The organism is Deltaproteobacteria bacterium, assembly GCA_026388415.1.
In the GTDB taxonomy this organism is placed as follows: domain Bacteria; phylum Desulfobacterota; class Syntrophia; order Syntrophales; family JACQWR01; genus JAPLJV01.
The window spans coordinates 1-57671 of record JAPLJV010000006.1 but is presented as its reverse complement, the minus strand read 5'-3'; the positions used below and the strand labels follow the sequence as shown (position 1 = coordinate 57671).

The following is a 57671-nucleotide window of genomic DNA, read 5'->3' as shown; positions in this document are numbered from 1 at the left end:
TGCTGGAGCGGGGGGAGCGGTTAATAGCGGCAGTTTCCGGCGGCCCCGACTCGGTGGCCCTGTTGAAGGCGCTTACCTTGATCGCCGCCGAATATAAGCTCTCCCTCGTTGTCGCCCATCTGAATCATGGCCTGAGAGGCGCCGAGGCAGACGGGGAGGAAGATTTTGTCCGCTCGTTGAGCCAGAGTATGGGCGTGGAATACGTAGGCGGGAAAATAGACATTGCCGCCTTAAAGGAACCGGGGAAATCACTGGAGGAGCTATGCCGCGAGCAGCGGTACGCCTTCCTGAAAAAAGTCGCGGACGATTGCCAGGCCACCAAAATTGCCCTGGGACATCATCTCCAGGATCAGGCCGAGACGGTACTTATGAATCTCCTCAGAGGCAGTGGCGCTGAGGGTTTAAGGGGAATGCTGCCGGTGCGGGAAGGACTGATCATTCGGCCCTTGCTGCAAGTCACGAAAAAAGAAATTTTTGCTTTTCTTGAAGAGATGGGGCTTTCATTCACGACCGACAGTTCCAATGCCCATGATTGTTATCTCCGCAACAGAATCAGGCACCACCTCCTCCCCCTCCTGAAAGAGGGCTTTAATCGGCGGGTTGAGGAGAATCTGTCCCGTACGGCCGAAATCATGCGTCTCGATGACGACTACCTGGCGACGGAAGTTGAAGAATGGCTCTGCCGCTGGAGTATTTCCGGCCCGGATGGGGACAGGAGACTGCCGCTTACGGAGTTTCTCAAGTTGCACGCCGCCCTCCAGCAACGGGTAATAAAAAATTTATTGGCCAGGACGTCCCGGTCAGGCCAGGGCATCGGCTATAAACATGTCTCGGCTGCCCTTGCTTTGGCGCGTGGATCTCACGGCAGCGCCAGTCTGGATCTTCCGGGCGGCGTCCTGCTGCGGCGTGAATACCATACCATGATTTTTTCGCGCCTGGCAGACCGGCCTGACTTTCCCGCCGGCAGACGGATAGCGGGAAATCTCAATTATTGTTATCCCGTAGATATACCGGGGCGGGTAGAGGTGAAGGAGGCGGGCCTGTCCATCAGCTTTCAATTTGCCGACAAGCCCGGCCAAGCCCTTATTTCCACGCCGGGAGCCCGTTTAGCCTATCTGGATTACGGAGCGATGAGCCCGCCTTTAGTCATCAGGAATGTAATTCCCGGGGACTGGCTGCAACCGCTGGGTATGACGGGCAAGAAAAAACTAAAAGCACTTTTCATTGATGAAAAGGTGCCTCGTGCGGGGAGGCACCTGTTGCCCCTGCTGGCTGATCAGCAATCGGTAATATGGGTTCCCGGCCTGCGGATAAGCTCCCGGGTAGGCGTTACGGAAAAAACACGACAGGTGCTCAAAGTAGAAATTATTTGAAAATACGGCGTGCTTAATGTAAGGAGAAAGAAACAGGGGCATCAGCCCTTGATTAACTGCCCATGATTAACTTGTTAGGAGAGTCAGATTGAATCCGCTGCAAAAAAATGTTGCTCTTTGGCTGGTCGTAAGTCTTATCTTTATCTTCGCGTACCACCTTTTTAATCAGCCCAAGGCCGTTCATGAAAATGTAATATTCAGTGATTTCATAAGCTATGTTGATAAGGGACAGGTGCAGGAAGTTATCATCCAGGGGGAAAACATTACGGGTAAGCTGGGCACGGGAAAGAGTTTTAAAACCTTTGCTCCGCAAGATCCGGAGCTAATACCGCTGCTGAAAGAAAAAGGGGTGCGCATCGTTGCCAAGCCACTGGATGATTCTCCCTGGTTTATGACCGTGCTCGTATCGTGGTTTCCCATGATCCTGCTAATCGGCGTCTGGATTTTCTTCATGCGCCAGATGCAGTCCGGCGGCGGCAAGGCCATGGCCTTCGGAAAAAGCAGGGCCAGACTGCAAACAGACAAGTCCAAAAAAATAACCTTTGCCGACGTGGCCGGGATTGACGAGGCAAAGTCGGAACTACAGGAGGTTATTGATTTTTTAAAAGATCCGAAAAAATTTACCCGGCTGGGGGGCAGGATTCCGAAGGGTTTGCTGCTCGTTGGTTCGCCTGGCACCGGCAAGACCCTTCTGGCGAGAGCCATCGCCGGCGAGGCAGATGTCCCGTTTTTCAGCATCAGCGGGTCCGACTTTGTGGAGATGTTCGTAGGTGTCGGCGCCTCGCGCGTCAGGGACCTTTTCACCCAGGCGAAAAAGAATGCGCCCTGCATCATCTTCATAGATGAAATTGATGCGGTGGGCAGGCACCGGGGCGCCGGCCTCGGCGGCGGACATGACGAACGGGAGCAGACCCTGAATCAGCTGCTGGTGGAGATGGATGGTTTTGAATCTAACGAAGGCGTAATCCTGGTCTCCGCTACCAACCGTCCGGACGTGCTGGACCCGGCACTGTTGAGACCGGGCCGTTTTGACCGTCAGGTGATCGTTCCCCTGCCCGATGTCAGGGGCCGGGAGAAAATATTCATCGTCCATACCCAGAAGACGCCTTTGGCCCCTGATGTGGACCTTGCCGTCATTGCCCGTGGCACGCCGGGATCTTCGGGCGCGGATATAGAAAACCTCGTTAACGAGGCTGCTCTTTACGCCGCCCGGACAGGCAAGGATTTGGTCAGCATGAGCGATTTCGAATTTGCCAAAGACAAGGTACTGATGGGCAGTGAAAGAAAGAGCATGGTCATCAGTGATGAAGAAAAGCGTAATACGGCCTATCACGAATCGGGACATGCCCTGGTGGCCAGATTGCTGCCCGGTACGGATCCGATCCACAAAGTAACCATCATTCCGCGCGGCCGGGCGCTTGGTTTGACACAACAACTGCCCATTGACGAAAAGCACACCTATAACCGCCAATTTCTGCTGAGTAACATTACTATCCTCCTGGGCGGTCGGGCGGCGGAGAAATTAGTCATGCATGAATTTACCACCGGCGCCGGCAATGACATCGAAAGAGCCACCAACCTGGCCCGGAAAATGGTCTGCGAATGGGGCATGAGCGACCGAATGGGGCCGCTCAGTTACGGCAAAAAAGAAGAACAAATCTTCCTGGGCCGGGAAATAGCGACGCACAAGGATTACAGCGAAGATACGGCGGTGAAGATTGACGAGGAAGTTACGGGCATCGTCACCGATAGTTACGAAAAAGCGCTCGAGATATTGTCCGAACACATGGAGATATTGCACCGCATCGCCGCTGAGCTGCTGGAAAAGGAAGTCTTGAACATGCCGGAACTCGATGCCCTCATCGGCTTAAAGCCGCCCTCCCCTGCCCCGGTGGATCTACCGGCGGAAGCGGTGGCAGCGACGGCGGATGCCCCGGTCGTGAGCAATTAGCTTGAACGTAACAGACAAAATTATTTTCAAAACCTGCCGGAGGGAAATAATCTGCGGGGAGCGCACCTTGATCATGGGGATCCTGAATGTTACCCCGGATTCCTTTTCTGACGGCGGTTGCTTTTCCACACTTGCGGCAGCAGTTGCGGAGGGTGAGCGCTTAGTCGAAGCCGGTGCGGATATGCTGGATATCGGCGGCGAGTCCACGCGTCCTGATTCGAAGTCCGTGTCGCCGGAGGAAGAGCTGGGCAGGGTAATACCAGTCATTGAGAAACTCGCGGCCAGGCTGGACGTACCCATCTCCGTTGATACGATGAAAGCTTTGGTGGCCAAGGAAGCTGTGGCCCACGGTGCGGAAATAATCAATGATGTAAGTGCGTTGAGATTTGATCGGCAAATGTTGACAGTTGCGGCGGCAACCGGCGCCGGGCTGATCCTCATGCATATGCGGGGCATGCCGAAAGACATGCAGAAAGGTTCTCTTTATTATCCATCCCTTATCGAAGACATCAGCAATTTTCTGCGCGCCAGACTGCAAAACGCCCTTGACGGTGGTGTGGAAAGAGACAGGACGATGCTCGATCCCGGTATCGGATTCGGAAAAACGGCGGTAGATAACATGCGGATTTTGAAGCACCTGGCCCGCTTCCAGGTTCTCGGACGGCCCATCCTGACAGGTGTGTCGCGCAAATCTTTTATCGGCTCCGTGACGGGCGGCGAGGCCCGGGATCGCGTGGAAGGGACGGCGGCGGCAGTGGCGGTGGCCATTATAAACGGCAGCGCCGTCATCAGGGTACATGACGTGGCCGCCATGAAAAAAGTCGCCGCCATGACCGATGCGATCATGAGTAACTGATTTATATGAAAATCCTCCCATCCCCCCCTTTACTAAAGGGGGGTTAAGGGGGGATTTTCATACTTCCTTGAGCCCACTCCGGGCATGGGGTTATTATGATTTACGGCACAGGAATAGATATTGTGGAGGTCCAGCGGATGGCGGGCATCATCGCCAGATGGGGCAATCGCTTTGTGGAGCGGGTTTTTACTCCCGGTGAAATCGCTTATTGCCATAACCGGGCGCTGCCGGCGATGCATTTTGCGGCCCGGTTTGCGGCCAAAGAGTCCTTGCTTAAGTCCCTGGGCATAGGCTTGGGCATGGGGCTTTCGTTACAGGAGATTGAAGTCGTGAGCGATCAACGCGGAAAACCGGAAGTCAGACTGCGGGGCAGGGCGAAAGGCATGTTGCGTCGCCTCAGGGTGTCGGCGACGCACTTAAGCCTGTCTCATACGCGGCATGCCGCAACCGCCGTGGTGATTCTGGAAAAGGCTGGGCCTCCCCATGCTTGAAGCGACGCAAACTTGTTGCGCATTTTCCATGGATGATTCTACCTGGATTTCTGATGACCCGCAGCAGACCTATGATTTCGGAAAGTTTTTGGGTGAAAACCTGCAACCTGGTGACGTGCTGGCCCTTTGCGGAGAATTGGGGGCGGGAAAAACCTGCCTGACCCAGGGAATCGCCAGGGGTTTGGGGGTCCCGGAGGAGTACCGGGTTACCAGCCCCACCTTTACGATCATCAATGAATATCCGGGCCGACTCACTCTTTATCATCTTGACCTGTACCGTCTGTCAGGCGTGCGGGATCTTGACGAGATAGGATATGAAGACTGTTTTAACGATCGTAGCGTTGTCGTAATGGAATGGGCTGAAAAGATCAAGGAGGTTTTGCCGGCCGGCGCATTTTTCATTTTCCTCACCTATATTGATGAAAACAGGCGCAGAATTGTCATTTCCCGTAACCGGAAGGAAATAAATCGGCTTTTGATAGAGCGGAGTTAAACTGATATAAGGCAGAAAAACTAAAAGAAGGAGGTTGATAGCGGATGTCAATAGTTGTGCAAAAATATGGCGGCACCTCGGTGGCCAATCTGGAAAAGATTGAGAAGGTGGCGGAGAAGGTAATACGCGCGAAAAAAGCCGGTCATGAACTTGTGGTCGTTCTTTCGGCCATGGCGGGCGAAACGGATCGCCTTATCCAGCTTGCCCAGAAGGCGGGGGCGGGCAATCCGGATAAAATGGAATACGATTCGCTTATTTCCACCGGGGAGCAGGTTACAGTAACCCTGCTGGCAATAGTGTTGCGTAAGATGGGCTATCAGGCCCGGTCCCTGCTGGGTTTTCAGGTCAAGATTCGCACTGATCAGGCCTACACGAAGGCCCGGATCGTGAGTGTGGATAAGGAATTAATCGAAAGTGAGCTTAAAAAGGGTGTTATCGTTGTAGTTGCGGGATTTCAGGGTGTGGATGATGAAAATAATATTACCACCTTGGGGCGGGGCGGCTCCGACACGAGTGCCGTGGCACTGGCAGCGGCGCTGGGGGCGGATGTATGCGATATTTATACTGATGTTGATGGCGTCTATACCACCGATCCCAATATCTGCAGCAACGCCCGCCGCTTAGATAAAATCTCTTACGATGAAATGCTGGAGATGGCCAGGGCGGGGGCCAAGGTGCTCCAGCCCCGTTCGGTGGAGTTGGCGAAAAAATATTCGGTGCCCGTTTATGTAAAATCCTCTTTTACTGACGAGGGTGGAACTTTGGTGACCAAGGAGGATAGGGAGATGGAAAAGGAAGTAGTATCCGGAGTAACCTACGATCGCGACCAGGCGAAGATTACCGTAGTCCGCGTTCCCGACCGACCTGGTGTGGCGGCGCATTTGTTTATGCCGCTTTCCGAGCACAACATCGTCGTGGACATGATCATCCAGAATGCGAGCGTTGATGGGTGTACCGATTTGACCTTTACGGTTTCCCGGAAAGATATCCAGGAAGCCCGCCGTATAGTAGAGGCGGTGGTTAAGGAAATCGGTGCGGACCGGTTGGAGGTAGATGAGGACGTGGCTAAAGTGTCAATTATCGGTGTGGGCATGATCAGTCACTCCGGCGTTGCGGCCCGGATGTTTTCCGTTCTGGCTGCGGAGGGCATAAATATTTTGATGATCAGCACGTCCGAGATCAAGATATCTTGCGTGGTCAGGGCCAAATACACAGAGCTGGCCGTTACTGTTCTCCACAACGCCTTTGGCCTGGACAAAAAAACTTGATTTTTTTGGCCGATCTATCCCTATGGGTGATCTGAAATACAAAGAGCAACTGGAACTTACGAGCCAACAGGCGGATGGTCTGGCCGTCATGGTTGCCCTGGCGGTATTGCTCTATGTCATCAATATTCTGATGCCCGTGGGGGGATCTTCGGCTACCCAGGCCGAGCCGTTCAGCAAGAGAGAAAAGGGAATGCTGACGATTGCCTTGAACTTGAATGGACAAGAGCGAGGCGTGTACTTCATGGCGCCGGGGGCAACGATCTCCGACCTTATGACGGCGATACGGACGACAATTCCACCGGAGTTCGAAGGAGGCATGGGCTCTCGCAGGCTGCAGACTGGTGATGAAGTTTATCTGACCAGTATTGCGCCTGCCTTGGGGACACCTTTTTTGGAAAGGTGTCCCCACATAGGTAAAATGAGTGCGGCGCAGTCCCTGGCGCTGGACTTGCCCGTGGATATTAATAAGGCCGGCTTTGAAGACCTGGTCCTTGTCCCCGGCATTGGCGAGAAAACTGCGATGCAAATCATCGCCCTCCGGGAGGCAAAGGGAAGTTTTCAAAGCCTGGAAGAATTGCAGGAACTTAGCGGTATTAAAGAGAAAAAATTCGATAAATTAAAGAAATATTTCTTTGCTTTGCCTTGAGGGACAGTATCGTTATTTCCTGTCGGCAAGATACCGATTGTAATAGCTCATGACCCGCTTGACGTAATCCTGGGTTTCCCGATAGGGTGGCATCTGGTTGTTATAACGGCTTACAGCGCCTTCTCCCGCATTGTAGGCGGATAAAGCAAGGGGCAGGTTTCCGTGGTAAAGGTTTAAAAGATAACGGAGGTAACGCACGCCCCCTTCAATGTTGTTCTCCGGATGAAAAGAATCTGCGACCTGCAGGTAAGTGGCTGTGGTGGGCATGAGTTGCATCAGGCCGCGCGCGCCGACGGGGGAAACGGCCTGATGATTGAAGTTGGATTCGGCCTTGATGACGGCCTTGATCAGCGATGGATCTACCTTGTATTTATCTGCCGCCCGGTTGATAAGATGATCGTATTTGGTTATATCAGTGCCTACCATGAAGTGGACAGGCTTCTCTCGCAGCACCAATACATACTTGGCGTTAATTTCCGTTGGAACGTTGGTAAGATGGAGCACCCCCTCCTCATCAACGTATTTGTAAATATCCGCCGATGAAACCTGGGGAAGAGCAAGACCGATAAATATCAACAAAATTAATACTCTGATTTTTTCTCCTGCCATCTGCAATCTCACGAGAAATAAGCTTCGCCAACCCAGCTTTGTACCTATGCTATATGAAGTCGTAATAAACATTCCCGTCAGTTTAATTTAATTCCGCCGAAATTTCAAGTTGTTTTTCGTTGAGACGATTGACCTTGACATGCCCGGCCTATGGTGATAATGACCGCCACTATAAAAGTCGGGGCGTAGCGCAGTTTGGTAGCGTATCTGAATGGGGTTCAGAGGGTCGGAGGTTCAAATCCTCTCGCCCCGACCATTAAAATCAAGGGGTTACAAAGTAATTTGTACCCCTTTTTTGTTGTAAAAATCGCCGGGGTACAAATCGGGGTACAAGATTTAATACCTTATAGACGGAAAATATTTTATAAAAAGGGCGGATGCTCTCACACCGGCCCATCAATCAGAAGATCCACCGTCTCAGAATCGCTCCTTTACCACTTTTGGATTTTCGGCCCATAAAAAACCCCGGCCAAAATAGCCAGGGTCTTTGGTAATGCTTGGAGGTTAGCCATAATAATCATAGGCATATTATGAAACCTTACCATGCGTATGTCTTTGCGCCGGTTTACAAGGCTAACTAATGGATTTAGCAAGATGGTTGAAAATCTATATTTTTCTGTAGCCTTATACTTTATGCACTACAACTTTTCCAGGCTGCATAAGACTTTAAGGGTAACACCGGCAATCGAAGCAACGGTAACGGATCATGTGTGGACGTTGGAAGAAATTATTCTATTACTATTCAATTAGCGAAGCAGTCTTCTCTAAATAAAGGGGCTTCTGGCTTAATCCACTCAGACACACTTAGTGCGATTCTTTTGTCCACACTTCTATAAATTGCTTTTTTTGCGAATGACATTTGTTTCATAAATCTAAGTCCACTATGCAATACTTTGCCTGTTTCAAAATCTGCATTCAAAATATAAAGCAATCGTAAATGTTTATCGCATCCAGAAGAAATAATATCTTTTGAATTTTCCCATTTAGAATATTCTTGAGGGGTTACTGATAGAAGTTCTGCCATCTCTTTGCCTTTTAAGCCAAGTTCTTTTCGTAGATATATAATCTCTTGGGAGGACAAATACTCATTATTGCATATAATTGATTTACCAATAAGCAAGTGTAGTTCTTTAAGATTTGGTATTTCCGGCGCTTCTTCTCCACAATTATGACATTTGTATTGAATTATCCCATGCAAATATACATTGTCTAAGCCACTTTCTTTATATTGATATGGTTGATCTTTTATGACTTCTAAATCTTTTTCACAAACCCAACATTTTTTCATTTTACCCCTCCCTTAACGGTAATGATAACCATCTTTCTTGCGCCGGCATTTAATGAAATTACCACCTCACCTGGATGCCCTTCTAAATCATTACCCTTAAAAGTATAACATCTCTGATTGTTATATAATTCTTCTTTTATGATCTTGCCGTTTTTTAAAATGTACCTGACATCTGTAATTGAATAACTACGCTTTAACATTTGATCTTTTGCATGCTTTGATGGGATTACATACCCGTATTCCAAAGTTTCCTGAATAATATCACTTATTTCTTTCTTGGTAAGATCATCCATTGATGGATTTACTAACACACTCTTAATTGCTTTACAAGCAAATAGTTAATCTATAATTAACTATTGCGCCAGATTGTTGGTATTCTTTGTATCGGCATTAATCAAAAGTTAATTAAATTAGAAATTCAGAAAAGTCAAATATTGACCTTTCTGAGAACTAAACTGAATTACTTTGCGAGTCAACAAATGACTCACAAAAAATCAATTTCAAACTGAGACACTACCTATTTCTGGGAATAGTGCGCCGGAATTACGCCGACTTGTTGAGCGGAGTGGGCGAACAAAGCCAGCAGTGGAAAACAGGGCGGTTTTTTGCCCTGGTTGGAGCCTGGCGACTTTGACCGTGGAGCTTTAAGCACTGGAAAATATCCCTCATCTCTGTTGATGTGAATGAAATGAGTAAGGCGCCGGGCGAGCGTAGCGAAGGGCGTGGGGAGGAGGGCGCCGCCCGGCGCCAGAGATGGGGAGCCCCCATGGGGGCGGATGGGAGGGAGGCGGGGGGATAGAGCGGAATTGAGCGGGGCGGTTTCTGCGGAGTGAAGCGGACAAATCGGCGCGTAGCGTAACTGATGACCTTTTTAAATTCCCCCTCGGGGGTTGGGGGGATAATCGGGGGCGCATCCTTTAAAAAAGTGGCCTGTAAAATAGTGAGCGCATTTTTTTGGCGTGGCGATTGCTGCCGGGAAGTAATTAACCGCTGAATGATCATTGCAAGCGACATGACAAAAAAACATGCCGCATAACGCCTATTATGTAAGAAGCGGGCTTTTCGGCGCGATTACATAATATAGCGTTATGAGGCGTGGCGAATAGATAGCAGGCCATAAACTTCGCGCGCCCATCTGATTAGTCTTTTAATTGGCGGCACTGGAATAAGTGTGCATCGGAGTGAGGGGCTTCTGATTGTCTTTTTGAATGCTTTTGGAATAAGGCAGGACAGGGTGAAATCAGGGCGAGTATGCGCTGTTTGCATTCTCGTTCTGATTTTATCCTGGCCGGTTTCGGGTGTGGATTGTGACCGCTTTACCTTGACGGCTGTTTGTCCAGGTGAAGGGGTGACAAGCCACCGCTAACATGCTGTTGTCCTTCTGTGCAAGCGGCATCCGCGCCCCCACTCCCCGAGGTTACTTTCGGGGTGTGGGGAGATTGTTGCTGCGCGAAGCGACCGAGCATTCGGCACCCGAGTAGCCACTCCCGGCGGCTTTTTGCTGGGTGTGGCGGGCAATGGGGGGATAGCGACCGTTCGACACCGCACAAGGCACTCCCGGTGGCTGTATACCGGGTGTGCCGGGCCATGGGGAAATGAACCGCTGGCACCGCACATAGCCCCTCGCGTAGGTCGCCGGGTGCTTTTTCCGGCGGGCGGAGTCGTGGGGCGGGGCATCGGGGGCTGTTCGCGTCGGCACTCTCGTAGCCACTCCCGGCGGCTTTTTGCTGGGTGTGGCGGGCAACTGGCGGGTTTTTCTGATGGTGCTTGCACCGCGCTAAGCCCCTCGCGTAGGTCTGCCAACGCACCACCGGCAGGCCGAAGTCGTGGGGCGGGGACTGGGACGCTCTTGGCGCTTGCTCCGCGCTTAGGCACTCCCCGTGGCTCTTTACGGGGTGTGCCGGGATGCTGGGCATGTCTTGCAAGCTGCTCCGGTGAAAGCAGCCTGAGTCTTTCATTGGGATGAAGACGGGTGATCATGGGGGTGGAGCCTTAACCAGTTAATTGATAGGTAGATGGGCGTTTTGGGTAGTTCAAGCATTCCATAACATACTTTAACTTACTTATTTATTTCATCATTGTAGTCATAGCCTGTCGATGTTATCTCATAACCTTTTCCACTATCACCAGTCATTCCCATCTCACGTTCAAATTTTGTAAGACGTTCACGTGCAAGTTTTTTACTTTTAATAAACTTATTTTTCTTTAATTCATCAATAACATCATCATTTTTTGCTTTTTCTCTATGATTATTACATTCCCTCCATTTTGTTTCGCCAGGCCAGCTCCAAATACCAATATCACTACTCGATATTGCACCACCATGCTCACACATAAATCGCAGTAAATTCTTTGCATCATCTGAAATATTCATTTAAATTCAGCTCCTTAAAATTATAATCAATTGATAAGAACTTCCTTTTCGACGTTGGGAGTCTATGGGCGCTGTTTTGGTTTGTCAAGAAATATTTCAGCTATTTTGCGTCGAAAAGCAGGGGCTGGCGATGCAGTTGGGTACTTCTATTGTGATGATGGATGAAGCTCTGTTGCATAGTCATTACAATCATGGCATTCGATCATCCTTGCCCTCATGACGCGCCTTGCCTTCTTGAACGCTGCACTCATCGCTTGGTTGCCTGTAAGTAACTTTCAACGCTCTGTTCTCCTGGGAACATAATTCAAGATTTCGGTTCATTATTTGATTTTGAAGGGCGTGATAAGCAGTTTGGTAAGGTAACCCTCCCAAGCACTGCTACGTTCATTTGCTATTTCTAAGACTTCAATATCAAAAAGATATGAATTTAAGTGAGCTTTAAGGATTCTCTGAATGATGCTTCTATCATCAGCGAATATGCCTACAGTGACACCGGCTTGATTGAGGAATTTGATATGCCATGGCCAGTAAAATTTCGGATAAAGACCAAATGAATCTAAATCCACAAATTCAATTATCAGCTTGTCGCCTACTTTCGCAGCTTTTTTCTTCTTTGCCGCAAGCATGAGTATTATAGGTTTCTTGGGAGTGTAAGGTTTTTTAAATTCTTTTATGAGAGATGTTTTATATTCTTCTTTTCTAAATTCGTTTTCCTCTTTTGAAATTAATCTACACTTTATTTTGCATGTATTATCAGCGCGTTCTACTATTCTCGCATCGTAACTCATGCCAGCCAATAAATGATTGACAATGCTCAAACCGAAGGAGTCAGGGTGTGTTGAGGGTATAGTACCAAGGCAGGACGGGCCATTCCGGGGATAGATATAAACTTCTTCTGGATTCTTGACTTTGGGTATCCAGAGGTTGACAGACATGCCTACATATGTGCCCCCTTGAGGCCCATCTACAGTGAAAATAAAACCGCTTCCGGCTTTAAGGAATTGCTGAAAATCGGAATCCTCTTGATATTCGTTTACTATAATGACGTCTTGAGGTGGTTCTATTTCATTATCGTCTCTGTGCTTAGCTACGATCATCTTTAAATTGGCGGGATATTCCTTAATTGCTTTCAACATCCTCTCTTTTCGCTTTTCTAAAATCTCTTTTTCTCCCGCGTAAAGTCCTACTTTATCAACCACTCTTCCATAAGCCTCAATTTCTTCAAGACATTCTTGATATCGTCGTTCTCTTTCCAGTAAGAGTGACAATCTGTTAATCGGAAACTTCTGTGCTCGCCACGTTGAGAAATGTTTTTCACATTGATGATCAATTCCGTTTAGCATTCCTGTTGCTTTCCTGTACAAAGATATAGCTGCCTCATGATTTGTTTTTTCCAGGGTTTTTGCTTTGGTTATAATTTCTTTTGCATTCCTGTCTATTGAAAATAATGTGTTTTGTTCCTCCCTGTCCACATACCCAATAGAAACTTTTATGTTTATGGATTCTATTTTTGTGTTTTTGGTAAAGATTTGTTTTATCTTAGCCGAAACCTTAGCTCCATGGTCGATATCAAAAATTAAACCATAGTATTGTAGATCAGAAAGTTCTATATCTCCAAGATGTTCGCCGGATTTGGTTACCACACCCACATCATTACCTGCTTTACTCTCCCTGGTTAAATTTAGAACTTCCCCTACTTTGCATTGTAATGCTAAGCTTTCATTGACATTTCTTAATTGCCAAGTAAAATTATAATGACTATCAAACTCTGGAGGAAAGTCGTCAATTTCAGCGGCTACGCCATTGCAGTCATTCTTAACAGTTTCAAGCATCTTTGAAAAGATATATGACGTTATTTCCGCGTCGTACATGCTGTTATGCAGATCACTTTCATTAAGTGGGCAACCATAATGAATCGCTGTTTCTGACAGCTTTGGCCATTTCCATTCGTTTTTCCATCCAAGAAATTCAACTGCCACAATGTTCATGTTGGTCATCATGGTACAAAATTTCTTCTTCCCTCCCATGAACGGGATAAACTTTGTATCAAAGGGGATGTTGTGGGCAACAAATCTTTCTGTTTCGCTACAAAATGTTTCAAAAGCAGAATCCATGCAAAAATGAACAGGATAGGTGCAATCTCCTCGTTTTTGCGTGATCATCTCCCTTGTCAGTCTATTGACTGCGATAGCTTGTGGATCATATTCTTCAACCGGATAATAGTATCGGTTAAAATGGTCGATCTTTGTCATCTCATAAGTATTCGGATCAATTTCATATTTGATAGCTGAACAGGACAAGACGCTGCATCCTACATAAAGCCCATTTGTTTCAACATCAAAAATAATGATTCGCGTCTTACTCTTGACATCCAAAAACCTGTCAATTTCCGGCTTCGCATGCTTGCGAATTAGCGGGTTATATTTGTCAACATCCATGGGCCTGTCTCCTTTTATAACCGTTGATCTTGGAACGTAGGATGGTTGTCGGTCGCTATTGATGGGTACATATTCCAACCCTAACAATTTGTTGGTTTTTATTGGATGGACATTATTAGATATCTCTCTTCCGCCCCGATGATATTTAAAATAGTAGAAAATGCCGCCAATTATCATCATGACGATTAATTCTGGGATTCCAATCCCGAACATTAATTGACCGCCTTTCGCAAATAAATCTTGCCCTCTTTTTCCTGCTTCCGAGTTTCACTTATCCAAAATTTAAGAGCATGAGCTTGAACAGAATTGATAAAGCAATGTTTTTTGCGACCCAACTATATGGAGAATGATTTTGTGCGTCAAGATGATTTTGGACACAGGGGAAAATCCAATGCCGGAATTGCAAGAACATATTTGCCCCAGGATCGATTTTCCTTCTTTCGGTCGTCTCTTCATCGGCACAGGGGTGATATTGCTATGCACCTGGCAAGGCGTAATGGGATCGATTCAATTTCAACGGTTTTCTGCATGCAAGACGCTGAGGGTTACTCTCGCCATGGAAGCGGGGATTGCGGATCATGTGTGGACACTGGAAGAAATTGTAAAATTAATCGGGTAGGAATCCTATTTGGGAAAGAATGATTCAATGCTTGGTAATGGTTCCCCGATTGAATATTTCTTTTTTATATCATCAAATAGCATTGTCCTGGCGTCTAGCCACGTAAACCCCAAAAACATTCCAAGATACTCATACGTCGGAGGATCGGGAATGTGTCGGCATATACCATCCTGAACAAAATAGTGATGTCCTTCTGGCCTTCTGATTATCTCAACGGGGGTTTTCTTGGCCATTACTGACCCACTTGATGATTTGACACGCATGATTATAAACGCTATCAGTGAATGAATAAGAGTTGTTGCGCAAATAATGAAAATGCATAGCACTATTAATCTGGTGGTCCCCAATTTCAAAACCTCACTCAAGGAATCAGGAAATAATAAGAAAATAAACGACGCAATCCCCGTAATGCCAGTAACGGTATTGAAAACTTTCATAATCCACCCCCTTTGAGAGATGGATTTCAATACCACGAATTTATCTTGAAATCCCCAATAAAAAGCGTACAGTTTTCACCGTTGCCAAACATACCGTTTCATTTTTCTGATTTTACCGTAATTATTTATACGCAAGGAGCATTGTGGAATCTAAACTTGGACGCGAATTATTTGAAACTCAAAAAGTTATTGCTACTCAAGTTCAGGCCCATCATTTTCTTCTCTGTGCGCTACTTTCCGTAACTGACCAAAGATCCTTGCAACGCGCAAAGGAAATCCTTGAATCTCAAATCTCATCTGGCGAATATCAAGGATTAATCGGCGATGGGCTTCAAGACGCGCTGCGGATCGTCTCTGTATTTTCCGATGACGGCGATCCTTCCGACCTACGGAAGATGTTACGCCTAATTCCTGGTGGCAAGTAGGAATAGAAATATTCATATAGCCTTCTCCTTTGTTTGTAGGGTGTAGATGAAAAAATTAATCACGCTGACTCTCATACTCACGGCATTTGTGAGCGTAAACTCTTTCTCACAAGAGCCAACCCCACCACAGGAAGCACAACGCAAAGGTCAGAAGGCTACACCCAATCAACAGGCCGCCAATAAGCCACCCCCTGTTTACCCCATACCAACTACCGGAATAGGCCAATACCCCCGCAAGGATAATCAAGCAAAGGCAAGCATAAAAACTCCCGATGAGCGAATCGCTACTTTCACCGGCTGGCTTGTCTTCATAGCTGCCATCCAAGCCCTTATATTCGTAGCTCAATGCGTAGCCATGTCTATTCAAGCCAAACATCTCAGAAATACCGTCGATGCTACCAAAGAGGCCGCTGAAGCTGCCAATAAAAACGCTGAAACTCTTCAGGCTATTGAACAAGCATACCTGGCTATTAAATCCGTAGAATGGCCCAAGGGAGAATTTGGCTTTACTCTGGAAGGGTTCAAAAAATCCACCATGACCGCCGAGGTGGAAAATGTAGGGAAGACACCGGCTATTCTCCGCAAGGTAGTCTCTACTATTGGTTTTAAGCAAATCAATTACCCCACCAGAGAAGACGTTAGTAAGGAACTTCCCATTGATCTCCCCGATGGGTGCATTATAAAAAGTGCCGATCCCGAACCGTACCCCATTAGACACAGAAGCTACGCCGCCCCGCCCGGAATAACGGCAAATAATTTTATCGAAACCATCATTCTTTGCTATGGCTGTATCGTGTACGAGGACATTTTCGGCAAAACTCACGAAACAGGGTTTTGCTATGAGTTCAAGCCCACGTATACCGCTGGTCGCTTCCGCATTTCCCAAAACACAGAATTGAATTACCACAAATAAGGCCATACCAAGTAGCTTCATGGCCGCCTCTCTGCCACGAAACATTTTCCAAAACCAAAATGAGTCACTACCGGATTTTGGGCGATGTAGACAGCAACGGCATATTTGCGGTATGAATAACAATTCTCTTTCTCCCGGTCGTCTCTTTGCCCGTCTTAGGGGATGCCCTCCCTTTGATTTTCATGTTTGATTCTTTGAACATTTGTTCAAACGCTGAAATTAACCTAACTATCTATAGTTTAAACGTATCTTTATTTATTCCTGTTTGGTTATTGAACAATAATATTCAAACGGGGGAAAAATTCTGCCAATGCGAAGCCATGGGGTTTAAAAAAGCAGGGAGCTGTCAAGATGTCGATGCCCCCTATCCCCTCGTGCTGAAGATATACGACCATCTGTGAGTGCGGTTTGACCATTTGACCCCCTGTCTTAATATTGCGGCTTTGCGTGTGTAATAGCCAATTCGGTTCATCAAAATGAAAGCCCTATAGATGAAGATGCCCCCTCCCGTAGAAAATTTTGAGTACCTTTATAAATCTCCTCTCACCATCCGGGTTCTTAAATATAGTGGCCCAGAGAATTACCTCCCCGGTATCCACTTTAGAACAAACACACACGCTATAATAAGCGTGTTGTGTTTTCTAAAGTAAGGGATGATAGAAAAAACATGATTGCTTTCATAATTTCTATTGTTTCTATTCATTCTAAACCTCTCAGCCGGAGAATATCCTCAGTTCGTCCGATCAATTTTTCATGCTTTCCCCGGCTCCGTTTTGTCTCAATGGTATCAAGCACGGGATGGCCTCCGCTGATCGCCCAATTTTTGAATATTGCTGATCTGGAATGGGTGAGGCCCGTTTTAGTTCTCAGAGTATCCATGAATAGACCTATCGGCATGGGCGCATCCTTCACGAGGTCAAGGGCAGCAGGTAGGTATGTGTCCAGCGCCGGTAAATCCTTGGTCTTGCCGTTTGAAGAGGTCTTTTTCGTCGGTGTTATTTCTTCCCTCATGTCGAATCTATAGCCCCCGGTGTCTTCATCCTCAGACCATAGGGCGGTAAATGGTTCTTGTGGGCGGTAATTCCGCAACATAACCTCTATAACTGCCGCGTCCGTCTCTGAGACGTGCGGGGTCATAGTGATGCAGGCGTCATAGTCCCGGCCAATTACATTTGATCCAGCGCCCCTGTCCCGGATGTCTCTATCACCGCTAAAACCTTTAGCGTCGTGGTGGACATAGGCGACAGCAGCGCCGGTCTGCTCTGTCAAGCCGTCGAAGGCATTGAGGATGATTTTCCCATCCTCAGCAGCGTTCTCTGAGCCTGTAGCGACTTTGTAGAGCGGGTCAAACGATATGATTTCTGGATTGTATGGCTTTACGATCTGGGATATTTTTTCTATTCCTTCTATGCCGGACAGATTCAGTCCACGGGCATTAAGGATGTGGAAGCGGTCGCCCAAATCAGCAGCAGTGATTCCAAGAGCTATACACATCCTCTTTAGTCTGCGATGGTAGTGGTTCGACTGGATTTCATATTGAATATGAACAACCCGGCGTGGCATTGGAATATTCCAGTTTAAAAACACCTTTCCGGTTGCCAGACATAGCAGCATCTGGAGCAGGAGGAAGGTTTTTCTCATTTTTGACGATCCTATGAGGGCTAATTTATCCTTTACGTCCAATATGCCCTCAATGATCTGATCCGGTTCGTCGGGTTCGGATTCAAGCCAGTTGGAAGCATTTACCAATCCCATGGCCTGCCCAGCAAATTCACTCAATGGCATATTGTCCGTCCTTCGACAGCCACAATAGTCGCTGCCATGCCTGTTTTTCTGTTCTGTAATGCCCTGGAAGGCGTGATAGCCTTGAAGGGTTACTACATTGGCCGTCTACTCCCAGAGGTATCAACAGCCGTTCATAAAGGTTCTGCTTGATCTCAGTAGTCCATTGCTCCAAAGTCTCAACCTTGGCCAGTACCTGCACGTCAACGAGGGCATGAATTGACTTGTTGCCCGAATCAATGAGCGCCCGAATGGGCAGCTTGACTGCTGAATAAAATTTAATCTGTGATTCCCGGTCAAGTCCGTCAAACTCAATAAGACAGTACCTGTAAGTCTTGACGTTGGCATCGCCTCTCAAAGTAGTGCCGTCACCGCTCTTTTTTGGTGAAGGCATGCCATTGAGAGGATTAATGCAGAATTGTGGCCCCAACTTCGCGCCGGACATGGAAAGCTCTCGCCATTCCTTAGCGGGTCGGATATTTACACCCATGATTCCCGGTTCGTGGCGCTCCCCTATGAAAATCAAATCATCATTCTCAAAAAGCATGGTGAACATCCTCAGCCGGTAGCCAGTCAATGCGAATGGGTGAACTTTCCCACAAATCGGCCTCATCGCCAAATTCCCCCTGGTCGATGATCCCCTGGAGCGCCTTCTTGCCGTCCTGGACAATGGGCTTTGATCGTGGTCGTGGGATGAAGCTTCCGCCGTTGAAATCTGATAAAGCTCGCTTGATTGCATCAGGAATTTCGTTACTTGGTAGCCGCCGCTTTCCTGGGGGGATCGCGTGCAGTAAGTCGTCGTGTATCCGTTCTGGGGGAAGTCCGGCCATGACGCCATAGTTTGCCGCTGCCATTATCCGGCCATGACAATTTGCACCAACCCCTGGAGGAGGGAGGTTTCGGAGAGTTTCGGCGTAGCGGTCAAGGACAGGGGAGGGCATCGGCTTACCCTCCAATACCCAGCACCCGGCTTCCTGTTCTGTCAGCGGCTTTCTTTGCCAGCCATTCGTCAACCTCATTGACGAACCATCCGACAGAGTTTCCACCCAGGTTGATCCGTCGAGGGAATTTATCTGCCTTTTCCATCCGCCATATAGTGGCGTCACTCAGGCTGAGTTTACTGAAAAGCTCCGGTTTTCTTATTATTCGCGTTTCCATTCCTCTTCACCTCTCAAAAAAAATGCCCGTCAAGTTTCCTTGATAGGCAATATAATGCAATGAATAGAAATGCGTAAGTTACGAAAGGGAAATAATTATTCCTTTTTCGTCATCTATTTTTTTTTAAGGCGGCACGAAGTTTTCTTTCTGGATATTCGTATGAAAGATTCAATCCTTCAAGCGCTATTTTAACCACACGCATAAAAAGACCGTCAACATAGGTTGTAGGTTTTTTATTAAAACATCTTTCCCATATCTTTGCCATTTCCGCTACGATACCTTTACTATCAGCGTTCGGCCTTCCCTTAAAACGCTGCCCCATTGAATCATCGAGACGCTTTATTTTTCGTATCAAAATACTCAAGAGATTCCCTGCGGTAACAGCTAATTCCTGGCATTCTCCGTATTCTGGATTATACTCGTCAAATGCTGAAAAGCTGGAAAGTTGGCGAATTAATCGGCCCGTATTTATCTCACCTAGCAGGGCATAGCTCTTTTCCAAAAGCGCTACCATTGATTTCCTATCATTCTTGTAACTCTTGTAATCAGGTTGATCGAGTAAGCAGGCTGCTCCCTCACAACAATCTCGAAGTTCAACGATAAAACGTTTAACCTGTTCTTCTTTGAAATTATTTAGCATCAAGATATCTTTAATATCGTATGCCTGTTGATGTGTGAAAGGGTAACAATCATAATAACCGGGAATTTCTAATAGCTTTTCCTGCATTTCTTTAACTTCTGTCTCCGTGTAAAACTTTTTTTCTACCTCTTCCTTAATATCTTTATCCATGGTGCACCTCTAAGGGAATAACATTTGATATCGGTTCAGAAAGCCCCAGGATTAAGCTTAACCGCTTTTCCCATAGGCTCAGGGCATGGCGCTTCTCTACGTCGTAGCTGTGCCGGTTATATATTCCCAGGACGCCTTGGAGTTTATGCCCCAGGACGCGCTCCGCGACAATATCCGTTATACCGATTTCAGCCAAACGTGTCCTTACTGTCCTGCGCAAATCATGGGGTGTGAATCGTTCATCTGTTTCGAATCCCATATCTTTCCAATGGCGCACCATTGCCCTTGAGAGGGCATGTGAGGTCATGGATGAATCATCATCCTTTGGTTTTGCTTTCAGGGGCTTTTTGAAGCCATAGAGCGGGCTTCTTGGCGATGTGAAAACATACTTACTATTATTGCTAAATGGCCGCGCCTGTTCAATAGTCTCTTTTGCCATGCCTGTTAGGGGTACTCTGTGCGGTTCTCCCCCCTTCATGCGTTCTGCTGGTATATCCCAATTATCACCATTGATTTCATTCCAAGCCATGCCGCAAACTTCGCCGGGTCTCTGGCCGGTCAACAGGATCATTTTTAAGGCCAACTTACTGACGGCGTACAAATCGACGGCCTTATTTCCAAGGTCAAGCGCCTTCCACAAGAGTTTAATTTCATTGTCATCCAATACGCGGTTACGGCCCTTTTCTGAAACTTTACGGATTCTGGTGCAGGGTGAATCATCAATGATACCACGCTCGGCAGAGAAATTGAAAAAACGCGTTAATGAGCCGTGAACGCGGTTTCGCATAATCGGTGCCCGTTGTTCGATTTCATCAAGTAGCAAAACTATATGCCGACGCTTGATTTCTGTAACGCGTCGCTTCCCCCAGGCCGCTGCGACGTCCTTTTCAAGAATCCGCCGGGTCTCTATGCCCGATTTCTTTTTGCTCAGCTCCCTTTCCCAAAATTCTTTCAATGCCTCTTCGATGGTGGGAACTGCCTTTAGCTTTGATTTCTCTTCCTTTGCTACTGCCCCAGGATCAATACCTTTCTGAATATCCTGAGTAGCGTGCGCGTGCTTTTCTCTTGCCTCTGCCAAAGTAACAGCGGGATACCTCCCCAGCGTGAGCCGCCGTGGAGCGCCGTGGAAGTTGTAGCGAAACATCCAGGTTTTTGCCCCCGTCGGCATTACCCGGATGTATAATCCGTTTGCGTCCAATAGTTCAAAACGTTCACTTTTAGGGGTTATTTTTCTGACCTGCAAATCGGTAAGTGCCATAATTTATGCCTCCTTTAGCCGAAAAACGGGGTACAAATCGGGGTACAAAAAGAGCATTAAAAAGGGTGAAATATGATGCAATGTCTTGAATAGGAATATAGGCTAATATTATAGGAATGTCAAGCAGATTTGAATAGAAATGCAATGTCTTGATGAAGGGTGAAAAACGTCAAATAATGAATGGGGTTCAGAGGGTCGGAGGTTCAAATCCTCTCGCCCCGACCAAGTAAAATTAAGGGGTTCGGAGAAATACCGTAGCCCCTTTTGTTTGCCTTTTCAGTTTGTCCCGCTCCAGTCCCGTTTTCTTTTTTTATTAAAATCTTTCCTTGTAAATTTCGGCGGCGCACTGGATGCTCTACAACACGTCGTTGGATGAATAGCAAGAAAAAACCCGCTATTTCTAACGGGTTTTGTTCTTCTTTGGACTACCTTGGATTATCAACTGGTGCCTAGGGTCGGGGTCGAACCGACACAGCGACAAGCGCCGAGGGATTTTAAGTCCCTTGCGTCTACCAATTCCGCCACCCAGGCTTTATGACTTGGAGTGAGCTTATATTATTTTAGTAACAGGAGTCAAGATGTTCTTGGATTAACTGGATATTTGATATAAGGAAGCTGCCGTCGGTAAAGCCGGGGCGGATAATTTAAAATATCCAGTGACTTGTTTTCGGAAAAGATCATTTAATTACTGACTTGCCTTTATGATGGCGAAGTATCAGCAGTAGAGAATTCGTTGTCAATAAGATATTGGCAGATAAAATTGATCAGAATCGCAGCCGCCTATCGAGCCCCAGAAACAGCGTCAGACAAGAAAAAATCAGGCAGGCGGCGCCTATGCCGCGCACGATTACGGAGACGGGAAAAAGATTGATGAGATAAAACGCGGTGGCGTTGGTTCCCAGAAAAGACCCCACCGTCGAAATAAAGAGCACCAGGCCGGCGCTCAGGCCGGATGTCTTTTGGTGCAAAGACAGGATCCCGATGATGTAGGGAGAGACCATCGCCATAATGGTAACGGGCAGAAAGAAGATGATGTTCATCGCCACGAGCGAGCCGTAGCGCACATCCTCAATCCGGCTCGATACAAATTCACCGGCCGGCGGATGTATTTGCGGGATGAACATTACCCACACCGATGCGACCACAAGGAGGAAGGCAAGAGGATATACCCTTTCCGTCCGCTTGCAGAGATAGCCGCCCAACACATATCCGGCGGAGAAATGGAGCATGAAGGAGCTGATGATGCTGCCCCAGATATAAATGGAGCCGCCGAAATAGGGCGACATGAGATTGGAGGCGAGGATCTCGAGGCTCATGACCGCAGCGCCGAACAGCACCAGCATTCCCGTGAGCATTACATATACAATCGCCATCAATGACCTCCGTATGTCCATATCCCCGATAAGAGCATTCGGGGATGACATCTTTTTGCAAGATTAATGTTCCTGATGGAGCAGGAGATTGGCCGGATTAAAATCATCCGTCAGCACCGCCACCGGTACGATGTCCGGTTCCGGAACATATTTCTCCGCCTCCGCGGCAAGATCTATCGCTCCGATCCGCAGCCTCTTTTTGGCAGGCTGTTGAAACCTGGGCGGCACAAACAACGGCTGGTCGGCGCCCACGATGATGGAATTGCCGCTGTTCCGGCCGTTAAAGATATAGACCTGCGAGAAGACCGCCCGGAAAGTCGCGACATGCGCATCGAAAAGTTTATTGGTGTTATGCACGTTCTGCAAAACAAGGCCGCTTTTTGTCAGCCTGGATTTGGCCAGTTGTAGAAACTCCTTGGTCGTTATATGAATCGGGATGTAATCCGTGTTGAAGGCGTCAACCCAGATCTGATCATAGCGCCGGTCAGTTTTCTTGAGATATTGACGACCATCATTGACAATAATCGTTTGCATCGCCGTCGTTTTGAGGGAAAAATACTTCTGCGCCAGCGTATACACGAGCGGGTCAATCTCGACCGTGTCCAGCCGGACCGCAGGCAGGTGCAGATTGAAAACCGTCGGCACATAACCGCCGCCTAGTCCGATCAGAGCCACATCCCTTGTTTCCGGGTGGAACAAAAAACCCACGAACATCATGCCGGTGTATTCAAAAACGGACAGATCAGGCTGGGCCGTATTCAGGCAGGTCTGACGCTGGTCGCTGTAACGACCGAACAGCATGCATTTTTCCTGGGCGTCCTGCTTGATCTGGACGTGATTGTAGATTGAATCTCCCTCGTACAGAACCTTCGTCTCGGCTCCCAGCGGCGTCGGGATGAGCAAATAAAACAAGCAAAACAGAATGGTCAGCACCGGCAAGGTACGCAACAGATCTGCATCCGGGGGCCTACGATCATTCATCTTTACACCGGCAGGCAGATTCACCGGGTTGAGGGGCGCCAACCTGGACTACATCAAGCGGTGTATCAGTTACCCTTTCCAGGCAATTTTGCCTGACAATAAAATCTACCTCGATACCGATAGCGCCCTCGTCAGGAAAAATAAATTTCGGCTCGATGGCAAAGACCATGCCCTCCTTTAGGATAACATCATGCCGGGGTGTTAGCACCGGAAGTTCATTGATCTCCAGACCAAGGCCGTGGCCCAGAAAGCCAACCTGCCCTTCACCGTATCCCATAAAATGTTCTTCTAACTTCGCCCTCTTAGCCCTGTCCAGCGCCTTTCTGAAGATTTCCGGGGCATTCACCCCCTCCCTGGCAAAGCTCATCGTCTCTTCGATAATCTCCCGTGCTACCGCGTGCGCCTTGGCAAATTTTTCCTTAAGCTCACCCACTACATAAGCCCTTGTTTCATCAGTAATATAACCGTTATAGCCGCCGCCATAATCAATTAGCAGCGGATTGTTTCTCCGCACTTTATTCACCGATGGCCCCTGGGCAACGGCATGGGTCACACCGGTGCCGGAAATAGGGACATCGTTGCCAGAGACGACGGTTCCGGAAATTCCGTGGGTAATGTAGATATTCATCATCTCCTGATTAAATCCCCGCATTCTCAGGAGGCCCTGATGACCGTGCATCCTTCCTTCCGATTCGAGGATCGCCGCAATATCCACCTCACGCCTGCCCTCTCTTACCACGCTCTTTGCCTTCTCAAAAACATGATCAATAATTTCTCCGGACTTTTTGACCTGCTCTATTTCAAAAGCACTTTTCACTAACCGTAAATCCCTTATGGAGGGCGAAATATCCGCCAATCCGTCATGGCCGAGGATGCTTTTCCACCTCTCAAAGGCCATAACAGGAAGCACATCGAGCTCCATCCCTCCCCTGCCCTTCAGTATCCCTTTGTCGGTGAGAATATCCTTCACCTCCTTGTCCTTCCCTATGCGGGTAATCGCCAGGGGTGTCTCATGGGCTGCCCTGACAAGACCTTTTTCAACAAAAAATACCGGATCTTTATCAACAGCAATAACAAGAATGCCTTTCTGCGAGGTACCCGTAAAATAGAAGAGGTCAACGTTCTGCAAAATAACGGCAAAGTTGATACCCTCCCTCTCCATTGCTTTCCTGAACTTTTCTATCCGCGCTGCTATCTCATCCGGCGGCGTTAAATCACTTGTGAGCAAACTTTTCCACATAATCCCTTATCCTCCCGGCTATCCTTTCTTTTCGTCTAATATGGTTATGATGGGTCTTCCTGCCGGCAGCGGGTAGGCCACGGAACTCCCCTCTCTGTTATTCCAGACGACCCTCGCGGAAGGTGCGAATGTAATCCCGGCAAAAGCTGTCCTTGCCGGCCACAAGGGTCGCTGCCTTGAGCATGGCGTAGAGGAGCTTGTCCGTGGGATCAATGATCGCCGCATCCAGCCCCTGCGTAATCGCCGCCGCGAGAAACGTCCGGTTGATCAGTTTTCTTGCCGGCAGGCCGTAGGAGACATTCGTCAGGCCGCAGATGGTGTGGACCCCGGGAAAATTCCTGGTGATCGCACCGATGGCTCCCAGCGTTGCCTGCGCCGATCCAGGATTGACCGCCAGCGGATAGACGAGGGGATCTATATAGATGTCATCTATGGGCACACCGGCGCCGGACAGTTTATCTATCAATCGTCCGGCCAATTCCACTTTCTTGGCGGTCGTCTCAGCCAACCCCTGCTCCGCCAGACAGAGGGCAATGACCTTGGCTTTCCGCTCAACGACGAGTGGCAGTATCCCCCCGATCCGCGAGGATTCCAGGGTAATGGAATTGATCAGCGGCGTCTTCTTTACCAGCGTGAGCATGGCCCGCATGACGGCCGGACTTGGACTGTCAATCGAGAGCGGCAGCTCCGTCACCTCCTGGACAGCCTCGATGATCCAGGCCAGTTTTTCGCCTTCGGCATCAGCAAAAGTGCCCGCATTGACATCAATATAATGGGCCCCGGCCTCGGTCTGCGCCGTTGCCTCTTTCTGAATGAAGGTTCGGTCTCCGGCAGTAACGGCCTCCGCAATCTGCCGCCGCGACGTATTGATTCTTTCCGCAATAATCAGCATACTATTTCTCCTTAATCCCGGACTATGCCCCGCAGATGGGGGAAGTCGTCTTGCTGATGAGGGAAATACATCGAATTCAGAAATTCTTTTTGAAATCCTGCTTCGATGGTGAGTTCCACATACTCCACCCGGGCGGCTATTTTTTCCGCTTCCCGCCTTTTCTTCCTGTCTAACAGCACCAGCCGGGCGCCGTCTCCGGCGGCATTGCCGACGGCACAAACATTTTTCAGGTCACAATCCGGGAACATGCCGATGATCATGGCTGCTGTCGGATCAAGGCAACTTCCAAAGGCCCCCGCCAGAATCACCTGGTCTATTTTTTTGATGCCCAACCGGCGCATCAGCATTTTTGCCCCGGCATAGAGAGCACCTTTGGCCAATTGGACGTTTCTTACATCACCCTGGGTAATGGTGATATCGTTTCCAAGCGAAGTTTCGTGCTGCCAGGCGATGACAAACTCGGGGCTTCCCCCTTTCATCCGGAAGCGGGGAGAAGCAATGTTTTTGTTGAAACGTCCGGTTGTATCAATGGCGCCGGTTCGGAACAACTCGGCTATTCCATCAATGATCCCTGAACCGCAGATTCCTTGCGCCCCGGGCTCGGCAGAGACGCGCGGTTCTACGTTTCTGCTCCCCAAATCCCTGCCGATGACTTTAAAATTAACCTCAAATGTCTCCGGATCAATTCTGATCCTTTCAATTGCGCCCGGGGCCGCTCTCATGCCAAACGTGATACAGGCGCCCTCAAGAGCAGGACCGGTGGCGCAGGAAGTCGCGACCAGTTTTTCCCTGTTTCCCAAGACCAATTCTCCGTTTGTCCCCACATCAATGATGAGAACCATCTTCTGCTTTCGGTCAGGTCTCTCCGCAATAAGAACGCCGACGGTATCCGCGCCCACGAAGCCTGCCGCCAAGGGCGGACTGTAAACATTGGCAGATGGGGCGATCTTCAGACCGAGATCCCGGGCCTTGATATTTATTGCTCTCTGGATAACCGGAGGAAAGGGGGGGGCTCCCAGATACACCGGATTGATCCCGAACAGAAAATGGTGCATCACGGTATTGCCGACGACTGTCATCTCGACGATATCCTCGGAAGAGACTCCCGTTTTCTCCGTCATCGTTTGCACCAACCGGTTTAATCCTTCGATAATCGAATGGTGCAGCGTTTCCAGGCCCCCGGGGTGATTCATGGCATAGCTGATTCGGGACATGACATCTTCGCCATAGGCGACCTGGGGATTCATCATCGTTTCGGTGGCGATCAACCTGCCGCTTTTGAGCCGGCAAAGATAGGCGGCGACGGACGTTGTGCCCACATCCACCGCAAGGCCACAGACGTCATCATCCGCCTTCCCCGGTTTGACGCCGATTATCTCCTTCTCCATCCAGACGGCAATCGTGACCGTCCAGTTCCCCTGCCTTAAAACAGCCGGAAGCTTCAAGAGGGACGGATAGTCTATATCCAGCAAAGGAGACACCTGGTGATTTTGAATCAGGGCCTCTTTTAGCCGGTCGAAATCTCCGCGGGGATCCTGAAACGTGGGAGCGGAGAGTTCGACCACGTGGCAAGCAACCGCGGGGTTCAGGTGAAACAATCTCTCGCCGGCTCCCTTGCGCACCACCTGCTGTCCCCCGCTGCTTTCCTCCGGGACAAGGATCAGAACGTCTCCCCTGATTTGAGCAGCGCAGGCCAGCCGGTAACCATCGGCCTGTTCATGCGGCTGAATGAATTTTCCTTCTTCTTCCTGAAAGGGGGAGATATGTTCAGGCAGCGATGCCTCTCCATACGGAGCGATGGCGCCTCTTGCTATTTTAACCTTGCACTTTCCACAACTTTTTGCTCCCCCGCAGATGGATTCGATCTCCACCCCCAATTCCCGGGAGGCCTCGCTAATCGTCTTTCCCTCCGAGACCTCACCCCGTTTGCCGGAGGGCTGGAAGATGACGTGGAATTTCTTCATAACTTGCTGGCCTTCCCCTGCCGCAAAAAACTTAGGGGCAGGCTTGAAACCCGCCCCTACCCGCATTCTAAATCGCCGCCGGCGCCATATCTTCTATCAGACGGTAAAGCTCTCTGAAATTGGGAAGCAGCTCCGGACTGTAAAGCCCACCGCTCGAGGCGAGAATCAATCCGCCCTCCCTGGCCAAGGCGCTTATTTCCTTTAAACACTTCCTTTGCCGTCCCCGATCAAATTCTTTCGCGGCGAGCCATGACGCCCGGATACCGCTGATCAAGGTAACGCGGGAACCATAGGCCCGTTTAAAATTGAGCAGATCCACGCATTCCGGTTCTAAAGAAAAGAAACGAAATCCGCACTCCACCAGGTCTCGTAGAATTGGCTCAACAGCGCCATCGGAATGCCACCCCAGGGCCATCCTGGCAAGCCTGCTGACCAGGACCTGGTAAAAAGGCAAAAGATACGAACGGAAAACCTCCGGCGAGAAATAGAGGCCGCCGGCATAGCCAATATCCTCACCAACAAGGATCAGATCAACTTCCGATTGCTCGATCAGGCTCAAGATTCCGGTTATTTCTTCCATCTCGCGGGTAAGGAGTCTCTGGAAAGCGGCACGATCCCTGCCCAATTCCCGGAGGATATCAAGGACATTCCTTGTCGCCGTAAGGCGCTGGAAAGGACCGTCAATAGTCAATCCACAGCCCAAACCGGCACCGTGGGCAAGTTCGGCCAGTTCCTTCAAATCGGAGCCCGGCCAATGGAAAAAACAGACATCCGCCCCTACAGACGAGGCGAAGCCTGCCAGACCTCTGGGGTCCTGATCGAAGCCCGCTTCGGTCAGGACCCCGGGACTGACCCAGATTTCTCCACGCAGCACACCGGGGCTGTCCGGCTCCGCAATGAGGCTGCTTAATTTGCTTGGTTTCAAATAAATATTAATTGAAAGGCGCGGCTACCCCTCTTTTCTTCTCTTCTGCTTTCCAGTAGGTGATACGTTCCTTGATGTAGCTAAGCCAGCCGTCAACTTCCGCTTCTTTGAAGCCCTTGCCGACCATGGTTTTCTTATACCCGGCAAAGATCGGTTGCACAGCCGCTATCCATTTTGCCGCCTCGGCATCGGGAAGCATATAAAGCTGTCCGCCCGCGGTCTTGAAGACGTCTCTGCCTTCTATATCCATCTCATTCCACAGGGCAGCCTGTTTCTCTTTCGTTTCCAGGGCCACCTCTTTCATGATCTTCTTAATGTCTTCGGGCAGGGCATTCCATTTTTTCGCGTTGATCACAAAGTAGAAGGTATAGCCAGTGCCCAACTGCCAATCTGCCGTTACGTTTTTCACCACTTCGGCAAACTTCCAGTACTTGAGGGTGGACATGTCCACGGTAATGCCATCAATGACGTTCCTGCGCAACGAATCGTAGACATCCGGCATTTCCAGGGGAATCGGAACCGCGCCCAATGCCTTGACGACGTCGCTCATCTGCCCGGTAGCTCTGATTTTAAGGCCTTTCAAATCATCCAGAGTCTTGACGGGTTTGTTGACCGTCTGGACAATCAATGGCCCCGAGGTGTTAATGTAGAGAACCTCTACATCGCTCCATTCCTTGGGCTTGTACTTGTTGTAGAAATCGCTTGTCACCTGTGTTGCCACCCAGCCGCTCGGAAAACCGTGGGGCTGTTCAAAGACCTCCATAACCGGGAAGCGGCCCCGTGTATAGGAGATATGAGAGACGCCCATATCGGCAATACCGGTGGCAACGCCGTCATACATCTTGACCGGGTTGAGCAGCGTACCGCCCGGATAATATGTAATCTCCACCCGTCCATTGGTGCGCTTCTTGACTTCTTCGCAATACCAGGCAGTCAAAACAGACATCTTGTGGGTCACGGGCAGGTAGTTGGCGGCCTTCAGCTTGATCGCATCGGCGGCAACAGCAACTGAGTGGGATGCTAAAGCAAGAAAAACTACTACCAAAAACAATGACATCAACTTTTTCATTTTCACTCCTCCTTGATAAGATTGTTGTCCCTTCTACGAGAACAAAACAGATGGCAACCAGAGAGCCAATTGTGGAAAAACAAGCAGCAGAGCCCACATGAGAGCCAGAGCGATCAAAAATGGCGCCGCGCCTTTATATATTGTGCTCATGGGCACCTTGGTAATATTTTTTACCACGAAAACACAGATGGCAACCGGGGGGATGACGACACCGATCATCAGCACCACGCCCAGCAGAATCCCGAACCAGATTGGATTGAAGCCGAGTTTAAGCACTGCGGGATAGAAGATGGGAGTGGCCAGAATCATAAAGGTCAGATCATCAATAAAAGACCCCCCGATTAAATATATTATGCAGATCAGAAACAGGATCAGATAGCGGTCTATGGGCAGGACGACGACCCAGTCGGCAACATTTTGCGGGATGTTGGTAATAGCAATAAAATGGCCGAGGATGGCCGACCCCGCAATCAGCATCAGTATCATAATGGCGGTGCGCAGGGCCTCTTTGAGCGATTTGATGTATTTATTCCAGGTCATGTCTCGTTTCACGAGCGCCAGCAGAAGGACGGCAAACGTGCCGACGGCGCCGGCTTCCGTGGGCGTGAAAAAGCCCTGCATGATTCCGCCCACGACGAGCATAAAAACGAGGAAGACCCAGAGCACTTCCGGGAGGGAACGTATCCTCTCCCCCCAGGTAGAGCGTTCGGAGCTTGGCGCGATGGCGGGATTGATCTTTGCCCATCCGTAAATAATGCCGAGGAAAAAAAGGGCGATAACGAGCCCCGGAATAATGCCCGCAACGAAGAGCCGCCCGATTGACTGCTCCGTGATAATGCCGAAGATGATGAGGGTAACGCTCGGCGGGATGATAACGCCCAGGGTTCCCACGACAGCTACAATACCCGTGGAAAGCCGCTTGTCATAGCCATACCGGTCCATCTCCGGGATGGCGACGCCAGCAAAGGTGGCCGACGTGGCTGCCGAGGAGCCGCAAATGGCCTTGAAGCCGGTCGCTCCCAGGACGGTGGCCATGGCCAGCCCGCCGGGAATATGACCGACAAACTTATGCGCAGAGTTGTAGAGTCTTACCGCTATGCCCGCATTAAGCCCGATTTGTCCCATGAGAATAAAAAGCGGGAAAACGGTATACCCGTAATTTGTTATAACGTCATAGACATCCCGGGAAAGAAGATTGATGGCGCTATCAAAACTGTTCAGATAGGCAAAACCAACGGTACCGACCAGGGCCATGGCAAAACCCAACTCTATGCCCGTGGAGAAAAGCACCAGGAGTAATGCCAGAGCGGTAATCCCTACCATCGTCTCATTCATAGTCGCCCCTCCAGACCCTCACGATGTCGGTAAGAAAAACCCAGCATTCAATGAAACAACAGACCGCCACGGCATACGCGAGAGGGAAGAAAGGTATCTTGATGGTGGGCGATACTTCACCGGAAGCGTGATATCTGGCCCCGATGTTGATCATGTTATATCCGATGGCGACAAAGAGAGCCAGACACAGCACGCGCGTCAGCGTATTCATCAACTTCCTGTTTCTCTTGGAAAATCTCTCGATCAGGAACTCCATGTAAACATGTCCCCGGTCCAATGAAACCTGGGGAATGCCGAAGCTGATCACTATCCCCATTAATAGCGACACAACCTCGAAAGTCCCGACGAAAGGACGACCGACCGCCCGGAGAATAACATCGAGAACGGTCAGCGACATCATTACCGTGAGGGCTATGCCGGCTACATAATTCATAACATTACATATAAACTTTAATGAGTTGGAAGCTTTGCCCATCAGCCCTCCCGATTCAATATCATTTAGTTTCTAAAAAAAGCATGCTTTTCATTAAGGATATTCGCCGTGTTGTAGTCTCCCACAATGACTTTACCAAGTCAAGAGCTGATTACGGGTGTCTCTCCCTTATTCGTTTACGTCACTGCTCTCCGCCGCAGGTTTTTCACGCATAGATCTGTCGGCAGATATTGACGCCGACCACGGCGTCAAGCGCCCAGAAATCGGCCTGCGCGAACTGCCGCACCTGCTCGTTGACGGGCGCACCGCCGACGATGATCTTGACGCTGTCCCTCAGACCGGCCTTGGTGATCTCATCAACGACGGATTTCATCGCGGGATAGGTCAAATTCAGCAGGGCGCTCAGACCCAGTACCCGGGCGCCGGACTGCCGGACCGCATCCACGAATTGCTGAGCCGGAACGTCCACACCCAGATCAATGACCTCGAAACCGGCGCCGCGTAGCAGCGTGATGACGATGTTCTTGCCGATGTCGTGAATATCACCCTGGACCGTGCCGATAATGACCTTCCCCGCCGAACTCCCCGCCCCCGCGCCCTGCAGCAGGGGATCAAGGCGTTTCATCACCCCTTTGAGGATCTCGGCGGCAAAGAGGAGCTGACTGATGAAATACTCGCCTTGCGAGAACAACTCGCCGATTGCGACCATTCCCTCGTTGCAGATCGTGACGATCTCCGTGGCCGGAACGCCGCCGCTGATCTTCCCTTCCACCAGTTCTCCAACCTTCTTTTCATCCAGATCGCGCATTGCCTGCGCCAGTGCATCCATCTCGATATTCCCCATCTCTATGTTAAAGAGCCCACTGCCAAAGCCAGACATAGGCCATGCTTTCGAGTGTCTCCCAAGGCTTGCGGATCAGGTCTTCTTCCCCCTGCACGCCGCCCAGCTCCGCTTTCTTGACCTCCCAGGAGGTGACCATCCTGGGGTATTCAAACGCCGTTATCGCCGCCGCTCCGGTCGCCGGCCTTGGCCGGGGTTTCACACTCCGGTCGTAAATTCCGTATTCCATCACGGCCTCGACCATCGTCCGGAGATTTTCCGGCCTCGTGTCGTGGGGGATGTTGCAGCCGCCGCTTATGATATAGCCGCCCCCCGGCCCCAGCGTTTCGCACAGGTTCTTGACCCGTGCACGCATCTCCTCCGGCGTCCCCAGGATGAACTGGGAGTCCTGAATGCCGCCCGCGATGCACTGGTGATGGCCAATATCCTTCTTGGCCTTGAAGATATCTCCCTGGTTGTCAATGTCGCAGAGGACTTTGCCCCTGGGCAACTCCAGCAGGTGGTGCCAGTGACGGCCCCAGTCCCCCTCCAGGTAGGCCCGAATCGTGTAGCCCGCCCCGATGATGATCTCCATCGTTTTCTTGAAGGAAGGCCAGTAGAATTTGTCAAACTCCGCGGGGGACATGAACGTCGCCTTGTGGGTGGGCACGAAGATCGGATAACGCTTCAACGGGTCCGCGGTGGCCAGGGCGAAATTGGCCATCTCCTGGGTCAACACTTCGCAGGCGGCGATCACCTTGTCCGGCTGACGGTAGGTGTCCATCAAAGCGCCGGTTAGGCCTCGCATGGTGTCGGCCAGGGCATCGAACGGGGCCAGAAAGATGCCCGTCATGGGTTGGGGCATCCCCGCCTCCTGCAGCCGGATACTCCGGTTTTTCATGATCTGGCCCACCATCGCCTGGGCCATCCCCCCCTTGAGGAAGGCCATATACGAGCGCACGGATCCCCGCTCTCCAAACTCACCGATGATCCGCGGGAGCCAGCGGTCAAACATGAATGAAAGCGGGCTTTTGATGAGTAGGTCGTACTCGTCCGCCAGCATGTATTCCTTCTCGACAAACTGGAACGGGGAGCGCGGCGGAAGGTCCCGGCCCGGGAGCTTGTAGCTCTTCAGAGCGACGGCGTCAAAGAGCGGCCCCCAGACGCGGTTGTTCCTCAACACGTCAACTTCCGGGAAATCCCGGCAGAAGGCCAGCTCCGCCTGCAGCCACTTCTCGCTGTCGTAGATGGTCTCCTGGTGAGTGTTGCCCGAATACACCTCGGCGAAGTAGTTGCTCCCCGTTGCGATCGGTATCCGATCGGTCGGCTCCAGGGCAATGGCGGCCTGGTAGCGGCCCAGTCTCTCGCCAAACAGCTTCTCAGCTTCCTCAGTCATGCAGTACGCCTCCATAAAAGAACGGGACTATTATTTTGGATGGTTATGACGCGGTCTTCCTGCCGGCACCGGGGGGCGCCGTTTCCTCGGAGCGACCGGTCTGGGCAGAATGAGCCAGTCTTCCTCGGGGCGGATGCAGTCCAGCTTCCGGCCCATGAAGGCCTCGATGGGCGGCAGGTAAAATGCTTCTTCTTCGTCGGCAAAACTGATGGAGGTGCCGGCGGCGCCGGCCCGTCCGGTGCGCCCGATCCGGTGCACATAATCCTCGGCATCATGGGGCAGGGTAAAATTGACCACATGGTCCATCCCCTCGATGTGAATGCCCCGACCGGCCACATCGGTAGCCACAAGTATCCTGATTTTTCCGGCCTTGAACTGGTCGAGACGGTCAACGCGTTGTTTCTGGGGGACATCGCCGGAAAGTTCCGCGCAGTTGATCCCGTATCTGGTGAGTGTCTCCGAGAGCTTGCGGACTTCGTCCTTCCGGTTGCAGAAAACCAGCACCCGTTCGAGATTCTGCTTGACGATGATGTTGTAGAGCAGGGCAAATTTCTGGTTGGCCGTTATGATATAGACGATCTGATCCACCGTGTCCACGGCGACCTGTTCCGGTTTGATCTCCACGGTCACGGGGTTTATCGTCCACTGGGCGGCGAGACGGGTTACTTCTTCGGTCAGCGTCGCACTGAAAAGCATGGTCTGCCGCTTTTCCCGGGGCGGGGTGCTGTGGATGATCTTCCGCACGTCCGGGATAAATCCCATGTCGAGCATCCGGTCCGCCTCGTCAATAATCATCACCTCGGTCTTGCTCAGGATCAGGTCGTGGCGCTGCTGGAAGTCGAGCAGCCGACCCGGGGTGGCCACCACGATATCCACGGGAACACCGGTCAAAAGCTTCCGCTGTTTTTCGTAGTCCATGCCGCCGAACACGGCAATAATTTTAATGTCGGTGTATTTGGTGAGCACGCGTGCTTCCTCGGAGATCTGCATTACCAGTTCGCGCGTGGGGGCAATTACGAGGACCCGGGGCGTGCCGGGCTTCCGGTCGCCCGGGAGGGGGTTATTCAGCATCCGCGTGATGACAGCGATGAGAAAGGCCGCCGTCTTGCCGGTACCGGTCTGCGCCCTGCCGCTGGCATCCTTGCCGGACAGGGTGCTGGGAAGAATTTCCGCCTGAATCGGCGTACAGTACTGGAATCCCAGGTCAAAAATGGCGTGCAGGAGCGGATCGGGAAGATCGAAATCCTGAAAGCGGGTCTTGCCTTCGGCCGGCGCGACCTTGAATTGGGAAACCCGCCAGGGAGCTTCCGGATCTGCAGTAGCAAGGGATGACGATGCACTTGCTGCCCGTCCGCTTTTATTGCCCCTTCTCCGGGGGGGCCTGCCGGGACGAGATCGTTTTTCCTGGTCCGGCGGCGACTGTTCTGATGGGGGCGAGGGGGCGGCAGATTTTTCTTTGAGGATTTTCTCTCCCGATCTGCCGATATTGCGAATCTTTTTAACTACTTTCTGAATAAAATTTATCATCGAATTCCTTTTCTCATTATTAACCTACTAACGCATTCCCAATTTTTCTTTGATATCTTGCTGCAACATTTTTTTGTCTATCTTGCCAACATTGGTAAGCGGCATCCGGGAGATGAACTCCACCCGTTCGGACTTGCCAGACCCGGTTTATACGGATCAAAACCATCTATGGGCATGAAATCTCCATCAATATTGCCCTTTTGACAAGAGCCTTGGCAATCTCCACTTTGTAAGCATTCCTGCTGAGCGGCTTGGCGTTCCGGAGAGCAGACTTGGCTGCTTCATCGGCGCTGGCCTCATCTATGGGACGTCCTTTGATGATTTCCTCGGCTTTGCCTGCCCTGACGGGCGCCGGAGCTACCGCGCCCAGGATAATACGGGCATCCGCACATATCCCTTCCTTGAGGGTGATAAACGAGGCAACGCTCACAATGGCAAAATCTACCGGTTCTCTCAGGGTAAATTTCAGATAATGCTGCCGGGCCCCCTGCGGCGGCTGCGGAATTTGAATTTCCGTTACCAGTTCATTCGCATCGAGTATCGTTGACGCTGTTGCACCGGCAGTGAAGAAACCCTGCGCATCAATAGTCCGTTGGGAAGTTTTGATGCTGGCATCTAACGCTATCAGAGCCATGCCGATATCGGAGGGGTTTACTGCCACGCAGCCGTGGGCAGCGCCGAAAATGGAATGGTACCGGTTATCTCCGGCCAGGGCATTGCAGGTTTTCCCTCCCTTGCGCCGGCATATAACCGGTCCGCCGATCTGGTGCGGATACCGGTAGTACCAGCAGCGCACATCCTGAACAAGGTTGCCGCCTATGGTGGCCACGTTCCGGATCAGGGGCGTCGCCACAGAATGCGCCGCTTCCGAGAGCAGCGGGTATTTTCCCTTGACTGCCGGCGACCGGGCTATGTCCGCTAACTTAGACAGAGCGCCTATCTTGAGCCCTGTCGTATCCTCCTTGATATAGTCAAGACCGGTGATGGTCTTGATGTTGATGATCGCTTTCGGGTAGTCCGGGAGGATACTGTTCTTTAAGAGGCCCAAAAGATCGGTGCCTCCTGCGTTGAGCTTCGCCTTTCCTTTGTATTCCGTAAGGAGTCCGACTGCTTCCTTGACCGAGCGGGCATTAAAGTGGGCGAATGGTTTCATCTGACGCCTCTTTTTCTCACAACCCCTGTCTTCCCCAAGGCTCGCAGTATCTTATCGGGGGTTAACGGATAGTCGTGCAACCAGACGCCGACGGCGTTCGATACGGCCATGAGCACTGCCGATGGCCCTGGCGCTGTGGCCACCTCCCCGACTCCTATCGCCTGGAAGCGGTGACTAGGGAAGGGTGTTTCCAGGATCACGTTGTCAATGACCGGCAGCTCGGCAAACGTCCTCCATTTATAGTCAATCATATTGGCATTCAGCATTTGCCCACTCTTTCGGTCAAGGATTGTCTCCTCGAAGATGGCGGTGTCTATGCCCGCGGACCCGAGACATCCGTTGAGCTGGCCTTCCAGGCCCTGAGGATCTATGATCTGGCCGACGTCGGTAGTGTTGACTATCCGCAGCAGAGTAACTTTTCCTGTTTCCGTATCTACTTCCACCTCGATGAAGCTCATGAGGCAGTTCGTCAACGTATAGTCGGGCTCGAAACGTCCGTAGCCCGTGATGGTGCGATCAATGCTCATAGCCTTCCAAGGCATCTTTTTCCCCGGATTGTCTTTTACATAAATAATCCCGTCCACAGTTTCCAGATTTTCCGGCGCGGTTCCGAGCTTGGGGGCGATAAGCTCAAAGAGCTGCCTCCTGGCGTCTTCGGCGGCGGCAATGACGGCACTGCCGATTGCGTATGTTCCCCGGGAGCCTACCGGTCCGAACTCATAGGGGTTGACCAATGAATCGGCGGGGGATAAGGAGATCCGTTCCATAGCTATCCCGAGCACCTCCGCTGCCATCTTGATGAAGTTGCTGGTCTGGCCGGTCCCGTGCTCCGTCAGGCAGGAAAAAAGCATGGCTGTCCCGTCCGGATGCAGGCGTACATGCGCTTCTGATGCATCCTCGCCGATATCGGCATTGCCATGCACCCCCAAACCGACCCCTCTCCTTTTTGCCCCATCCACGGCAGATGGCTTAAGCCACCCCTGCCACTTCTCTTTCCAGCCGAATTTTTTGGCGCCCTTGTCGAAGGACTCGGCATAATCTACGCCCCGATAGGTATACCAGATGCCGTCGCGCCAGAAATAACCGTCACCGGGTTTAACAAAATTCTTCTTGAAAAACTCCAGGGGATCGAGCCCGGCCTTTTCCATGGCCAGACTAAGCAGCGGTATGAGGGAGCACTTCAGCTCCTGACCGCCGAAACCTCTGACGATGCCCGAGGCGTTCCGATTGGTGCAGACAATCGTAGTCTTCAAATCCCAATTAGGGCAGCGAACCGCAAGCTGGACCTCGCCACAGCCAACGGCAACCTGCGCCTGGGTGGTCATGGAGTAGTAACCCGTGTCAATAAGCCAGGCGCCCGACACGGCCGTCACCGTCCCGTCCCTCTTCATGCCGACACGGGCCTGCATTCGTGATGCGGGGCGCAACACAAACGCGGCCAGATGTTCTTCTTTACCGAAGGCCAGCTTCACGGGTTTGCCCGTTGCCCTGCTCAAAAGAGCGGCCTGGCAATGGAGCGGCCAAGACATCTGTTTCGACCCGTAACTGCCGCCGCAGGGCCCCCCGATGGTCCTCACTTCCACCTTCTTGCCCATAACGTGGGTGAGGAGAATCTGGTCCAGATAAGGAGTCTGGCTTGATATCCAGAGCGTCAGTTTGTTCGGTTCTTTCCACAGGGCTATTGCCCCCGGCGGTTCAGGCGGCAGAGGATTGGGTATGTTTTCATAACCGAAGGTCCCCTCTGTAATGACATCAGCCTCCCGGAACCCCTTTTCTACGTCACCCATCACCACTTCCTGCAGGCTTTTGGGACCGAAAAAAGGAACGCCGGGGATCACGACATTGCCGGGAAATTCATCATACAACTGCGGCGCGCCCGGTTTTAAAGCCTCCTCCATCGCAAAGACGGCGGGGAGCAGCTCATATTCCACCTCGATCAGATGGAGGGCTGCATTCGCCGCCTCTTCGCTTGTGGCGGCAACGAGGGCCACGGCGTCACCCACGAAACGCACCTTCCGGTCGAGCGCCCGCGTGCAGCGCGGCGTGCCCCCCCGCCAATCGGGCATATCCCCCCAGTCGAGTATCGCCTTGACCCCCGGAAGCTTCAGCGCGGCGCGTTTATCAACCTTTTTGATGAAAGCATGGGGATGGGGGCTGCGGAGCACTTTGCCATAGAGCATGCCCGGCAGTTTGATGTCGTTTAAGAAACGTGATTTGCCGGTAACGATGTCGCCGGCGTCCTTCCTTGGAGTTGCCTTGCCTATGAATCGGTAACTATCGGCCATATCTGTTACGTTGCCCTTCCGGAGGCCGCCATAACAGCCTGCACAACCTGATAATGGCTGATACATCGGCAGAAATTGCCGGAAAGAGCCTCTTTGACCTCTTCCTCCGTGGGAGCATTGTTTTCATTGAGGAGTGCCTTGGCGCCCATGATTATTCCGGGAGTGCAAAAACCGCACTGAAAGGCAGTATGGGCGATAAATGTCTGCTGGATCGGGTCCAGCATCCCCGCTTTTGGATCACCCAGGCCTTCGATCGTTGTTACATTCTTCCCGTCGCACTCTATCGTGAGCAACAGGCAGGAAGGTACGGCCTTGTTATCCATAAGTACAGTGCAACATCCACAGGCGCCGTTGTCGCATGATACTTTGGTGCCGGTAAGTCCGAGTGTTTCTCGCAGAGTATGGGCAAGGGTATGAGCTGTAGCAACCTGATCCGGTTTGCTTCCCACATCCATTTTATAGACTTGCCCGTTAACGGTGAGGCTGATGCTGCTGGCCGCAGCCATCTTCTTCTCACCCTGTTTTTTTGCGTTCATCGTCCTGCCACTTCCTCCCAACATCCATTCGGCGCCCGGAAAGTACCATCAAGGAAATGAGGTTGTCAAGATAAAACCTATGATATTGATATCTTGATTGATTATGCCAGTTCTGTGAGGGCTGCTTTTTCTTGACACGCAGCTATATTGTCCTTCTGCTCCGCACGTGCCAAAAGCCGGTTCAACTAAAAAAAGTCAATAGCAAGACATAACTCCAGATGCCGGTGATGAGCGATATGGCGACACCTATGGGTATGGTCTTTCTCAGGATGTCTCCCTCTTTCCCGACAGCATCCACGAGAGAGGTTGCCATGGCCACTTTAAAAGGGCTTGATATGGAACCGATACCGGACCCGACCATCATGGCAGATGCAAGGACCTCAGGAGATAGATTAATGAACCGGGCGATCTCGACTTGGAGTTTGCCGAAGATCATAACGGATAGTGAGCCATAGCCGGTAAGAAACGTCCCTGCCCACCCGAGTAATGGCGCAAAAACGGGATAGTATTTCCCCGACAGTTTTGATAGTCCGCTGGCAAGGACATAGGGGATATTATTCGCTGTCACCATTGAATCGCTATGGATCTCATATCCTGTGAGGGCAATGATCTGCCCCATCGCACCAAATATCATCATGGCCACTATTGCTCTCAATGCACGCGGCATGGCAGCTCCCGCGATAGTGACAAATTGGTGTTTTGTAATCTTGAGTCCCCATATCGTTACCGCAATAGAAATTGTCAAATAGGTATAGGCATCCATAAGTGGTCTTATTTTTACTATGTGCACAGGGACAACCGACAAGGAGAAAACCAGTTTTTCGCCGGCGATAGTGCGGAGCGGCGGATACATATTGACAACGCTTAACGCCACAATGAGGATAAGAAAAGGGGCGATGTCGGCAAATTTAATGGCGCTGAAATCCGGCCTCGACCTTGACAGGAGGATAATCCCTCCCAGGACCCCAAGACCAGCAAGCATGCAGGCCGTAGATGAAGAGACAAAAATCACAAAGCAAAGAGTCATAATTCCACATGCAAAAGCGGTAGAGATATTAAAGAAGCGATGTCCTTTTGTAATCTCTCTTTTCTCCATAACGAGCGGAATAGCGACACCAAAGACAAGCGTCGGGATTATGGAAATGATTGCCGTGATCACCGCCAGTTTCTGCAAATCAAGACCGGTAACGTTAGAGAGGATAACAACGAAAACCCCGGCCAGCGTGAAAGACATAATCCCTGAGTAGCCCCAAATCGAAAGGATTGCTGCGTCCTTTGCTGGAAGCCCGATAGCTTTGAGTGTGGGGGCGATAATCGGTTCCGTAATAATGCCTGCACCGGCAACAAAATTCTCGATGCCGAAGCATATGCCGTTCACCTGGTGCATGGGACCGCGAAACCCTTTTGAGAGACCGTTGACAATACGTGACAGCGCCTCGGTTCCGATGAGAAGGACCGAAAGAATAATACCCAAAAAGACGGTCAACAATAGGGGGAGTGTCGTAATAAGTCCATCAAGGGCCCCCATCAGAATGGTGGTGAGCGATGTATGGAAAACCGTGGAGGCAATTACCGCGGTAAATAATATTCCCCACACCGAGAGACCAAGGGCCGACATTTTCCAGCAGATCACAAGCGCCGCAATCAGGAGCACCGGTGAAGCAGCAGCAAAAAAGAGTAAATAGTCCAATTTTTTAATCCCTGTTGACAACGATTAAGATTAGCTGAGTTATATATTTATAGAAACATCAATAAGTATTTATATCAGCAGCATTCCCCGCCCATACCTCGAATGTTTTGTTCGCGCAGCCATTCCGTGATGAGTCCCGCGGCACAACCCACTCCGGCAGCGACATGGATGGCGTCAACAGGGCAGTTTTTCGCGCAGGCGCCGCACTCCATGCACGCATCGAAATCAATGACCTGCGCCCGGTTATCAAGGAGGGAAAAAACCTGGTGCGGACAGACCTCCAGACATCTGCCGCAGCCAATGCATGCCTCGGGGTTGAATTCCAGAGTGGCCACATTGCGCAGATAATTAAAACCTTTCATATATCCTCCCTTCTTTGGACGTTATCCGTCACAGCAACTTTCCCGCTAATACAAGGATTATGCTCACGATAAGAGCGCACCCCATGGCCGGCAGGGCAATCCGCATTTCCTGCTTGACTCCGGAGCGGGAAGTATAGGTGGTGCAGCCCGTAAAATTGAGTGCATAGAAGGCGCTCACGGCCGGAAGCGCCAGGAAAACAGCGACGGTCGCTGGTACGCCCCAGCCTCGTCCCCCGGCCAGCAGATAGAAGGCTGCGCTCCAGACCAGCCCCGTCAATACCCCTTTACCGGCAAAGCTCCGGCCGGGAAGCCAGGGGAGAAGCAGCGGCGCGATCGCGGCGCCCGCTACCACTGCACCAAGATAGGCGTAGACGGCTATGAGGCCATGGGCTACCCCTTGCAGTGCCGCCGCTATTATAAACAGCGCCGCTGCCACTATGGCAGTCGGTTTCAGCGCTTCTACCAACTCCACGGGGATGAGCACCAAACGCTCACGGAAAGTAAAGGTAATTCTACGCATCACTGGAGTCGTCACCATGCCGTTATCCAGGTATTCCGGTAAACCATCCGCCCTGATTGCTGCGTAGTTGATACTGAAACCGGTTTGTTTTTTCACGGCGTGAGCCGCAACCCCGGGCGCCCCCAGGATCGGCAGCACGAGCCGACGGTGGGTGACTGCCCTGGCCAAACCGGACAGGCCGATGCGCCGCACCAGTTCTTCCGTGCCAAAGGTCCCTTTCCCCGCGGCACACCAGACATTGATGCCATAGGTCTCGAGGACGAGCAGCCACACATTCCGCCCTGCCAGGACGCTCCTGACGATGTCGTAGCTCATTTTGTAATTGGCCGTCACGAGCACCGGGGCTGCCGGTGTCGGGCTGCCGACGGCATAGAGACCGGGCGGCACTAAGTAGTTCATCCGGTCAATCCCCCAACGGGCTTTCCAGGCGCCGAGACGGTCGGCCCAGTTCAGCGTCGTGGCAATCCGCGGCGCTCGTCCCGCCCCGGTCGCCAACCATCCCGTAAAGCCGGGAACAGTTTCGTCAATTGCTCCGCCGCCGGCGGAGGTCGGAGGCCCTCAACAGGGAGGCTTGTCGGCGGCAGCTCCCTCCACAGCGTCACACCCTGCCGGGGCAAGTTTTAACTGCCTGTCTTCAAATTTATTAATGGAATGTTCCTGCATATCATCTCCCTGAGCTCTTATAGATTAATCCAGCGGCGTTGCAGGCCGTAATAGAGGAGCAGGCCTGCCAGATAAGCCACGCCCATATTCCACATGGCCGTGCCGGCAGTTACAATGAGAACGAAAAGGTTCTCTTTCACAAGTTTAACGTCCTTGATAACCAGCGCCAGTTCCACCCCGGCAAAAAAGAGGATAACGCCCAGGATCGAACGGGGAAAGACCTGAAAAATAAGCGTCACGGAATCGCTTAAGAAAAGCCCCGTCAAAAGCACGATCACGCCCAGAATCACCAGCGCTCCACCTGTCCTGGCGCCAAACCGGATATGGCCCGCCATGCCGCCGGCGCCATGACACATGGGAATCCCGCCCATAAACGTGCTGACCAGGTTCATGACGCCATGATCAAGGGCGATGGTTTTAGCGGTGGTCTTACGATCGGGAAAGTATTCATTATTTTCGGCCACCGTACCGATTATGGCATTGCCCAGCGTCAGAGGAACCTGGGCCAGCCCTAAAATGACGACGCCGTCAAAAAATTCTTTCCAGGACAGGCGGGCAAACGTCAATTCCGGGAACCGGAACCGGAGGGAGATGTGCGAAAAGTCTGCCCATAAATCCGGTTTCTGGATAAAAGAGACAGCGATTCCATAGGCGAGCAGGATCAGCATCGCCGGAAACCGCTTGCTGTTCAGAAGCGACAGGGTGATGATCACGCCTCCAATCGCCAACAGAGGCGCTCCCCGCATCATACCCAGACCTTCTACTACGAAACTGAGCCCCAACCCCAGCACAATGCCGCGCACGACGGGCTTGGTGGTGATCTTTTCGATCCAGGTGATAGCCCCCGTCCAGCCCATGAGCAGCCAGAAGAGGCCGGTAAATATCCCCGCCCCCCAGATCATGCCGTGCGTAATGGCGCCGGGATGGGCAATTGCCATCCCGCCAATCGCCTTCATGGGCTGAATCGGAACAGGCGTCCGGAAATAGAGACCCACAAAAATTTTAAAGAGACCAAAGGCAACCAGAATCCCCAGCGGGTCCATTTTATTAAGCGTGATATAGCCGACAACAAAGGGGATCAGGGTTCCCAGATCGCCGAAAGCGCCCGCAAACTCCATCTTGTTATAGTCATTCCCCCATAACCTCATGGTTGTCCCCCTTGCTGCCCTTCCATCTAGCTTTTTCCAGGCACACTGTCAATAGGAACCGCCAATCAGTCCGCCTTGCTATAAATCTCCTCCACCTCGCGGGCTTCTCCTATCTGTTCGGTCAGGGGGATGGGCGCCATGATGATGAGCGACTTGATGAAATTCTTGAACCAGGCGACAATGAGGACGTAAATCAGGATCAGGACGGCGGCAAAAGCGAGCCCCAGATCCCGGAACACTTCATAGGTGCCGGAAGAGGGCTTCCAGTTTCCTCAGTTCAAGGGGTGGTGAGACGCGGAACATCCCGTCATCACCATAGAAACAGCAGGACTGATGGGGACACCTTGCAAAAAAAGGTGTCCCCATAGCCGAAGGTCTGGACGGCGATGACGGCACCGGGGATGGGGTCGTCTTAAAATCCGTGGGATTAGAGCTCCCAGGACGTCAAATTGCCTGAAGCAAACTTGGCGGGCATCTTGAAATAGCCGGCATCCACCGCCATTTTGACCCGCTTGGCGGCCTCATCCATTCCCATCTCGTTCATCAGTGTGAAGGGCCCTTTGGGCCATGCAAGCGAAGTGCAAACTCCCAGTTCCAGGTCTTTAACCGAAACCACGTTCTTTTCGATCAGGTGCGCGGAGATACAGAATATGGAGCCCAGCAACAGGTCTCCCACGATGCCGCGCGCTGCCGGATCTTCCAGAACGGGACCATCGGTTAAATCCCACACCTTTCCGCTTTCAAAGGCTATCTTTAACTGCTCCGGAACCGGTGGGAACCCGACGTCCGAATTACCCAGGTATTCAACCATGGAAACGCCCGCATGGTAAGCAGTGCCCGGACCCGATCCGTTTTGGACCCACATGATGCCGTATTTAACCCCCAATACTTTTTGGGAGATATTCTCAAGCGACGCCACATTGTATTTATCACCCGAAAAGGAGTCGAGAACCATATAGCTGGTAATAAAAATCGGATTGATGGCAAATCCAGGAAAGTCCATGACCGTGATCGGCACTTTTTTATTCCGCTTCGAAAAGGCCATCAGCGCCTCGTAGGTGTCATCACTGGTGTTTTTCTGGCGGATTACTTCTACCAGGCGATTGACGTTGGCCGGGAAAAAAAAGTGCAGGCCGGCGGTCCTTGCGGGATTGCTCACGTTTTCCATGAGCTTTTCGATCAGAAAGGTGGAGGTATTGCTCACAAGGATAGTGTCCTTGGGACAAACCTCGGAGAGTTCTCCAAAAATCTTAATCTTCAGATCCATTTTTTCGACGGCCGCTTCGATAACGAGATCGCACACGGCCAAGTCCGTGTAGCTGGTGGTGCCGATGATCATCCCGCAGACATGATCCATATCCGCCTGTGTCATCTTGCCCTGCGCCACCCTTTTGGCCAGTGCCTTGATCACGAATTTGTCATACATGGACTTGACCAGCTCATCGTTTATTTCCTTGAAGATAACCCTGTATCCGTTTGTTGCGACATTGAGCCCTATGGCGGCGCCCATCACGCCGAAACCGATAATTCCAACTGTCTTAATTTCCTTCATTTCATTCCCCCTTCTCGGTTTATTGTACTAAAAAATAACGTCGCCGGCCATTCTTACAGACGGCATTTCAACCTGTCCCGCCTAAATTTTATATACTAATATTTTCTTTATCAAAAGATTTTTATACAAAAATATTTTGATTTTTATGTCAAACATAAAAACGAGTTCGCCCGAAAAAATCAACCTGTAATTTTTTGCCTTATATGATGCCTCGTCGCTTCTAGAACTGCTCGACCCGCTCGGGATTGGCGCCGTAAGGCTTGGCCTTCTCCTCGGCCGGGAACGGCAGGTTCTTGGGATCTATGCCCATACGCGGTGCAAAGTTTGCAATCTTCATCTTGTTGCCCTGCTTGTTCATGCCGAGCAGACCGCGTACTTCATTGACAACGGTGTTTTTTGCCGAGACCGAGACTGAGTTGGCAAAACCGGGCTTGACCATCACGATTGGCACCTTGGGATCGAGCGCCACGTTCTTCTCGATCTTCCAGGCATAGTCGCCGAGCACGCTGAGAGAGATAACATTCCACGGCACTTCCCGGCTCTTGAACCCGCCGAACTTGGTCACCATCACGGCGGCGTCCGGGGTGTTCTCACCAAACAGGCTGCCGTTGTTGAAGAACAGATTCTCGATGATCTCGGTCTCCGGGCCGTCCTTCTCCTTGGGTGCGGTCCAGTAAATGGCGCCGCCCGGATTGTGAGCAAACAGGTTCTTCTTGATGACGAACTTCTTGGCTGCGTACTTGCCGGCGAGTTGCAGCGCCGCCGGGTTGCCGGTGGTCGGATCCGGGTTGTACGGCCAGTTGAGCACGATGGTGTTGCCCTCGAAGGTGTACGTAGCCGGGATGATCCTGGCTCGCGCCGAATCAGCTTCCCAGGCCAGCACGTTGTTCATGATGAAGTTGTTGCGGATGATCACCTCGGCATTCTCGTTGGCGGCCCGGATCAAAGGTGCCGCGGCCTTGTGCGCGCTGTTGAGGAAAACGTTGTCGGCATAGACCAGGCGACCGGTCTCGAGATAACCGATCGTCACCGCCTGCACGCCGGCCGAGGTGTCCTTGAGCAGTGAATTGGTCTTGGCGTCGTAATTGTTGCCACCGCCGATGTCCATGACAAACCCGGACAGATAAAACTCCTTGAGCGAATGATTCTTGCCTCCAAGCGCGAACACCGTGCCGCCCGCCGGGATAGTGGTCGGGTTGGAGAACGGCGCGCGCTTGGCAAAGGCGTCGTCATACCCGCCAAGAATGCGTAGGGTCGTGTCGGGCTCGATGATCTCGGGCACCGAGAAACCGCCCTTGCCGCCCTTGCCCGTGTACTCGCCGCCCGCGACCTTGATGTTGACAATCAGGTAGCGCTCGTCCGGGGTCAGCGTGCAGACGGGCACTGGCAGGCCCTGTTTCTTGGGTAACGGGCAATGCTTCTTGGCCGTTATCAACTCTACCGCCTTGTCGATCGCCTTGAACAACTTGGTTTCGGCAAAGATGGTCTTACCGTCGGCCTTGGCTGCTGCCGTCTTTGCGGCCGGGGTGTCCTGGTTGGCTACCAGGATGCTCACCTCGGATACGGCGTGCAACGATGCCGGGGTAAAGAACGACAGACCAGCGCAGATAGCTCCACAGAAGGCTAACAGCATAACGCGTTTCATCTCGATCCTCCTGATTCGTGGTTGGTTGATAAGACATTGCCTTTCGATGGCGGGAGTATAGGGTGGCTGTTTTTGCTTGTCAAGGGATATATTTCACATCTATTTTGCATTACAAAAGCAGTGGCCGGCAATGCGATTTGGTAAGGAAGGTGGATCGGTGGCCGCGCTATTAAGAAATCAGCCCATCTTTTGGTCGAACCACCCGATAAGAGGGCATTTATGAGCACAATTTGGAAATGGAATAATATATCATTAAAATCAGTAAGTTCGCTCGAATGAGACTGTTTGCTTCTTATGCTCCCCGATGTTACCCAAAACACCCCTTGGAACGGGGTTTCAGGCTTTGTCCACCTCGCAGGCTTCTCCCATCTGTTCTGCCAGGGGGCAGGGGCGATGCTGGATATATTCAAAAGAGAGGAGCGGTACGGCGAGCAGGGTGAGCACCGTGGCGGCGACGGCCCCGAACATCATGGCAATGGCCAGCCCTTGGAAGATGGGGACGAAGAGCATCACGAACGAACCCACCACTACCGCCGCGGCAGTAAGGATGATCGGTCGGAACCTTACGGCGCCGGCCATGAGGAGGGCGTGTTTTAACTGACCCCGGTCGCGCCATTCCATTTCCACAAAATCCACTAAGAGGATGGAATTTCTCACGATAATCCCCGCCAGGGCGATAAAGCCGATCATCGAGGTGGCGGTGAAGAAGGCGCCGAAGAGCCAATGTCCGGGCAGGATGCCGACCAGAGTCAGGGGGATGGGCGCCATGATGATAAGCGGCGTGATGAAATTTTTGAACCAGGCGACAATGAGAACGTAAATCAGGATCAGGACGGCGGCAAAAGCAATCCCCAAGTCCCGGAACACTTCATAGGTGATGTGCCATTCGCCGTCCCATTTCATGGAGTAGGTGTCCTCCAGCCAGGGCTGCACGGTGGAGTATTGTTTGAGAACGTAGCCTTCCGGCAGTTTCATCTTGTTGATCGTTTCCTTCATCTTCATGATGGCATAGACCGGGCTTTCCTCGGTTCCCGCCAAGTCGCCCAGGACATAGGTCACATTCTTCAGGTTCTTGTGATAGATGGTCTTTTCTTCCTGGCCGTCCTGACGTTTCACGAGCTCGGCCAGCGGAATCAGGCCACCTGTCGGCGTCGGTATGCCGACCGATTGCAGATCGCCGAGAGCAGACCTTTTTTCCAGCGGCATCCTCAGGAAAAGCTCGACGGGTTCCTTTTCTTTTTCCAGATGGACCAGCCCCGCCCCCATGCCGCTTAAGGCAACCCTTAAACTCTGTGCTACCGCCTCGGTGCTGATCCCGGCCCGGGACGCCTTGGCCTGATCAACGGCAAAACTTATCTTGGGCTGATCCTCTTCCACATACCAGTCCACGTCAACCACCCCTTCGGTATCCGTGAAGACCTGCTTGATATCTTTCGCTATCTCGATCCGCCGGTTGGCGTCGGGGCCGTATATTTCAGCGACCAGCGTGCTGAGGACGGGCGGTCCGGGTGGGATTTCGGCCACCTTGATCCGGGCGCCATAGCGGTCCCCGATCTTCTTCAAGGCCGGTCGCAGGCGCTTGGCAATATCATGACTCTGCGCCTTGCGTTCCCCCTTGCCAACAAAGTTTACCTGCAGGTCGGCGACGTTGCTGCCCGAGCGCAGAAAGTAATGGCGCACCAGGCCATTGAAGTTGTAGGGGGCCGCTGTTCCCACGTAGGTCTGATAATCCGTCACCTCCGGGACCGTCCGGAGATATTCGCCCATTTCCCGAGTTAAGGCCGCCGTTTCCTCCAGCGTTGTTACTTCCGGCATGTCAATTATGACCTGGAGCTCGCTTTTATTGTCGAAGGGCAGCATCTTGACGGTGACTTTTTTGAAGGGAACCAGGGTGACGGCCAGCAAGAGCAGCACCACAACGCTCCCGAGCGCCACCATCCGCTTGAATCTGCTTGCCAGTAGGGGACCCAGAACTTTTTCATAGACCCGGAACATGGTCCCGCCCTCTTCCGATTCTTCCGACTTTTTGACGTTTTTGAGGACGATGTAGCTCATCCAGGGGCTGACAATAAAGGCGACGAGCAGGGAGAATATCATGGCGGCCGATGCCCCGACGGGGATGGGGCGCATGTACGGTCCCATCAGGCCGGAGACGAAGGCCATGGGGAGCAGGGCAGCAATCACCGCAAAGGTCGCCAGAATGGTGGGGTTGCCCACCTCGTCAACGGCGAGGACGGCGGTCAGCGGTTCGATCTTGTGGAGTTTGAAATGCCGGTGGATATTTTCCACCACCACGATCGCATCATCCACGAGGATGCCGATGGAGAAGATCAGGGCAAACAGGGTGACCCGGTTTAAGGTGTAGCCGTAGAGGTAGTTGATCAAAAGCGTCAGGGCCAGCGTGACTGGGACGGCGACAGCCACAACGATAGCTTCCCGCCATCCCAGCGCAAAGGCGATCAGAATGATGACGGCGATGGTGGCCATCAGCATGTGCGAAAGCAGCTCATCTGATTTTTCCTTGGCCGAATCGCCATAATTTCTGGTCGCCGTGACGTTGACATCTTGCGGAATGAGTTTGCCCTGCAATGCCTCCACCTTGGCCAGCGCCTCTCGGGCGACAATACTGGCGTTGGCGCCCTTTTTCTTGGCGATCGTGATGGTAACGGCCTCTTTAAGCCCGGCCGCCGAACTCTTGATTCCCTTTTGCGCCGCTGCCGCTCCGAGCCCCATGAAGACGTAACTTGCCGGCTCTTCCGGCCCGTCGCTGATTGTGGCCACGTCCCGCAGGTATACGGGGCGGTCGCTGAAAAGACCAATCACGACGTTGCCGACTTCTTCGCTGCTTTTCAGGAAAGCGCCGGTTTCCACTAGATATTCCCGGTTGCCGGAGGAAAATGCGCCCGACGGCAGCCGGAAGTTAGCCTTCTGCAGGGCGCCCATAATCTGAAAGGCGGAGGCATGATAAGCCTTCAGCCGGGCCGGATCGAGGGTGATCCGGACCTGCCTCTTCTGTCCGCCGATGAGGGAAAACTCCGAGACGTCCTGATCCTTCTTGATCTCGTCGCAAAGTTCGGCGCCGATCCTTCTCAGTTCATAACCTGAGTAGCGGTCGTTGTCGCTCCAGAGGGTAAGGGTCAGGATCGGCACGTCATCTATGGAACGCTGCTTGACCAGCGGCGGAGAAACTCCCGGCGGAATCCGGTCGTAGTTGGCCGACAGCTTATTGTTCAGGTTGACGATGCTGTCTTCCATGTTCTGTCCCACGTAAAACCGGACGATCGTCAGGTTGAAGCCGGGCTTGACGATGGAATAGACGTACTCTACGCCCTTGATTTCCCACAGCAGTTTTTCCATGGGCTTCGTGACCCGGGTCTCCACTTCCTGAGGCGAGGCCCCCGGATAGGCGACGAAGATGTCAATCATCGGGACGAGGATCTGCGGCTCCTCCTCCCGGGGCGTAACGACAATGGCTAAAAGTCCCAAAAGGAGAGAGGCGATAATGATCAGCGGCGTCAGCCGGGATTTAATGAAAGCCCTGGCAATGTTTCCTGATATTCCGATACCTTTCATGATGTTGTTCTCCTGTCCTTCGACAAGCTCAGGATGAGCGGGTGTTCTACTAATTTTTTCCCATGATCCCGCCGTCAACGGCCTTCTCTACACCCTTGACAATTATCCGGTCCGCAGATTTCAGCCCCGACAGTATTTCCATATTGCCCGCGTAGCTCTTACCGGTTCTTATCAGGCGGTAGGTTACGATATCCTGGCTGTCCACGGCATAGACGCCCGCTAACTGTCCCTTTTCGACAATGGCGGCGCGCGGCACGAGGATTACCTCTTTTTTACCCTGGGCAATCTTGACATTGACGTATTGACCGGTTCTCAGTCCGGCGCCGCTTATGGCAACTTTTGCCGTGAAGGAGCGCGACATAGGATCAACAGCGGGGAGGATTTCCGTGATTTTACCGGCGATCTGCCTGTTAAGGGCAGCGATAAAGACCTCAACCGGCGTCCCGGCCTTGAGCTTGCCGGACAAACCTTCATCCACCGTAACTTCCGCATTGTAGAGGGCCGTGTTTTCCACCGTGAGGAGGGGCATACCCGGCGTTGCCATGCTGCCGACCTGGATCTTCTTTTCCGTTACCAATCCCTTGATCGGCGAGTTGATCTTGGTGAAGTCAAGATAGACCTGCGCTTCCGCCAACCCGGCTGCCGCGCGGCTCACCATCTCCTGCACCCGTTCATATTCCAGCCCCGCCACTTTTTTCTGGGTTTCAAACTGGTTTATCTCCTGCTCCGAGATGGCCTTTTCCTCATACATTTTTTTATAGCGCTGATAGGTGATGCCGGTAAGCTCCCGGTTTTGTCCGGCTGCCTCCAGGGCCTTGGTCGCCTCCTGATAGCCGGACTCCGCCTGCTTCACCTTCTGAACGACATCGCGGTCATCAATGGTCAGGAGCAACTGGCCCTTCTCTACGGCGTCTCCCTCCCGGACGGCAAGGGAGGTAACCGTTCCCATCATGCGGCCGGACACATAACTGATATGGGCAGCCTTGACGGTCCCCGCCGTTTCGTAATACTCATCCACGCGGGCAGGAGAAATCGTGGCTATGGAAACCCCGCTTACAACGGGACGCTTCACCTGGGCGGCACCCGGTGGAACCTTTTCACCGCAGCCGGCAAGTAAAAGACCGATACCCAGAAGCGGCAACAATACCCGACGAAGCTGGCTTTTTTGCTGCCGCCGACATGTCATTTTTACCTTCATTTCATCCTCCCCTGCTCTTCTTCCGTTACAGACCCCAAGTCCGCAAGCATCGTGCCGCCGGCAAAGCTCAGATTGGCAAGCGCCAGTTTGTAGTCGTTTTCCTTAGCCACCAGGTTGGCCCGGGCATGGTCAAAACTTAACTGGGCATCGAGCATATCCACGATGGGCGACAAGGCTCCTTCGTACCTGACCTTTACCAGACGCCTGCCTTCCGCGGCTGTTTTCAGGGCTTCCTGCGCGAACTCCACATTCTTTTTCGCCTCTTCCAGGGTCAACCAGGCCTCCTCAACCTGGAAGGAAACCATTTTTTTCATCCCCGCCAGATATTCTTCCGCTTCATTGGCCTGATATTTGGCCTTGGCCCTTTCATGTTGCCGTTTTGTGCCGTCAAAGAGTTCCCATTTGAGGAAGGCCATCAACTGCCAACTGTCGCCCTCTGTGCCCAGGGGCTTGTTATGATCATTCAATTGATAGACGCCGCCCACGCCCAGGTAGGGGAAATAGCCCGCTTCGGCAAGTTTGATATTATTCCGGGCATTTTCTTTACGCAGTTCCATGGACTTGACATCCCGCCTGGTCAGGGACTGCGTCCGTAAATCTTCCCTGTCCCTTAACGGCAGGGATGGTGGCGCTTCTGCGACGTCAATCGCCGCCTCGGAACCGATCATGAGCCCCAAGGTCCTTTTGGCCACGCGGAGATTCTTGCCGGCGCTCACTAGCTTCTGTCCGGCTTCCGTAACTGCCGTGGCGGCGCGCAGCACATCGGAATAAAGCCCCAGACCGGCCCCGTATCTTACCTCGGCGAGCCGCTGATGTTCGCGCGCATCTTCCCGTGCTTTTTCGGCCACCTGGACATACTCACCTGCTGTCCCCACCATGAGGTAGCATTGCACTACCTTGAAGGCAATTTCTTCCTTCCTCCGCTGCAAATCCTCTGCTGAGGCGTTAGCCTCCGTTTTGGACATCGCGAGCCCGATATTGGCTTTTTTTACATACAAAGGCTGTTCAAAAGAGATGGCGGTCTGAAAGTCATTAGTTACGTCGGGGTGGTTGAGCGTAGCGGGAGCAAAATCAGTAACATCAATACGTTGCTGATTTAGTTTGGTCATGAAGGCGTAGGTGGGGTTGACCGTTCTTAAGTATCGCTCTTCAAAGGATATTTTGGGCAGCAGAAAACTGCGGGCCAAGCCGATGTCCTCCCGTTTGGCGGCCAGGGAGTTTTTTTGCGCCTTCAGTTCGTGGTTGTTTTCCAGGGCGGCCTTGACGGCCTCGGCGAGGGTAAGCCTTTGTTCCGCTGCCTGCACGCTGCGCACTGCTAACGTATGAAGAAAGAGCAGAATCAGGAAGGCGAGAATAAAAAGCATGAAATATTTTGTCTTCATGATTGTTCCTCCTTTAATCTGACCATTTCATTGCATCTGCTGGAGCCGGGAAGCCATCTTGCCTTTTTCCTCAAGCTGTTCCAGGAGTACTTCCTTCATCAAGGTGCAAACCTGAATAATCTTGGGGTTGATAATGCAATAATAGATATTTATTCCTTCTTTTCTGGTATTGATGACCCCCTTCGATTTCAGGACAGTCATGTGCTGGGAAAGATTTGCCTTACTGAGACCGGTCTTTTCCAGCAGTTCGCCGGCCGACATCTCCCTGTCATTCAGCATATTGATAATCTCCAAGCGCTTGGCATTGGAAAAAACCTTGCACACATCGGCATGAAGCTCAAAAATCTTTTGCATCACTCTCCCCTCTTCACCACTACAAGTTTATATGTTAAACAGTATCAATTTTTATTAACTGTAATGCTCGTGAACGATGATGTCAAGATAAATTTACAAATATTTTCTGACTCACCGCCTCCCGGTAGCCCCCTAATGCAACGGCGAGCCAACCTCAGCGGTGAAGCTTGATTTCAAAGCGGAATCAATGGTGTTGTTTCCTCAACATTTGTGATATGGGTAGCGGCAAAGTTGGCAGCAGATTGCACCGGAATCACCTGTAAGGGGCAAAGATTAACGGACATATAGTTGCAAGGAGGACGAAACATGGCCACGCTGAACGACACGCCGGCAGGCGATGCCGCCGCGGTTCCCCTGTATGAAGCCCGTACCCTTCATCAAGTTCCCATCGCCCTGATCCTGGAAAACCACGACCAGCCCCGGAAGTGCTACGATGCCCAAGGGCTTGAAGAAATGGTCGCATCGGTAACAAAATACGGAATCATTCAGCCCGTCATTTTTCGCTGCGGCCCGGACGGTACGGCCATCATCGTGGCCGGCGAACGCCGCATCGCTGCCGCCCGCCAAGTCGGTCTCACCGAGATTCCCGGCATCTTCATCGAAGGCAACGCCGCAGAAATCGCGCTCATCGAAAACCTCCAGCGCCAGGATCTCACTTGGGTAGAAGAGGCAGAGGCCCTGCAGCGATTGATGGCTGACCAGCAGTACACCCAGGAACAATTAGGCGGCATCATCGGCAAGGCTCAGAACACCTTGAGCGAGATATTGAGTCTCAACAAGCTCCCCCAAGAGATCCGCGACGAATGTCGGGCAGACCGGACGATCTCCAGAACCGCCCTCATCGTCATTGCCAAGAAGAAGCAGGCCCGGAGCATGATAACGGCCTATAATGCCTATAAGACCCAACAACAGAAGGGAAAAACCATCCGGAAGAAGCAGATTCCCAACGAACCCCAGGCAGTTTTCGACATGATGGACAAGTCCATGACAAAGATCCGGACCATCGATATGTCAGCCTGGACGGACGACGACCGGGAAAACTTCCGGATTTCCATTACCAGCCTCAAGACGGAAATAGACAACTATCTGAACACGCTGCTCAGGTAGGAAATTGAGGAACAGATTTTCAAGGCAAAACTTTTTGGTGGTCGTGTGATTATAAAATAATATCAGTATGATAAATAGTATCTGTGCACCGATACTCTCTTGGGTTAAGCAGGAAAAAGATCATCGCGCGAACACACGCAATGGAAGCGGATGAAGCGCATTATCCAGTCCAGATAGGAATACTCGGTGCGAATCGAGTAGTGATTGGGGAGCAAATATGGACGGACTTGATCGATAATTATCGGCTGTTTTGGTTCTTGACATGGCGTCGAGTCAGGGCATATGCATTTGCTTCAAAGTTGTCACCCGGATATGGCTGATAGCGGGTGCCGGGCAAAAGTGCAAGTTAATAAATGGTTGGGCACCATTTGGACGAAGGATATCTATGTCACGATCTGCTGATTACACAATCAAAGGGTTCCTTTATCAGTTCAATAAAACCCTGCTTGAAATCCTGACTTCCCAAGATGACGCCATCATCACAGTGGAAGGTATCATCGAGGATGTCGAGATCGCGACACCGGCACTGATGACGGCCATCCAATGCAAATACCATGAAACAAGTGACACCTTTACGCCGAGTGCTATCTTCAAGCCCTTGCTCCAGATGATGGACCATTTTCACGCGAACCGCACCGCGCAGATTCGATACGTACTGTTCGCTCACTATCCGAGCGTGAAAGGGGTGCTGCCACAGCCTACTGTCGGGCGGGCCGATCTTGAATCTGCGCTAAATTCGGTCAACAAAGACCTCCAGCGGTACATCACGACGCTTCGCGGCAAAGTCGACCTTGATCAGTTCCTTACCAGATTCGTTATGGAGTTCGGTTCGACGTATGACGATCTTGTTGCTCAGGTTAGTGCTGCACTCAAGGCAAGCGGGATTCCTGCAGGTGAGATCGATACCCTCGCGTATCCGAATGCAATTAACATGATAGCCGGACTCAGCGTAAAACACGATCCTACTCAACGCAAAACCACCAAGCGGCAGTTCCTTGAGAATTTGAAGGGCATTCGCAAGACGGCCATTACTCGGTGGACCATGGCCCTGCGTTCTCGCAAGCACTTGCTTGATGCCAGACGCAAACAGCTCAAAATGCACCTCGATAAAAACGCCCGCCTCCGCTATCTAGTCGTTGATTCCAAGAGTCTGGATGACTACGCGGCGGAAATCGTTCTCTTTGTTAGCGACTACCTCAACAAGTATCACTTTAAGCCTGCGCACATCAGCACGCCTGTGCTGTGCCTTTGCACTTCAAAAGACGATTATCGAGACATTCAGTACCGTCTATACGCGAAGGGAATCATCTCAACAGACGGTTGCATCGGGGAACACTTCGATGAATCATGGTTCTTCCGGGACCCACTTTCCAGCAAGGGCGCTGGAGGCACGATTAAACGCGAATTCTCCGTAAGACTGCTTCGCTGGGAAGATAACGCAGCCGTGCTCAACAACCAAAAGTGTGATGACCTGTTCATCATCGGCGAGCCAGCATGCGACTCACTCAATACGGACGATGTGAATGTCGAGCGCTTAGCGGCAAGATCACTCAAGGAAATCAAGTATGTCATGGGGGTCAGCAATGTCTATGAATAGAATCGGTCAAGTCCTGTCCTGCGCACCCGAAGCCATCATCGTAGTTGTAGACGACCTGAAGGTGTTCGAGGAGCACAAAGCAAACCTCCAAGTTGGTAGGTACCTGCGCATCGCACAAGGTAACAACGACTTCTCCGTGGCCGCGATTCGCACCGTCAAAGGAGTAATTGCACAAGACAAGGATGGTAAGCCTGCATGGCAGTTTCACATAGAATGCCAAGCCGTCGGGACTCTCGTCGGGGGCAAGACATTTGAACGAGCCAGCGTGCTCTTGCCGGTTCCAACAGAGCCAGCCTTTGCAGCAGACAGAGATACACTGGACAGGCTGTTTGCTGAGGATGCTGAGTACCAGTTTCCGCTCGGTCAGTTATCACTCAACAAGTCCATTGCACTGAAGGTCAATGGGGACCGCTTCTTCAGCAAGCACATCGCTATAGTGGGGTCAACAGGCTCTGGAAAGTCATGCACAGTGGCCCGGATCCTTCAGGATGTCGTAGGCATTGCAGTTCAAAGGAACGACAACCTCGGAAAGCAAAACAACTCGCACATCGTCATTTTCGACATTCACGATGAATACAGCGCGGCATTCGCGCTTCCCAAAGACCAGTCATTCACATTGAACAGGCTAGACATTGACTCCCTTTGCCTCCCGTACTGGCTGATGAACTCAGAGGAACTGGAGAGCATGTTCATCGAAAGCAATGAGGAGAACTCGCATAATCAAGTCAGCCAGTTTAAGCAGGCCGTCATCCTGAACAAGGAACGACACAACCCGACAATTAAGGAGATGACCTACGATACGCCGGTCTACTTCGCCATAGAGGAAGTATATCGATATATCGAAAACATGAACCGGGAGATCATCGGGCGCCTTGACGGGGAAAACAGACCGAAGCTTGCAGATAGCACCCTGGTTGCCGACCGCAAAGACCACTACTTCGATAAGTTATGTACGTTCGTTCCCCAATCGACCGCAAACGCAACGAAGGCGACGAACGGGCCTTTCAATGGTGAATTCAACCGATTCGTGTCGCGCTTGGAGACGAAATTGGCAGACAAGCGCTTGGGCTTTTTGCTTCATCCATCGAAGGCCGACAGCAAATCCTTTAAGACCGGTGATTTCGAGGAGATCATGAAGCAGTTCCTCGGCTATCTGAACAAGGCGAACGTAACCATTGTGGACCTCAGCGGCATCCCGTTTGAGGTGCTTAGCATCACGGTGAGCCTCGTCTCCCGTCTAATCTTCGACTTTTGCTTCCACTACTCCAAGTTGCGCCAAGAGAAGGAAGCCCTCAATGATGTGCCCGTCATGATCGTATGCGAGGAAGCCCATAACTACATTCCGCAGAGGGACGATGCCGCATATCGCTCATCCAGGAAATCGCTAGAACGTGTAGCCAAGGAAGGAAGGAAATATGGTCTGAGCCTGATGGTCGTGAGTCAGAGGCCATCTGAGGTATCAGAGACCATCTTCGCACAATGCAACAACTTCCTTGCCTTGCGGTTGACCAACAACGCTGACCAAAACTATGTCAAGAGGCTGTTCCCTGACAACTCAAGTGGAATTACAGACATCTTGCCAAATCTTGCACCAGGTGAATGCGTTGTTGTTGGTGACGCCGTCTTGCTCCCGGCAGTGGTTCATACTAATTTGCATTCATAGATATACTAACGATCCATTCGAAACCGGTTAGCCCTGCCACTGTATGATTATCCTTTTCCAAAGTCGCCAGGGAAGTGACAAGTTCATCTTCAACTGCATTCAGGCTATGGAACACCTTA

The 57671-nt window shown here is 51.5% G+C and carries 52 protein-coding genes and 2 tRNA genes (1 of these 54 running past the window's edge); 14 read left to right on the top strand and 40 right to left on the bottom strand.

Features of this window, described 5'->3' with window-relative positions:
* The 7 genes from tilS to NT140_01395 form a co-directional block, all read left to right on the top strand.
* Nucleotides 1-1373: the 3' portion of a tRNA lysidine(34) synthetase TilS gene (gene tilS / locus NT140_01425; protein MCX5830551.1), read on the top strand. It extends 40 nt beyond the left edge of the window; the window shows 1373 of its 1413 coding nt (coding positions 41-1413); its start codon lies off the left edge, out of view; it ends in the stop codon at nucleotides 1371-1373.
* A gap of 88 nt (nucleotides 1374-1461) precedes the next feature.
* Entirely contained in the window at nucleotides 1462-3324 is a 1863-nt protein-coding gene (gene ftsH / locus NT140_01420; GenBank protein ID MCX5830550.1) for an ATP-dependent zinc metalloprotease FtsH, read from the top strand.
* Nucleotide 3325: 1 nt separating this feature from the next.
* A complete protein-coding gene (gene folP / locus NT140_01415) occupies nucleotides 3326-4180 on the top strand; it encodes a dihydropteroate synthase (protein MCX5830549.1) in 855 nt (284 codons plus the stop codon).
* Between the two features lie 95 nt (nucleotides 4181-4275).
* Nucleotides 4276-4671 (top strand): holo-ACP synthase, encoded by a 396-nt coding sequence (acpS, locus tag NT140_01410; GenBank protein ID MCX5830548.1) that lies wholly within the window; start codon nucleotides 4276-4278, stop codon nucleotides 4669-4671.
* Entirely contained in the window at nucleotides 4664-5164 is a 501-nt protein-coding gene (gene tsaE / locus NT140_01405; protein ID MCX5830547.1) for a tRNA (adenosine(37)-N6)-threonylcarbamoyltransferase complex ATPase subunit type 1 TsaE, read from the top strand. Before acpS ends, tsaE begins: the two co-directional genes overlap by 8 nt.
* Before the next feature lie 44 nt (nucleotides 5165-5208).
* Entirely contained in the window at nucleotides 5209-6432 is a 1224-nt protein-coding gene (locus NT140_01400) for an aspartate kinase (protein MCX5830546.1), read from the top strand.
* Nucleotides 6433-6454: 22 nt separating this feature from the next.
* Nucleotides 6455-7078 carry a helix-hairpin-helix domain-containing protein gene (locus NT140_01395; GenBank protein MCX5830545.1) on the top strand — a complete coding sequence of 208 codons (624 nt, stop codon included), beginning with the start codon at nucleotides 6455-6457 and terminating at the stop codon, nucleotides 7076-7078.
* Between the two features lie 12 nt (nucleotides 7079-7090).
* Here the strand turns inward: NT140_01395 and NT140_01390 are convergent, their stop codons facing one another.
* Nucleotides 7091-7687 carry a lytic transglycosylase domain-containing protein gene (locus NT140_01390; protein MCX5830544.1) on the bottom strand — a complete coding sequence of 199 codons (597 nt, stop codon included), beginning with the start codon at nucleotides 7685-7687 and terminating at the stop codon, nucleotides 7091-7093.
* A gap of 179 nt (nucleotides 7688-7866) precedes the next feature.
* Here NT140_01390 and NT140_01385 point away from each other — a divergent pair.
* A tRNA-Pro gene (locus NT140_01385) sits at nucleotides 7867-7943 on the top strand.
* 486 nt (nucleotides 7944-8429) lie between these two features.
* Here NT140_01385 and NT140_01380 read toward each other — a convergent pair.
* From NT140_01380 to NT140_01360, 5 genes are all read right to left on the bottom strand, one after another.
* Nucleotides 8430-8975, bottom strand: coding sequence for a helix-turn-helix domain-containing protein (locus NT140_01380; protein ID MCX5830543.1), 546 nt, complete (start codon nucleotides 8973-8975; stop codon nucleotides 8430-8432).
* A complete protein-coding gene (locus tag NT140_01375; protein MCX5830542.1) occupies nucleotides 8972-9268 on the bottom strand; it encodes a DUF4258 domain-containing protein in 297 nt (98 codons plus the stop codon). Before NT140_01375 ends, NT140_01380 begins: the two co-directional genes overlap by 4 nt.
* A gap of 1023 nt (nucleotides 9269-10291) precedes the next feature.
* Nucleotides 10292-10900 (bottom strand): hypothetical protein, encoded by a 609-nt coding sequence (locus tag NT140_01370; protein MCX5830541.1) that lies wholly within the window; start codon nucleotides 10898-10900, stop codon nucleotides 10292-10294.
* A 134-nt stretch (nucleotides 10901-11034) separates the two neighbouring features.
* The gene (locus NT140_01365; GenBank protein MCX5830540.1) at nucleotides 11035-11349 is read right to left on the bottom strand and encodes a hypothetical protein; all 315 of its coding nucleotides are present in this window, start codon (nucleotides 11347-11349) and stop codon (nucleotides 11035-11037) included.
* Between the two features lie 320 nt (nucleotides 11350-11669).
* Nucleotides 11670-14000: a 3'-5' exonuclease gene (locus NT140_01360; protein MCX5830539.1), complete on the bottom strand. Its 2331-nt coding sequence runs from the start codon at nucleotides 13998-14000 to the stop codon at nucleotides 11670-11672.
* 178 nt (nucleotides 14001-14178) lie between these two features.
* Here NT140_01360 and NT140_01355 point away from each other — a divergent pair, with 178 nt between their 5' ends.
* On the top strand, nucleotides 14179-14406 hold the full coding sequence (locus NT140_01355; protein MCX5830538.1) for a hypothetical protein: 228 nt from the start codon (nucleotides 14179-14181) through the stop codon (nucleotides 14404-14406).
* Between the two features lie 5 nt (nucleotides 14407-14411).
* Here the strand turns inward: NT140_01355 and NT140_01350 are convergent, their stop codons facing one another.
* On the bottom strand, nucleotides 14412-14843 hold the full coding sequence (locus NT140_01350; GenBank protein MCX5830537.1) for a hypothetical protein: 432 nt from the start codon (nucleotides 14841-14843) through the stop codon (nucleotides 14412-14414).
* 143 nt (nucleotides 14844-14986) lie between these two features.
* On the opposite strand from NT140_01350, the gene NT140_01345 reads away from it, so the two are divergent.
* A complete protein-coding gene (locus NT140_01345) occupies nucleotides 14987-15268 on the top strand; it encodes a hypothetical protein (protein MCX5830536.1) in 282 nt (93 codons plus the stop codon).
* A gap of 46 nt (nucleotides 15269-15314) precedes the next feature.
* Complete coding sequence (locus NT140_01340) at nucleotides 15315-16181, top strand: hypothetical protein (protein MCX5830535.1); 867 nt, start codon at nucleotides 15315-15317, stop codon at nucleotides 16179-16181.
* Nucleotides 16182-16880: 699 nt separating this feature from the next.
* Here the strand turns inward: NT140_01340 and NT140_01335 are convergent.
* From NT140_01335 to NT140_01175, 33 genes are all read right to left on the bottom strand, one after another.
* A complete protein-coding gene (locus NT140_01335) occupies nucleotides 16881-17966 on the bottom strand; it encodes an AAA family ATPase (GenBank protein ID MCX5830534.1) in 1086 nt (361 codons plus the stop codon).
* Entirely contained in the window at nucleotides 17953-18510 is a 558-nt protein-coding gene (locus NT140_01330; GenBank protein ID MCX5830533.1) for a hypothetical protein, read from the bottom strand. Before NT140_01330 ends, NT140_01335 begins: the two co-directional genes overlap by 14 nt.
* Nucleotides 18500-18904: a hypothetical protein gene (locus tag NT140_01325; GenBank protein MCX5830532.1), complete on the bottom strand. Its 405-nt coding sequence runs from the start codon at nucleotides 18902-18904 to the stop codon at nucleotides 18500-18502. The genes NT140_01330 and NT140_01325 overlap by 11 nt, the downstream gene beginning before the upstream one ends.
* Nucleotides 18905-18908: 4 nt before the next feature.
* A complete protein-coding gene (locus tag NT140_01320; GenBank protein ID MCX5830531.1) occupies nucleotides 18909-19121 on the bottom strand; it encodes an AlpA family phage regulatory protein in 213 nt (70 codons plus the stop codon).
* A gap of 109 nt (nucleotides 19122-19230) precedes the next feature.
* Nucleotides 19231-19911 carry a hypothetical protein gene (locus tag NT140_01315; GenBank protein MCX5830530.1) on the bottom strand — a complete coding sequence of 227 codons (681 nt, stop codon included), beginning with the start codon at nucleotides 19909-19911 and terminating at the stop codon, nucleotides 19231-19233.
* The gene (locus NT140_01310; protein ID MCX5830529.1) at nucleotides 19904-21169 is read right to left on the bottom strand and encodes a site-specific integrase; all 1266 of its coding nucleotides are present in this window, start codon (nucleotides 21167-21169) and stop codon (nucleotides 19904-19906) included. Before NT140_01310 ends, NT140_01315 begins: the two co-directional genes overlap by 8 nt.
* Before the next feature lie 443 nt (nucleotides 21170-21612).
* A tRNA-Leu gene (locus tag NT140_01305) sits at nucleotides 21613-21700 on the bottom strand.
* Nucleotides 21701-21933: 233 nt separating this feature from the next.
* Nucleotides 21934-22542 carry a fused MFS/spermidine synthase gene (locus tag NT140_01300; protein ID MCX5830528.1) on the bottom strand — a complete coding sequence of 203 codons (609 nt, stop codon included), beginning with the start codon at nucleotides 22540-22542 and terminating at the stop codon, nucleotides 21934-21936.
* Between the two features lie 63 nt (nucleotides 22543-22605).
* Entirely contained in the window at nucleotides 22606-23523 is a 918-nt protein-coding gene (locus NT140_01295; GenBank protein MCX5830527.1) for a fused MFS/spermidine synthase, read from the bottom strand.
* Nucleotides 23516-24763 (bottom strand): Xaa-Pro peptidase family protein, encoded by a 1248-nt coding sequence (locus NT140_01290; protein MCX5830526.1) that lies wholly within the window; start codon nucleotides 24761-24763, stop codon nucleotides 23516-23518. The genes NT140_01295 and NT140_01290 overlap by 8 nt, the downstream gene beginning before the upstream one ends.
* Before the next feature lie 97 nt (nucleotides 24764-24860).
* Nucleotides 24861-25655, bottom strand: a complete 795-nt coding sequence (locus NT140_01285; GenBank protein ID MCX5830525.1) for a dihydropteroate synthase — start codon at nucleotides 25653-25655, stop codon at nucleotides 24861-24863.
* 11 nt (nucleotides 25656-25666) lie between these two features.
* Entirely contained in the window at nucleotides 25667-27619 is a 1953-nt protein-coding gene (locus NT140_01280; GenBank protein MCX5830524.1) for an ASKHA domain-containing protein, read from the bottom strand.
* Between the two features lie 67 nt (nucleotides 27620-27686).
* Nucleotides 27687-28544: a hypothetical protein gene (locus NT140_01275; protein ID MCX5830523.1), complete on the bottom strand. Its 858-nt coding sequence runs from the start codon at nucleotides 28542-28544 to the stop codon at nucleotides 27687-27689.
* A gap of 7 nt (nucleotides 28545-28551) precedes the next feature.
* Nucleotides 28552-29613: a TRAP transporter substrate-binding protein gene (locus tag NT140_01270; protein ID MCX5830522.1), complete on the bottom strand. Its 1062-nt coding sequence runs from the start codon at nucleotides 29611-29613 to the stop codon at nucleotides 28552-28554.
* A gap of 33 nt (nucleotides 29614-29646) precedes the next feature.
* Nucleotides 29647-30948 carry a TRAP transporter large permease gene (locus tag NT140_01265; protein MCX5830521.1) on the bottom strand — a complete coding sequence of 434 codons (1302 nt, stop codon included), beginning with the start codon at nucleotides 30946-30948 and terminating at the stop codon, nucleotides 29647-29649.
* Entirely contained in the window at nucleotides 30941-31423 is a 483-nt protein-coding gene (locus NT140_01260; GenBank protein MCX5830520.1) for a TRAP transporter small permease, read from the bottom strand. The genes NT140_01265 and NT140_01260 overlap by 8 nt, the downstream gene beginning before the upstream one ends.
* A 163-nt stretch (nucleotides 31424-31586) precedes the next feature.
* On the bottom strand, nucleotides 31587-32261 hold the full coding sequence (locus NT140_01255) for a cobalamin-dependent protein (protein ID MCX5830519.1): 675 nt from the start codon (nucleotides 32259-32261) through the stop codon (nucleotides 31587-31589).
* Nucleotides 32233-33597, bottom strand: a complete 1365-nt coding sequence (locus NT140_01250; protein MCX5830518.1) for a uroporphyrinogen decarboxylase — start codon at nucleotides 33595-33597, stop codon at nucleotides 32233-32235. Before NT140_01250 ends, NT140_01255 begins: the two co-directional genes overlap by 29 nt.
* A gap of 30 nt (nucleotides 33598-33627) precedes the next feature.
* Complete coding sequence (gene rhlB / locus NT140_01245) at nucleotides 33628-35124, bottom strand: ATP-dependent RNA helicase RhlB (GenBank protein ID MCX5830517.1); 1497 nt, start codon at nucleotides 35122-35124, stop codon at nucleotides 33628-33630.
* Nucleotides 35125-35290: 166 nt separating this feature from the next.
* Nucleotides 35291-36277: an FAD binding domain-containing protein gene (locus NT140_01240; GenBank protein MCX5830516.1), complete on the bottom strand. Its 987-nt coding sequence runs from the start codon at nucleotides 36275-36277 to the stop codon at nucleotides 35291-35293.
* Nucleotides 36274-38562, bottom strand: coding sequence for a xanthine dehydrogenase family protein molybdopterin-binding subunit (locus NT140_01235; protein ID MCX5830515.1), 2289 nt, complete (start codon nucleotides 38560-38562; stop codon nucleotides 36274-36276). Before NT140_01235 ends, NT140_01240 begins: the two co-directional genes overlap by 4 nt.
* A gap of 5 nt (nucleotides 38563-38567) precedes the next feature.
* Nucleotides 38568-39098 (bottom strand): (2Fe-2S)-binding protein, encoded by a 531-nt coding sequence (locus NT140_01230; GenBank protein ID MCX5830514.1) that lies wholly within the window; start codon nucleotides 39096-39098, stop codon nucleotides 38568-38570.
* A gap of 181 nt (nucleotides 39099-39279) precedes the next feature.
* Nucleotides 39280-40788: an L-lactate permease gene (locus NT140_01225; GenBank protein ID MCX5830513.1), complete on the bottom strand. Its 1509-nt coding sequence runs from the start codon at nucleotides 40786-40788 to the stop codon at nucleotides 39280-39282.
* 74 nt (nucleotides 40789-40862) lie between these two features.
* Nucleotides 40863-41150: a mercury methylation ferredoxin HgcB gene (gene hgcB / locus NT140_01220; GenBank protein ID MCX5830512.1), complete on the bottom strand. Its 288-nt coding sequence runs from the start codon at nucleotides 41148-41150 to the stop codon at nucleotides 40863-40865.
* A 28-nt stretch (nucleotides 41151-41178) separates the two neighbouring features.
* Entirely contained in the window at nucleotides 41179-42333 is a 1155-nt protein-coding gene (gene hgcA / locus NT140_01215; protein ID MCX5830511.1) for a mercury methylation corrinoid protein HgcA, read from the bottom strand.
* Nucleotides 42334-42350: 17 nt separating this feature from the next.
* Nucleotides 42351-43481 carry a putative sulfate/molybdate transporter gene (locus NT140_01210; GenBank protein MCX5830510.1) on the bottom strand — a complete coding sequence of 377 codons (1131 nt, stop codon included), beginning with the start codon at nucleotides 43479-43481 and terminating at the stop codon, nucleotides 42351-42353.
* A gap of 65 nt (nucleotides 43482-43546) precedes the next feature.
* Nucleotides 43547-43720, bottom strand: a complete 174-nt coding sequence (locus NT140_01205; GenBank protein MCX5830509.1) for a hypothetical protein — start codon at nucleotides 43718-43720, stop codon at nucleotides 43547-43549.
* A gap of 188 nt (nucleotides 43721-43908) precedes the next feature.
* Nucleotides 43909-45033 (bottom strand): 3-hydroxyacyl-CoA dehydrogenase NAD-binding domain-containing protein, encoded by a 1125-nt coding sequence (locus tag NT140_01200; protein MCX5830508.1) that lies wholly within the window; start codon nucleotides 45031-45033, stop codon nucleotides 43909-43911.
* A gap of 220 nt (nucleotides 45034-45253) precedes the next feature.
* Nucleotides 45254-46678: a hypothetical protein gene (locus NT140_01195; protein MCX5830507.1), complete on the bottom strand. Its 1425-nt coding sequence runs from the start codon at nucleotides 46676-46678 to the stop codon at nucleotides 45254-45256.
* Nucleotides 46679-47014: 336 nt separating this feature from the next.
* Nucleotides 47015-50251 (bottom strand): efflux RND transporter permease subunit, encoded by a 3237-nt coding sequence (locus tag NT140_01190; GenBank protein ID MCX5830506.1) that lies wholly within the window; start codon nucleotides 50249-50251, stop codon nucleotides 47015-47017.
* Nucleotides 50252-50300: 49 nt separating this feature from the next.
* The gene (locus NT140_01185) at nucleotides 50301-51449 is read right to left on the bottom strand and encodes an efflux RND transporter periplasmic adaptor subunit (GenBank protein MCX5830505.1); all 1149 of its coding nucleotides are present in this window, start codon (nucleotides 51447-51449) and stop codon (nucleotides 50301-50303) included.
* A complete protein-coding gene (locus NT140_01180) occupies nucleotides 51446-52831 on the bottom strand; it encodes a TolC family protein (protein ID MCX5830504.1) in 1386 nt (461 codons plus the stop codon). Before NT140_01180 ends, NT140_01185 begins: the two co-directional genes overlap by 4 nt.
* A gap of 27 nt (nucleotides 52832-52858) precedes the next feature.
* The gene (locus tag NT140_01175; protein ID MCX5830503.1) at nucleotides 52859-53185 is read right to left on the bottom strand and encodes a metalloregulator ArsR/SmtB family transcription factor; all 327 of its coding nucleotides are present in this window, start codon (nucleotides 53183-53185) and stop codon (nucleotides 52859-52861) included.
* Nucleotides 53186-53491: 306 nt separating this feature from the next.
* Here NT140_01175 and NT140_01170 point away from each other — a divergent pair, with 306 nt between their 5' ends.
* The 3 genes from NT140_01170 (at nucleotide 53492) to NT140_01160 (ending at nucleotide 57552) form a co-directional block, all read left to right on the top strand.
* The gene (locus NT140_01170) at nucleotides 53492-54292 is read left to right on the top strand and encodes a ParB/RepB/Spo0J family partition protein (protein MCX5830502.1); all 801 of its coding nucleotides are present in this window, start codon (nucleotides 53492-53494) and stop codon (nucleotides 54290-54292) included.
* 385 nt (nucleotides 54293-54677) lie between these two features.
* A complete protein-coding gene (locus NT140_01165; protein ID MCX5830501.1) occupies nucleotides 54678-55889 on the top strand; it encodes a hypothetical protein in 1212 nt (403 codons plus the stop codon).
* A complete protein-coding gene (locus NT140_01160; protein ID MCX5830500.1) occupies nucleotides 55876-57552 on the top strand; it encodes an ATP-binding protein in 1677 nt (558 codons plus the stop codon). Before NT140_01165 ends, NT140_01160 begins: the two co-directional genes overlap by 14 nt.
* Nucleotides 57553-57671: the final 119 nt, after the last annotated feature.

Bases quoted from the DNA above. Each gene is read 5' to 3' on its own strand.
- acpS (MCX5830548.1), top strand. From the start codon at position 4,276: ATGATTTACGGCACAGGAATAGATATTGTGGAGGTCCAGCGGATGGCG.
- tsaE (MCX5830547.1), top strand. From the start codon at position 4,664: ATGCTTGAAGCGACGCAAACTTGTTGCGCATTTTCCATGGATGATTCT.
- NT140_01400 (MCX5830546.1), top strand. From the start codon at position 5,209: ATGTCAATAGTTGTGCAAAAATATGGCGGCACCTCGGTGGCCAATCTG.
- NT140_01395 (MCX5830545.1), top strand. From the start codon at position 6,455: ATGGGTGATCTGAAATACAAAGAGCAACTGGAACTTACGAGCCAACAG.
- NT140_01390 (MCX5830544.1), bottom strand. From the start codon at position 7,687: ATGGCAGGAGAAAAAATCAGAGTATTAATTTTGTTGATATTTATCGGT.
- NT140_01380 (MCX5830543.1), bottom strand. From the start codon at position 8,975: ATGAAAAAATGTTGGGTTTGTGAAAAAGATTTAGAAGTCATAAAAGAT.
- NT140_01375 (MCX5830542.1), bottom strand. From the start codon at position 9,268: ATGGATGATCTTACCAAGAAAGAAATAAGTGATATTATTCAGGAAACT.
- NT140_01365 (MCX5830540.1), bottom strand. From the start codon at position 11,349: ATGAATATTTCAGATGATGCAAAGAATTTACTGCGATTTATGTGTGAG.
- NT140_01360 (MCX5830539.1), bottom strand. From the start codon at position 14,000: ATGTTCGGGATTGGAATCCCAGAATTAATCGTCATGATGATAATTGGC.
- NT140_01355 (MCX5830538.1), top strand. From the start codon at position 14,179: ATGCCGGAATTGCAAGAACATATTTGCCCCAGGATCGATTTTCCTTCT.
- NT140_01350 (MCX5830537.1), bottom strand. From the start codon at position 14,843: ATGAAAGTTTTCAATACCGTTACTGGCATTACGGGGATTGCGTCGTTT.
- NT140_01340 (MCX5830535.1), top strand. From the start codon at position 15,315: ATGAAAAAATTAATCACGCTGACTCTCATACTCACGGCATTTGTGAGC.
- NT140_01335 (MCX5830534.1), bottom strand. From the start codon at position 17,966: ATGCCATTGAGTGAATTTGCTGGGCAGGCCATGGGATTGGTAAATGCT.
- NT140_01330 (MCX5830533.1), bottom strand. From the start codon at position 18,510: ATGCTTTTTGAGAATGATGATTTGATTTTCATAGGGGAGCGCCACGAA.
- NT140_01325 (MCX5830532.1), bottom strand. From the start codon at position 18,904: ATGCCCTCCCCTGTCCTTGACCGCTACGCCGAAACTCTCCGAAACCTC.
- NT140_01320 (MCX5830531.1), bottom strand. From the start codon at position 19,121: ATGGAAACGCGAATAATAAGAAAACCGGAGCTTTTCAGTAAACTCAGC.
- NT140_01315 (MCX5830530.1), bottom strand. From the start codon at position 19,911: ATGGATAAAGATATTAAGGAAGAGGTAGAAAAAAAGTTTTACACGGAG.
- NT140_01310 (MCX5830529.1), bottom strand. From the start codon at position 21,169: ATGGCACTTACCGATTTGCAGGTCAGAAAAATAACCCCTAAAAGTGAA.
- NT140_01300 (MCX5830528.1), bottom strand. From the start codon at position 22,542: ATGGCGATTGTATATGTAATGCTCACGGGAATGCTGGTGCTGTTCGGC.
- NT140_01295 (MCX5830527.1), bottom strand. From the start codon at position 23,523: ATGAATGATCGTAGGCCCCCGGATGCAGATCTGTTGCGTACCTTGCCG.
- NT140_01290 (MCX5830526.1), bottom strand. From the start codon at position 24,763: ATGTGGAAAAGTTTGCTCACAAGTGATTTAACGCCGCCGGATGAGATA.
- NT140_01285 (MCX5830525.1), bottom strand. From the start codon at position 25,655: ATGCTGATTATTGCGGAAAGAATCAATACGTCGCGGCGGCAGATTGCG.
- NT140_01280 (MCX5830524.1), bottom strand. From the start codon at position 27,619: ATGAAGAAATTCCACGTCATCTTCCAGCCCTCCGGCAAACGGGGTGAG.
- NT140_01270 (MCX5830522.1), bottom strand. From the start codon at position 29,613: ATGAAAAAGTTGATGTCATTGTTTTTGGTAGTAGTTTTTCTTGCTTTA.
- NT140_01265 (MCX5830521.1), bottom strand. From the start codon at position 30,948: ATGAATGAGACGATGGTAGGGATTACCGCTCTGGCATTACTCCTGGTG.
- NT140_01260 (MCX5830520.1), bottom strand. From the start codon at position 31,423: ATGGGCAAAGCTTCCAACTCATTAAAGTTTATATGTAATGTTATGAAT.
- NT140_01255 (MCX5830519.1), bottom strand. From the start codon at position 32,261: ATGTCTGGCTTTGGCAGTGGGCTCTTTAACATAGAGATGGGGAATATC.
- NT140_01250 (MCX5830518.1), bottom strand. From the start codon at position 33,597: ATGACTGAGGAAGCTGAGAAGCTGTTTGGCGAGAGACTGGGCCGCTAC.
- rhlB (MCX5830517.1), bottom strand. From the start codon at position 35,124: ATGATAAATTTTATTCAGAAAGTAGTTAAAAAGATTCGCAATATCGGC.
- NT140_01240 (MCX5830516.1), bottom strand. From the start codon at position 36,277: ATGAAACCATTCGCCCACTTTAATGCCCGCTCGGTCAAGGAAGCAGTC.
- NT140_01235 (MCX5830515.1), bottom strand. From the start codon at position 38,562: ATGGCCGATAGTTACCGATTCATAGGCAAGGCAACTCCAAGGAAGGAC.
- NT140_01230 (MCX5830514.1), bottom strand. From the start codon at position 39,098: ATGAACGCAAAAAAACAGGGTGAGAAGAAGATGGCTGCGGCCAGCAGC.
- hgcB (MCX5830512.1), bottom strand. From the start codon at position 41,150: ATGAAAGGTTTTAATTATCTGCGCAATGTGGCCACTCTGGAATTCAAC.
- NT140_01210 (MCX5830510.1), bottom strand. From the start codon at position 43,481: ATGAGGTTATGGGGGAATGACTATAACAAGATGGAGTTTGCGGGCGCT.
- NT140_01200 (MCX5830508.1), bottom strand. From the start codon at position 45,033: ATGAAGGAAATTAAGACAGTTGGAATTATCGGTTTCGGCGTGATGGGC.
- NT140_01195 (MCX5830507.1), bottom strand. From the start codon at position 46,678: ATGAAACGCGTTATGCTGTTAGCCTTCTGTGGAGCTATCTGCGCTGGT.
- NT140_01190 (MCX5830506.1), bottom strand. From the start codon at position 50,251: ATGAAAGGTATCGGAATATCAGGAAACATTGCCAGGGCTTTCATTAAA.
- NT140_01185 (MCX5830505.1), bottom strand. From the start codon at position 51,449: ATGAAGGTAAAAATGACATGTCGGCGGCAGCAAAAAAGCCAGCTTCGT.
- NT140_01180 (MCX5830504.1), bottom strand. From the start codon at position 52,831: ATGAAGACAAAATATTTCATGCTTTTTATTCTCGCCTTCCTGATTCTG.
- NT140_01175 (MCX5830503.1), bottom strand. From the start codon at position 53,185: ATGCAAAAGATTTTTGAGCTTCATGCCGATGTGTGCAAGGTTTTTTCC.
- NT140_01170 (MCX5830502.1), top strand. From the start codon at position 53,492: ATGGCCACGCTGAACGACACGCCGGCAGGCGATGCCGCCGCGGTTCCC.
- NT140_01165 (MCX5830501.1), top strand. From the start codon at position 54,678: ATGTCACGATCTGCTGATTACACAATCAAAGGGTTCCTTTATCAGTTC.
- NT140_01160 (MCX5830500.1), top strand. From the start codon at position 55,876: ATGTCTATGAATAGAATCGGTCAAGTCCTGTCCTGCGCACCCGAAGCC.